Source organism: Sulfitobacter sp. M85 (assembly GCF_029285915.1).
Classification (GTDB): domain Bacteria; phylum Pseudomonadota; class Alphaproteobacteria; order Rhodobacterales; family Rhodobacteraceae; genus Sulfitobacter; species Sulfitobacter faviae.
The window spans coordinates 1-55795 of record NZ_JABECQ010000006.1; the positions used below are offsets into that span (position 1 = coordinate 1).

A 55795-nucleotide genomic window follows, 5' to 3' on the forward strand; every position below is an offset into this window, starting at 1 on the left:
GCATCGTCGCCTCATAGACCTGCTGGCGGTGCAGCGCGACAGAGACCGGGCGGCCCACCTCTTTCGCGGCAATCGCCGCCGCGACGGCCTCGGGCGCGATGCCGAGTTTCGACCCGAAGCCGCCGCCGACATAGGGCGACAGGATGCGCAGCCGGTCGGGGTGGATGCCCAAGGCATCGGACAGTTCATTGCGGTTGTATTTCAGCATCTGATAGCTGCCGCGCAGGGTCAGGTCTTCCCCGTCCCATGAGGCGATTGAGGCATGCGGTTCCATCGGGGTGCTGGAATGCGACGGGGTGGTGTAGGTCACATCGACCGAGAAAGCGGCCTGAGCCATCGCGCCCTCCAGATCGCCCTGATCCAGCGTTTTCGCCTCTTGAGGTTCAACCGCCGCCGTTGCGGGATCGACCGGCATGACCTCGCCGTTTTCCAATTCCACCTTCAGCGATTGTGCCGCATGGCGGGCTTGTTCGAACTCTTCCGCGACCACCACCGCGATCAATTGCCCGAGGTAGGCGGCCTCTCCCGGCCCTTGAATCGGCGCTTGGTTCGCGGTGCCTTGGGCCGGGTTGCGCAGCAGGCGCGCGTCTTGGATCACGGCCAGCACGCCCGGCATATTCGCCACGGCATCTCGGTTGGCCAAGACCACGCGGCCACTATTGCCCGGCGCGCGGACCATGACGCCATGCACCATGCCTTCGACCTGCCATTCGTTGGCATAGGTCGCCGTGCCGCTCACCTTCAGCGGCCCCTCGGGGCGGTCCAGCGGCGCGCCGACAAGCCCCTGCGCCATATCGTCCAACCTGCGGGCGGTGGCAGGCGCGTCCATCTTGAATTGCTCGGTCATTGCTGGGCCTCCGCGGTAAGTTCATTGAGCACCGACACCAGCGTGCGGCGGGCGAGGGGGATTTTGAAATCATTCGCGCCATAGCCTTTGGCCTCTGCCAGCAGCAGATCGGCGGCTTTGTTGAAAAGGTCTTCGGAAGGCGCGTTGCCGGTCAGCAGATCCTCCACCTCGGCATTGCGCCAAGGTTTCGGCGCCAGCCCGCCAAAGGCCAGATCGGCACGGGTGATCCGCCCGTCTTCCATCTCGACGATCCCGGCGACCGAGACGAGGGCAAAGGCATAAGAAGCCCGGTCCCGCACCTTGCGGTAGGTCTGTTTGCCCGTCACAGGCGCGGGCAGCACCACGGCGGTGATCAATTCGCCCGGCTCAAGAACGGTCTCTTGATCTGGCCGCTCTCCGGGCAGCAGGTAAAGTTCATCCAGCGTCAGCCGACGTGTGCTGCCGTCTTCTTTCAGCGTCTCCACCTCGGCCCCGAGCGCCCGCATGGCCACGGCCATGTCGCTGGGATGGGTGGCGATGCAATGCTCCGAGGTGCCCAAGACGGCGAGGATGCGGTTAAACCCCTCCTTCGCCGAACAGCCCGTGCCCGGCTCGCGTTTGTTGCAGGGCATGGCGCGGTCGTAGAAATACAGGCAGCGCGTGCGTTGCAGCAAATTGCCGCCAGTCGTCGCCTTGTTGCGCAACTGCCCGCTGGCCCCGGCCAGCAACGCACGGCTCAGCACCGGCCAGCCCTTGCGCAGGCGGGCGTCATTGGCCAGATCGCTGTTGGTCACCAAGGCGCCGATGCGCAGCCCGCCGTCTTCGGTCTCTTCGATCTCGCCAAGGTCGAGCCGGTTGATGTCGATCAGCGTCTCGGGGGTCATGACCTCCAGCTTCATCAGATCGAGAAGGTTGGTGCCCCCGGCGATGAAGGTGCCACCGCTGGCCGCTTGGCGCGCGGCGGCTTCGGTATTCTCGGCGCGGGTATAGTCGAATGGTCTCATGCGCTTTCTCCCGCCGCTTTTCGGATCGCCTCGACGATATTGGGATAGGCCGAACACCGGCAGAGGTTGCCGCTCATCCGTTCCGAGATCTCTTCCGTCGTCAGCGCGGGCTTGCCGCTCAGGTCATCGGTCACATGGCTGGGCCAGCCCTCTGCGATCTCTTCCAGCATCGCGGTGGCCGAGCAGATTTGCCCCGGCGTGCAATAGCCGCATTGGAACCCGTCTTCGCTGACAAAGGCTTCTTGCAGCGGGCTGAGGTTGCCGGGCGCTCCGATGCCTTCGATGGTGGTCACCTCATCACCGTCATGCATACAGGCCAATGTCAGGCAGGCGTTGATCCGGCGGCCATTCACCATGACCGTGCAGGCGCCGCATTGCCCGTGATCGCAGCCCTTCTTGCTGCCGGTCAGTCCAAGATGGTGGCGCAGCGCATCCAGCAGCGTCGTGCGGGGATCGAGATCCAGCCGCTGCTTCGTGCCATTGATGGTCAGATTCGTTTCCACGGCAATTTCCTTTGGCTAAATTGGGGCGGAGGAGCGGCCCCCTCCGGCTATCGGCTGCCTCGGGACGTAGGGCGGTACGGATAAGCGGCAAGCGGATGTGCTGGTGGAGCTGGGGCAGCGCACATTAGCAACATAACTATGATTACGAGGCTTTTGACTGTGCAGCCGCGTCCAACCGCCGCCCCCTCTGGCCGCTTGGCCCAAAGCCGATTAAAAGCGAGGTCGAAACCGGGGGAGCGAACCGTTGCAAAAGATCACATTGCCCGAAAGACCCGACTGGCGCGCCCATGCGCAAGAGGTCGGCTTTACCTTTGCCGATATGCATGGCGAACCCTATTGGGACGAAACCTCGGCCTATGCATTCACCCTCACCCAGATCGAGAATGACATCGAAGACCCTTCGACCGAGCTTCACGCCATGTGCCGTGAAGCCGTGGCCAAGATCATCGCCAGCGAAGAGTTGATGACCCGCCTCGCCATTCCAGATGCCCACCGTGACCTCGTGGCCGACAGCTGGCGCCGGGGCGATCCTGAGATCTATGGCCGTTTCGATCTGGCCTATGACGGCACAAATCCGGCCAAACTGTTGGAATATAACGCAGATACACCGACCTCGCTTTACGAAAGCGCGGCCTTTCAGTGGCAGTGGCTTGAGGACCAGTTGAAAGCGGGCGCATTGCCCGAGGGCACGGATCAGTTCAACGGCATTCATGAGGCCCTGGTCGCCCGCTTTGGCGATGTCTTCGCGCCGGACAGCGATCTGCATTTCACCGCCGTGGCCGACAACCCCGAAGACTACGGCACTGTCGAAGCCATCGGCTGGGCCGCACGGGAGGCGGGGCTGGGCGCGCATTACTGCGATCTCGACAAGATCGGGCTGAGCGACGATGGCCACTTCCTTGATGATCAAGACCGCCGCATTGCCGTCCTGTTCAAACTCTACCCTTGGGAAGACCTGCTGCGCGACAACTACGCCGCCCATATCCAAGGCTCAGGCTGTCTGTTTCTGGAGCCTGCGTGGAAAGCGCTTTTGTCCAACAAGGGCCTTCTGCCGGTGCTGTGGCAGATGTTCGAAGGCCACCCCAATCTGCTGCCCGCGTTTTTCGAGGCTGATGTGGCCGATGCGCTCGCCGGACGCGGCCCCGCCGCCCCCGCCTGCGCCGACGCCTTTGACCGTGCCGCGGCGGAACTGGCCGAGGCGCATGTGCGCAAGCCGATCCTTTCGCGCGAGGGGGCGTCGGTCACAATCCACCAATCTGGCAAGGTGATCGAACAGTCGCAAAACGCCGACTACGCCGAACATCCGCGCATCGTGCAGGCCTATGCCCCGCTGCCCACATTCGACGGTTTCCGCCCGGTGATCGGCTCTTGGATCGTGGGCGAGACCTGCGCGGGCATCGGCATCCGCGAAGACCGATCGCGCATCACGCAGGATTTGTCACGCTTTAAACCGCACTACATTGTGGCATAGCCCACCGCTCCGCCGCCCCTTGGCAGAAAGACCACCATTATGACCAAACGCTCGAAACGGGTTTCCATCGCCATCGTCGGCGCCGCCGCCTTCACCCTTGCCGGCTGTGAGGAGGAAAAGGTCGACGCCGCCGCCTTCCCCGACCTGCAAAGCTGTCTTGCCGACGCCGCGCGTGGCGGGATGTACAGCGAGCAGGAATGCGAAACCGCCTTTGACGCGGCGCAAACCCTTCATGTGGAATCCGCCCCGCGCTACGATAGCCTTGAGGTCTGCGAAGAGCAGCATGGCGAAGGCGCCTGCGGCTCGGAAGAGGCAGCGACCCAAGGCGGATCGGGCGGCATCTTCATGCCCCTGCTGGCGGGCTATCTGATCGGCAATATGATGAGCAACCGCGCCGGCATGGCGGCGGCGCAGCCGCTTTACAAAACCTCCGATGGGCGCTTTACCAATGCCGCGCGCTCCAGCACCTATTCGACAAATCGCGGTGCGGCCAAGCTCAGCACCTCGCAATTTACCCGCCCCAGCACCACCATCGGCAAAACCCCGATGACCCGTGCCACCGCGGCATCGCGCGGCGGCTTTGGTCGGGCGGGCGGATCGCGCGGCTTTGGTGGCTGATCGGCGCTGACGCCTTACTTGCGGCGCAGCACCGCCGCGGCAAGGATCACGATCGCCAGCGACAGCATCGCCACCGCCCAGAATGGATCGTTGCCATGGGGATGCACATGCGCGCCCTCATGCGCCGCCAGCGGTGCGGCAAAGGTGGCGAGGGCGAATGTCAGTTTCTTCATCTCAATCTCCTTGATCTATCACGGTGGACCGGGCGGCCTCAGGCCAGCCCCAGAATCTCACGCGCCTGCTGCGCGGTGGCGACGGGGCGACCGGCCTCTGCGCAGATCTCGGCCGCGCGGGCCACGAGGGCGGCATTGGAGGGGGCGAGGGTCTGTTTGTCCAGCCGGATGTTATCCTCAAGTCCCGTGCGCAGATGGCCCCCCGCGGCGGCGCACCATGCGTTCAACTCGGCCTGATGCCGCCCGATCCCGGCGGCGCACCACGGGATATCGCCGAAGAGCCGTTTGACGGTTTTGATATAGAAATCAAAAACCTCCCGATCCGCTGGCATGGCGTTTTTCACGCCCATGACGAATTGGATATAGGGCCGGGCGGGGATCTTGCCCGCCTCCGCCATCGCCTTGCCCTGTAGGATGTGGCTGAGGTCAAAGACTTCGATCTCGGGCAGCACGCTATAGGTCATCATCTCGCCTGCCAGCCAATCGACAAGCTCGGGCGGGTTCTCATAGACGCGGTTGGGAAAGTTGTTCGACCCCACCGAAAGCGAGGCCATGTCGGGCCGCAGCGGCAGCATCCCGCCCCGGTTCTTGCCCGCGCCCGAACGCCCACCGGTCGAGAATTGCACGATCATGCCGGGGCAATGTTCCCGCAGCCCTTCTTGCAGCCGCGCAAAACGGTCGGGGTCCGCTGTGGGGGTGCCATCGGCGGTGCGCACATGGGCATGGCAGATCGTCGCCCCGGCCTCAAAGGCGGCATGGGTGCTTTCGATCTGTTCGCTAATGTCGATCGGCACCGCCGGATTGTCGGCCTTGGTCGGCAGCGATCCGGTGATGGCCACGCAGATGATGGCAGGAGTATCGGTCATGGGTGTCCTCGGCTTTCTGGAAAATCAATCGGCGCTGTCGCGGGCAAGGGCGATGACACGGCGCAGCGCGGCTTCCGCCGCCGGGCCTGAGCTCTCCCCCTCAGGCCAGTCGTAGAACCCCTTGCCGCTGCGCTTGCCAAGCTGCCCCCGCTCGACCAATGCGGTGAGGCTGGGCGAAGGGTCATGCCGGTCGCAAAGGTCTGGGTAGAGGTATTCGGCGATGCTCAGATGGGTGCCCAGCCCGTTCAGATCGCGCTGGCGGAACGGGCCGGAAAGCGCCATGCGCACGCCGACGGACCATTGCACGATCTCGTCGATCTCCGCCGGGCTGGCGACCCCTTGGTCCACCAAATGCAGGCATTCGCGCATGATGGCATGCTGAATGCGATTGGCCACGAAGCCAGGCGGCGCGTGATCCAGCCGCACGGGCCGCCGGTCCAACCCGCGCAGCAGGGTCATGACCTCGGCACAAAGCCCTTCGGGCGCGTCTTCAGCTGCGACGACTTCGACGGCGGGGATCACATCGCCGGGGTTGAAGAAATGCGTGATCACAGCGCGTTCGGGCCGGGCCATTTCCCCCGTCATCGCTTCCAACCTCAGGCCTGAGGTGTTGGACAAGATCGGCGCACCCTCCGGCACGGCCCCCTCCAATGCGGCGAGCACGCGGCGTTTCAGCGCGAGGTCTTCCGGCACGCATTCCAGCGCGAGATTGGCCTGCCCTGCCTCCTCCAACGCGGCGCAAGCGGTCGACCCCGGCACCGTGGCCAAAAATGTCTCCCGCGCGGCCTCGGTCGGGTCGACCGCTTGGACCCTCCAGCCGTGCTGGCCAAAGAGCCTGCCGATGGATTGGCCCATCGTGCCCGCCCCCACGATGATGATGCTTTTGGCCATATGATCCCCCTCCCGGATATCAGTTGTTTACTTATCACCAGTGCGTAGTGATAAGTAAACAGTGAATAGAAAAAAGGATGCCGCCCGTGACCCAAGCCCCCTCTCCGCGCCATGCGCTCGTCACCGGCGGGGCGCGCAACATCGGCCTTGGCATCGCGCGCAGGCTGCGTGAGGACGGCTGGCGTGTCTTCGTGCTGGATATCGAAGAACCGGAAGAGCCCGCGCTTCGGGCGGATGCGCAGCGGGTGGATCTGACGGACATCGCGGCGACCACGGCTGCCCTCCAACACATCCTCGCGCAGGGGCCGGTCACCTGTCTGGTCAATAACGTCGGCATCGTGAAACCTGCGTCTTTTGACGCTGTCGCCCTCGACGATTTCGACCCGATCATGCATCTGAATCTGCGCCCCAGCATTCTGGCCGCGAAACTGGTCGTGCCGGGGATGCGCGCGGCGGGGGCTGGGCGGATCGTGATGAACACCAGCCGCGTGACCAAGGGCAAGATCGACCGCACGCTCTATTCCGCAAGCAAGGGTGCGATCCAGTCGATGGCGCGGACTTGGGCGCTGGAACTGGCGCGCGACGGGATCACCGTGAACTGCGTCGCCCCCGGCCCCATCGCCACCACCGCCTTTTGGGAGAACAACCCGGAAGACGCGCCGGAAACCCGCGCCATTGTCGATGCGGTGCCGATGGGCCGAATGGGAACACCTGAAGATGTGGCGCAGGCGGTGTCCTTCTTTGCCGATCCGCGCAGCGGCTTTATCACCGGGCAGACGGTCTTTGTCTGTGGCGGCACGGCGGTCGGGTAATCAGCCCTCGGTCTCCAATGCGGCAAGCAGCCTGCGCAGGACCGGATTGCGCGCATCGCGCAAATAGGCCAGCCCGATCCGGCTTTGCACTTTGGCGTCGCGGATCGGCAGGAAGGACACGCCCGCATCCTTCATCCGCGCGGCGGAGGCGGGGACGAAAGCCACCCCGAGACCCGCCGAGACGAAGTTTACGATGGCGGTGAACTGCGGCGCGCGATGGGCCACGCGGGGGGCGAAACCGGCATCGGCGCAGAGTTGATAGGCGCAGGCGGCAAAGCCCATGTCGGGGCCAAGGTGGCTGAAGATGAAACTCTCCTCGCGCAGCGCCGCCATGGCAACGGAAGGCACCTCGGCAAGGCGGTGATCGGGCGGCACGGCCAGCAGGATATCCTCGGTATGAACCGTGCGGGTGGCCAAATCCTCTGGCACGCCGGAAAGCGGCAGGCGCACGAAACCCGCGTCGAGCCTGCCCGCCACGATCTCGGCGATTTGCAGGTCCATGTCCAACTCGCGCAGGATCAGATCCACCTCTGCCGCGCCCGCGCGCAACTCGCGCAGGAGCCGTCCGAGGATCCCCGCGTAGGAGGCCGAGCCGACATAGGCCAATTCGATGCGCCCGCGCTGGCCGTTGCGCGCCGCTTCGGCCAATGCCTCGACCCGCCGGGCCTGTTGCAGCAGGGCGCGGGCCTCGGGCAGCAGCGACTTGCCGAAGTCCGTCAGCATCACCCGGCGGCGGTTGCGCTCAAAGAGAAGCTCACCGCCAAAGGCGGTTTCGAGATGTTTCAGCTGCTGCGTCAGCGCCGGCTGCGCCACGCCGAGCGCGGCCGCCGCTTGACCGAAATGCAGCGTTTCCGCGATGGCGACGAAGACCTCATACTGGCGCAACGTGGCGGTGAGTGGCGTTTCCATGCGGCCCCCTGAACTGACGTCAGAGGGTTTTCACACGCGGGCCGGTGATAAGCAAGTTAGATCACTGGCACCTACCCCTCCGCCGCGCGGGCGCGGCTGCGGCGGGCGTGCAGGGTCTCGGCCTCGGCCAGATCGTCGCTTTCGACCTTAATGGTCTCATGCCCACCGGGGCGCCGTGTACGCTTGCGCCGAAGCGGGCCGCTGTCATCGCTTTCCCGTGGGAGGATCAGCCGGTCGACAAGACTGCGGCGGAGGCCGAGGGTCGAAGTCAGATCGAAGACCCGCGCGGCGACCGCCTCAGCCTCTTGCGGCTGCACCAGCAACTCAAGCCGCGTGACGGGGCGGGATTTCTTGCCCTGCCCGCTGAACATCATGAGATCGACCACGCCCTCCATCTCGCGCAACCGATCCACCGCCGCGCCCAGTTCTTCGCCCGTCATGTCGTCGATATCGCAGGCGAATTGCACAAGACTGTCCTGCGCGATGCCCGCCGTGGCGGTGTCAAAGACGCTCACGCGCAGGATATTCGGCAGGCCTTTCATCACCCGCATCCCCGCGCCCGATCCGGTACAGCGCAGCCGCCCGGGTGGACGGCTGGCAATGGGGCTGCCGCCGGTGAGATGGGCAAGAATCGCGGCCCCGGTGGGTGTCACCCGCTCGCCCGGCACCCCGTCGTCATGCCAATCATAGCCTTGCAAGATCAGCGCCGTGGCGGGCGCGGGCACCGGCAGTTTGCCATGCGCCGTCTCGACCAGCCCGCCGCCAAGAGGCAGCGGCGCGAGCGAGACGGTCGCCCCCGCCAGCGCGGCGCAGATGCTGCCCGCGGCGGTCACATCCATCAGCGCGTCCCAATCCGCGATCTCGTGAAAATGCACCCGGTCGATGGGGATATCATGCACCTGCGCTTCGGCCTCGGCAATCCGATGAAGGATCGCGCAGGCGGCCTCCGCCGTGCCCTCGGACAGCGGTGCGTTCTCTAGCAAGTTCCGCATGGCGCGATAGGTCGTCTCGGCGCCGTGCCGCCTGCCGGCGTCGGGTGCTGTCAGCACCAGCTCAAACCGCCGTGACGTGATGCCCGAGGCGACATGTTCGCTCAGTTCCGCATGGCCCACCTCAGCGGGGAGCACGGCGGCGACATCGGCCAAGGCGCGCTCGGCCAGATCGGGGAAGGCATGCAACATCGCCGCGATGAACATATCCCCCGCCGCCCCGCCAACGGGGTCGAGGTGTAGGTGAAGCCCCTGCCCCTGCATCAATGTCCCTCCGGCCAAGGGTTGCGCAGCAGGCCGCCGTCGAACTGCATCTCATGCAGGTCACCGATCACCTCCAGCCCCGGACGGTCGCGCAGGTCCGGCAGCATCGCCTCGGAGGCATAGAGATACTCAAGCTTCAGCGTGTTGGGAATGCGCAGCAGCCGGACCTTGGTGATATCCTCGGCCCCACAGGTCTTGACCGCCGTCTGGATCGCGGTGCGGTCGCAGGGCATGACCATCGGGATTTTCGACTGTTTTAGCACCTGCGAGGTGATGGCATTGGCATAGACCGCCTCGCGGTCAAAATCCTGCTCCAACCGCTGCGTGATCACATCCGCCCGCGCCGCGCCATTGCCGTTGCCATTGCTGCGCGGCGACAGGCCAAGCGCCACCAACCGCGAGATATGCAGATGGACCTGCATCTTCTCGCTCGAAAACCGATGGGTGATATTGGGGTCCATCCCGGTGCCTGAGAACTCCTTGCCGATCTCATCCACCACCAGCACATCCAGATCGCCCGAGGCCGAAGGCGCATCCAGCGGCCCCAGCGGCAGGCGAGGCATGTTGCGCATCGCCTCTTGCAGATAGGGGGCTTCGGCCTCCAGCATCCCGTCGCTGTCAAGCGCCACGACCTGCGCCAGCCCGTCATAGGCATTCTCAATCGTGCCGATCCCGAAAAGCACCTTGCAGCGTTCCAGTTTCATCCGCGCCATTTTGGCCACGAAGATGCCGACGTTATCGATGCCGCGCGAATGGCAGGTCTCGGCCCCCGATTGCTTGCCCAACCCGATCGAGAGCATTTTGGCCAGCCCGCTTTCGTTTGGCGCGCGGAAAGAGGTATGCGGCTTGATCCGGTTGAACAGGATAATCCCATCGGCGGCATTGGCGTGGCGGTCCATCCGCACCGACATGCCGTTGTCGAGCACGCCGATCTCATCGGTTTCCATCGAAGAGCGGATTTCGCAACCGAGGCTCGCTTCGGTCACGCCCAGTTTCGCCAGCAGCGCGGTCTGCCCCTCTGCGGTGGCGCCGCCGTGGCTGCCCATGGCGGGCACGACGAAGGGATGCGCCCCCCGCGCGCGGACTTCGGCCACGATGGCGGCCAGCAGTTCCGGCAGGTTCGCCAGCCCGCGGCTGCCTGCGGTGATGGCGATGGACATGCCCGGTTTGATCTTGCCCGTGCAATCGGCCTGCATCGCCTCTGCCACGGCGGCGCGCGGGTCGTCGATCTGGGTCGCGGCAAAGGTCTGACGGCAAAGCGCCATGCGCGGCAGCGGCGTATCCTCGACCAGTTTCACATAGTTCGGTTTCATCTGCGCTGTCCCCTTCGACATCTGTTACCCCGTGACCCCAATCGGCCAAGGCGCGAATTCCTCTTCGCCCACGCCGAGCGCTTCGGACTTGCTTTGCTCGCCCGAGGCGATGGCAAGGATGCGCTCGAAAATCGCTTGGCCCAATTCCTCTAGGCTTTGGTCGCCGTCGATCACGGTGCCGCAGTTGATGTCCATATCGTCCTGCATCTTGGTGAACATCGGCGTGTTGGAGGCGAGTTTGATCGTCGGCGAGGGGTAAGAGCCAAAGCAGGACCCGCGCCCGGTGGTAAAGCAGATCAGGTTCGCACCCCCCGCGATCTGCCCGGTGGCCGAGACGGGATCGAAGCCGGGCGTATCCATGAAGACCAGCCCCTTTTGCGTCACGGGTTCGGCATAGCGGTAGACCTCCATCAGCCCCGTGCTGCCGCTTTTCTTGGCCCCGCCGAGCGATTTTTCCAGCACATTTGCTAGCCCGCCGGCCTGATTGCCGGGGCTGACCACGCCGTTGATCTGCGTGTCGCGGCCCTTGGTATAGTCCAGCCACCAATCCATGCGTTCGACCAGCTTGCGCCCCACCGCTTCACTGCGGGCGCGCCGGGTCAGCAGGTGTTCGACGCCGAAAATCTCGGGCGTTTCCGACAGGATCGCCGTGCCGCCGTTGCGCACGAGGATATCCGCCGCCGCCCCCAGACCGGGGTTGGCCGAGAGCCCCGAAAGCCCGTCCGACCCGCCGCATTGCATCCCGATGGTGATATGTTCCGCCGAACAGGGCGCGCGCCGGACGGCATTGGCCTGATCCAGCATTTCGCGCACCGCTTCTTTGCCTTCGGCAATCGCGCGGGCCGTGCCGCCGACATGTTGCATGGTGACGCAGCGCAGCATCTTGCCCTCGGCCAACCCCTCCTCCTCAAAAAATTGGGCGAGGTTGTTGCGCTCACAACCCAGCGACAGGACCACGGCCCCGGCCAGATTGGGGTGGCGGATATAACCGGAGAGCGTGCGGCGCAGCAGGTCCATCGGCTCGCCCGTAAGCTCCATCCCGCAACCGGATTCGTGGATGAAGGGGATCACCCCGTCGACGTTCTCCCATGCCTCCATCCGCTCTTCGTCAAAGTAATTGGCGATCTTGCGCGCCACGGTGGCCGAGCAGTTCACGGTGACGAAAAGCCCGATGTAGTTGCGCGTGCCCACCCGGCCATTCGCGCGGCGGATGCCCATGAACTGGGCGCGCTCTTGCGGTGGCAGCAGCTTGGTCGGGGTATAATCGCGGGCAAAGGCATAGTCTTTGTCGACCGCGTCGAACTTGATGTTATGGCTGTGCAACCAATCGCCTGCGGCGATCTCTTCTGCCGCATAGCCGATCACCGTGTCGAATTTTAGGATCGGCGCGCCGCGCTGGATCGGGCGGATCGCGATCTTGTGACCTTGGGGCGTATCATGGTTGGCACGCAGCCCGTCTTGCGGCAATACCGCGCCACGGGGAACCGCCGCGGTTGCCACGACCACGTTATCTGTCGGTGACAGCAGCATCACCTTTGCGCGTCTGTCCTCTTGCATGGTCTGGCTGTCCATCGGATGCTCCCCTCCCTCGGGTGTCGAAAAAACCGCTTCGGTAAGATGTCATTAACTGATATATTAGATTTAACAGCTATGGAAGAGCCCGCATGACCGCATCGAAGAAACCCGCCGCGCAGAGCGCACAGACCCTTGCCAAAAGCATCCTTGGCGGTGGGGCCGACTTGGGACTGTTCGAGGGCGGGCCGACGGGGCGCGGGGTTTACGCCACGCTGCGCGATCAGATCGTAAGGCTCGACCTGCCGCCCGGCACGCCGCTGCTGCGCGCCGAACTGGCCGAGACCCATGGCGTCAGCCTGACGCCGCTGCGCGACGCGTTACAACAGCTTGCGAAAGAGGGGCTGGTCAAAATCTACCCCCAGTCGCGCACATTGATCACGCCGATCGACATGTCGGCGATCCGCGAGGCGCAGTTCATGCGCATCGCGCTGGAAACCGAAGTCGTGCGCCGCTTGGCTGCCGAAATCGCGCCCGAAGCCCTAACCCGTCTGCGCAGCATCGTCGCCTTGCAAAGCAGCATTTCGGACCAGCCCGGCGATGTGCCGACCTTTCAGGAGTTGGACGAGGTGTTTCACCAGACCCTCTTCGTGGCGGCGGGTCATGTGCAAAGCCAGCGCATCATGCGCAGCCATGCGGGTCATTTGGAACGCCTGCGCCGCCTGCATCTGGACGACATCGATGAGGCGGGACGCATTCTGAACAACAAGGACGTGATCGGCGGCCACAGCCGGATCCTCGACGGGATCGAAGCGGGCGATGCGCCTGCGGCGATGGAGGCGCTGCGCCAGCACCTGCAACGCACCGTCGACCGGATGACCGAGAAACGGGCGGCTTTCCCGGAGTATTTCACCCCGGAAAAGCCCTGACTCAGCGGTTGTTGGCCTTGCGCCACGCGGCGAACTTATCAAGGTTCTCTTGCTTAGTGCCGGGGTAGAGCCCGATGATCCCGGCGCCATCCTTGACCTGCTCCACCACGAAATCCTCATAGGCGGTCATCTCGATGGCCTCTTCGGCCACCTCTTCGGCGATATCCGCAGGGATGATGATCACGCAGTCGTCGTCGCCCACCACGATATCACCGGGAAAGACCGGGGCATCGCCGCAGCCCACGGGGCAGTTGATCTCAATCGCCTCATGCAGCGTCAGGTTGGTGGGGCTGGAGGGGCGTGCGTGATAGGCGGGGATCTCAAGCGCGCCGATGGTCGCCGCATCGCGCAGGCCCCCGTCAGTCACCACACCTGCCGCGCCGCGCATCATCAGCCGTGTGATCAGGATGTCACCGGCGCTGGCGGCGCGGGCATCCTTGCGGCTGTCCATCACCAACACATGGCCCTCGGGGCAGGTCTCGATCGCGACGCGCTGCGGATGTTCGGGATTGCGGAATTCGACCAGTTGGTTGCGGTCTTCGCGGGCGGGCATATAGCGCAGTGTAAAGGCGGGGCCGACCATGTTGCGCCCCTTGGCGGCCACCGGGCCGACCCCCTGCACCACCTGATTGCGCAGCCCGCGCTTGTACAGCGCCGTCGCCAATGTCGCGACCGAGACCGCTTGAAGTTTCTCGCGTAGTTCGGGGCTCATGCCGCCTCTCCCTTCAGTTGATTGTCTTTCACGAATTGATCCAGCACCGCCTGCTGCTGTTCCGTCAGCGGCCATGCGGAAGGCGGGCGCGTGGGGCCGCAATCCTGTCCGATGGCCATAAGGGCGGCTTTAACGCCGGTGACATTGGTGCCGTTATGCTCTTCCGCGCGGATGTCCTCAAAGGCGCGCATCCTGGCGATGAGGCGGTTCGCTTCGCCGTAGTCGCCTGCGTCGAGTGCCGCGTGGATGGCGACCGAGCGCTCGGGCCAGACGTTGATGAGGCCCGAGGTGAAGCCCCGCGCCCCCACGGCATAGAGCGGCGGCGCCCAGACCTCGGCCAGACCGCCGACCCAGACGATGTCTTTCGGCGCCGCTTCGATCGCGCGGGCAAGGTTCAAGGGGTTCGGCGTGGCCCATTTGACGCCCTTCACCCCGTCGACCTCACACAGCCGCGCGATGCCCTCGGGCCCCATCGCGTCATTGCGCAGGTACAGCATCACCGGCAGCCCGCCCGAGGCATCCCGCACCGCGCGCACATAATCGACCGTACCGCGGGGGGAGACGAAGGGATCGGGCGGTTGGTGGATCATCAGCGCATCCGCCCCCGCCTCGGCGCTTGCCTTGGCCAGCGCACAGGCATCGCGAATGCCGCGCCCGACCCCCGCGAGCAGCGGCGCGCGGCCATCGACCATCTGCGCCACCTCGCGCACCATGGTGCAGGCCTCGTCATTGGTCAGCGCGTAGTATTCGCCGGTATTGCCGTTCACCACCGGGATATGCACCCCGGCGGCAAGCGCGCGGTCAATGATCGGCGCCAGCTTGCGCGGCGCGATCTCTCCGCCCGCGTCATAGGGGGTCACGAGGATGCCCGAGATGCCGGTAAGCGCTTTCGAAAGATCATGTGTCATTGCCAGCCCCTCTCAGAAGATATCCGGCTCGCCCGCCGCTTGGCCGAAGCCCGCGGTAAGGTAGTCGAAGTCGCAGCCCTGATCGGCCTGCCCCACATGGCGCTGGAACATATAGCCCCACCCCCGCTCGAACCGTGGCTCGGGCGCTTTCCACGCGGCGCGGCGGGCGGCGAGTTCGTCCTCCTCCACCAGCATGTCGAGGGTGCGGGCCTCAAGATCCATGCGCACGATGTCCCCCGTCTTCAGCAGCGCCAGCGGCCCGCCTACGAAAGACTCCGGCGCGACATGCAGGATGCAAGCGCCGTAAGAGGTGCCCGACATCCGCGCATCCGAGATCCGCAGCATGTCGCGGTGCCCCTGTTTCAGCAGCGCCTTGGGCATCGGCAGCATCCCCCATTCCGGCATCCCCGGCCCGCCCTGCGGGCCGGCGTTGCGCAGCACCAGCACATGGTCGGGCGTCACATCGAGGTTTTCGTCGTCAATGGCGGCCTTCATCTCGGGGTAGCTGTCAAAGACCAGCGCCGGACCTTCGTGGCGGTGGAATTTCGGGTCGCAGGCCGCCGGTTTGATCACCGCGCCATTGGGGCAAAGGTTGCCCTTGAGCACGGCAAGCGAGCCTTCTTTATAGACCGGGTTCGACAGGGGCCGGATCACGTCGTCATTATAGACAGGCGCATTCGCGATCCCCTCCTCCAGCGGTTTGCCGGTGCAGGTGATGGCCGACCGGTCAAGCTTGTCGCCCAACTGGTCCATCAGCGCCCGCAGCCCGCCCGCGAAGTAGAAATCTTCCATCAGATATTCGCTGCTACCCAAGGGGCGGATATTGGCGATCAGCGGCGTGATGCGGCCCAGAGCGTCGAGATCGCTCAACTCCAGCGCCACACCGGCGCGGCGCGCCATGGCCAAGAGATGCACCACCGCGTTGGTCGAACAGCCCGTCGCCATCGCCACCGTGGCCGCGTTCTGCACGGCGGCGGGGGTGATGATCTTGTCCGGTGTCAGGTCCTCCCAAACCATATCGACGATGCGCCGCCCGCAAGAGGCGCTCATCCGTTTGTGCCCCGCATCCGCAGCGGGGATCGAGGTCGCCCCCGGCAGGGTCAGCCCCATCGCCTCGGCAATCGCCGTCATGGTGGAGGCGGTGCCCATCGTCATGCAATGCCCGTAGGACCGCGCAATGCCGCCTTCGACGCCGACCCATTCCTCGGCCGAGATCGTGCCCGCGCGGCGTTCGTCCCAGAACTTCCAGGCGTCCGAGCCAGAGCCAAGCGCCCGGCCCGCGTAATTGCCCCGCAGCATCGGCCCCGCGGGCAAGAAGATGAACGGCACCCCTGCGCTGATCGCCCCCATGGTCAGACCGGGCGTGGATTTGTCACAGCCGCCCATGAGCACCACACCGTCAAGCGGGTGCGAGCGGATCGTCTCCTCGGTCTCCATCGCGATCATATTGCGGTAGAGCATCGAAGTCGGCTTGGTGAAGCTCTCGTCGATCGAGATCGTCGGAATCTCAAGCCCCAGCCCCCCGGCCTGCGCGATTCCCTTCTTCACGTCCTCCGCGCGGTCGCGGAAATGAAGATGGCAGGGGTTCATCTCGGACCAAGTGTTCAGGATGCCGATCACCGGGCGGCCTTCCCAATCCTCGGGGCCCAGACCCATCTGCATCATGCGCGACCGATGGCCAAAGCTGCGCAGATCGTCGGGGGCGAACCAGCGCGCGCTGCGCAGCTGATCGGCGGTTTTCTTGGTCTCGGTCATGGATTCCTCGCCAGCTAAAACATCATCACAAAAAGGTTGGAAAACACATCTTGCTCGAACTGATATATTACCGTATCACCCCAATTGTCGATACCATTTGAGGGAGGAGCCGCGAAAATGTCGGGAAAACCACTGAAACACACGCTCCGCCCCGGCAGCCGCCTGTCGGGCTTTTGGCTCTCGCTTTGCTCCCCTACGGTGACCGAGATCGCGGCGGGCAGCGGGATCGACTGGCTGCTGCTCGATATGGAGCATGCGCCCAACGACCTGAGCCAAATCACCGACCATCTGCGCGCCGCAGGCAGTGCCAATCCCGATGCGCAGATGATCGTGCGGATGCCCTCTTCCGATCAGACGATGACCAAACGGCTGCTGGATATCGGCGTGCGCAACCTGATGTTTCCGATGATCCAGACGGCCGAGGCCGCCCGCCAAGCCGTATCATGGACCCGCTACCCGCCCGAAGGGCTGCGCGGCATCTCGGCCACGATCCGCGCCAATGATTACGCGCGGCAAACCGATTACCTCAGCACCTATGCAGAGGCGCAATGCGTGATCGTGCAGGTCGAAACCCCCGAAGCGGTGGCCGAAATCCCCGCCATTGCCGCCGTGCCGGGGGTCGATGCGATCTTTATCGGGCCGGGGGATCTCTCCTCCGCGATGGGCCATACTGGCGACCCGATGCACCCCGATGTCCAAGAGAAAATCCGCGAGACGGTCGAGGCCATCCATGCCGCCGGGCTGCCTGCGGGCATCCTCGGCTATGGTGCCGATCTTGCGCAACGGTACTTTGATGAGGGTATCGAATTCGTCGCCATCGCGGGCGACGCCTGGCTGCTCACGCGGCAGATGGATGCGCTGGTGCAGACCATGGCGCAGCCCTCCCCCACTTTGACACAGCAAACCCATAAGGATGGATCATGACCGCAGACAGCAAGAGATTTCACCCCCACGGCAAGCATCTGATCGCCGGCGAATGGGTCGGCGGCGGAGAGACCTTCGCCAATTCCCCCGCCACCGGCGAAAGCGACGAATTCCAAAGCGGCACCCCGGCGCATGTGGACCGTGCCTGCCAAGCGGCGGAGGAGGCCTTTTGGTCCTACGCCTATGCCAGCCGCGAGATCCGCGCCGCCTTCCTCGACACCATCGCGGATGAGATGGAGGCCCGGGCCGAGACCATTACCGAGATCGGCACCCGCGAATCCGGCCTGCCCGAAGCCCGCCTTCAGGGAGAGCGGGGGCGGACAACCGGGCAGCTGCGCCTCTTTGCCGATCACATCCGCAAAGGCGCGCATCTGGACCGGCGCGTCGACGGCGCCCTGCCCGAACGCCAGCCGATGCCGCGCCCGGATATCCGCATGATCCAGCGCCCCATCGGGCCGGTTGCAGTCTTCGGCGCGTCGAACTTCCCGCTGGCCTTCTCCACCGCGGGCGGCGACACCGCCGCGGCGCTGGCGGCGGGCTGTCCGGTCGTGGTCAAGGGCCACTCCGCCCACCCCGGCACCGGTGAGATCGTGGCCGAAGCGATCCACGCGGCGATCCAGAAATGCGGCATCCACCCCAGCGTCTTCTCCCTGATCCACGCCAATAGCCGCGAGGTGGGCCAGACGCTGGTGCAGCATCCGCTCATTAAGGCCGTAGGCTTCACCGGATCGCTCGGCGGGGGGCGCGCGCTCTTTGATCTTTGCGCCCGACGCCCCGAACCGATCCCCTTCTTTGGCGAGTTGGGGTCGGTGAACCCGATGTTCGTTCTGGCCGAGGCCGCCCGCAACCGCGGCGCTGAGATTGGCGCGGGCTGGGCCGGGTCGCTGACCATGGGCGCGGGGCAGTTCTGCACCAACCCCGGCATCGCAATCGTGGCCAAGGGGGCCGAAGGCGACGCATTCGTCGCCGCCGCGAAAGAGGCGCTGGAGCAGGTCGGCCCGCAGGTCATGCTGACCGATGGCATCGCCGAAGCCTACCGCGACGGCAAGGAACGTTTCACTGGGCGCAACGCCGTCCGCGCGCTGGTCAGCAACGACAGCGAAGGCCGCGCCGCCCAGCCAAACCTGTTTGAAACCGACGCCGATACCTACCTGCAAGACCACGCGCTTGGGGAGGAGGTCTTTGGCCCCTTGGGTCTGGTGCTGCGGGTGTCCTCGGGCGATGAGATGCAAGAGCTTGCCAAAGGGTTCGAGGGGCAATTGACCACGACGCTCCAGATGGACGAAGGCGACACCGACGCCGCCAAGGCGCTGATGCCCATTCTTGAGCGCAAGGCGGGCCGGGTGCTGGTGAACGGTTTCCCCACCGGGGTCGAGGTTTGTGACGCCATGGTGCATGGCGGCCCCTACCCGGCCTCCACCAACTTCGGCGCGACTTCCGTCGGCACCATGGCGATCCGCCGCTTCCTGCGACCCGTGTCCTACCAAAACCTGCCCGAGGCGCTATTGCCCGAAGACCTGCGCGGGGCTTCGGCATGAGCGGCGGGTTGATCGGCCCCGTCGCCGTGCTCGACGCGATGCCGCAGGACATGCAAGACAAGGTGCGCGGCTATGCCGAAGGGCTCGACCTGCGCTTTGCGGCCTCCTTCTCGGAAGAAGCCTTTGCCGAAGCGGTAAAGGGGGCAGCCTATATCGTCCCACGCGGGCGGGGGCTTCCGGCCGAGGTCTTGCGGGGGGCCGATAGCGTGCGCCTCGTGCATCAATGGGGCACGGGGTATGACAAAATTCCCTTGGATGTCGCGCGCGAGATGGGTGTTCCGGTCGCCCGCAGCCCCGGGGTCAACGCGCCTACCATCGCGGATCTGACCATCGGCATGATGATCGCGGCGCTGCGCCGCATCCCGCTGCACTACAACAACACCCGCGCGGGCAAATGGATCGTGCCCGAGATCGTTCCCGGGGCGCGGGATCTCAGCAGTCAGAAGGTTGGGCTGATCGGCTTTGGCGCCATTGGGCAGCTTGTCGCGAAACGGCTGACGGGCTTTGACTGCGAGGTGCTCTACTACCGCCGGTCGGGGCCAGCCGAAGGCACCAGCGCGCACTATGCCGAGCGCGATGAAATCCTTGAGACCTGCGATATCGTCAGCCTGCACATGCCGCTGACCGATGCGTCACACCACACCATCGGGGCGGCGGAACTGGCGCGGATGAAATCGGATGCGCTTTTGGTGAACACCGGGCGCGGCGGGCTGATCGACGAGGCGGCCCTGATCGACACGTTGACCCACAAGCGCATCGCCGGGGCGGCATTGGATGTCTTTACCCAAGAACCGGTGGAGCCGGACAACCCGCTGCTGCGTCTTGATAATGTCCTGCCGCTGCCGCATATCGGCGGCCATAGTGAGGACAACCTCAAACGGATGGTTGGCCATTGGGCGGGCAACATCCGCGCCTTCCACGAAGGGCGCGGCATCGACGAGGCCTGCCTCGTGACCTGAAGGCTGCCCCCGGCCTGACCACTCAGGCCGGGGCGCTGCTTAGTCTTCGAGCGGCACGGGCATCAGGATCTTATTGGTCTGGCTCACCAAATACCCCGCCTCGGCGCTTTTCTTGAGATAGGCCTGCCACTCAGGATCCGCCGCCATCTGCGCCCGACGGGCGGCACGGTCGGCAGCGTCCTTATAGGCCCAGATATGCACGAAGGAATTCACGTCCCCCGTCTCGACCTGCGCATAGATCACCGGCTCGCCCAAGATGCGGCGCTGCGCCGGAAAGCCGAATTCGGCATAGAGCGCGAGGTGTTTTTTGATCGTGCCGGGGCGGCAACAATAGGTCCGGTGGTCGTAGATCATGGGGTGGTCTTTCTGCTTGCTTGGGTCATGCGATACCGGCGTGGTCGGTGATCCGGGCCCGCGCCTGCAAAAGGTGATAGGCCATCGACACGCCTGCGACTTCGCTGTCGCCCGCGCGGATCGCTTCGAGAATTTCCCGATGTTCGCTGATCACCACGTCGATCCGCGCCTGAGATCCTTGGCGGGTCAGCTTTTGCGCCACGTCGATCCCCTGTTCGATCGAACCGCGGGCGCAATCGAGCATCTGCACGAAGACCTCATTGCCCGATGCCGCCGCGATGGCGCGGTGGAATTGGTAATCGGCGTCAAAGGACGGATCGCGCGCCTGCATCGATGCCTCTAGCGTCTGCAGGGCTGCCTCGATCCGGGCGATATCCTTGGGGCTAGCACGCTGCGCGGCCATGCGGGCGGTGGCTTTCTCGATCGTGATCCGCGCTTCCATCGCGCGCATCAGCCCGGCGACGGAACCCGCCGTGGCATATTCGATCAGCTTTTCCGAAGGCCGCCGCCGCACGAAGGTGCCCACGCCGCGCCGCGCTTCGACCAGACCGTCCTCTTGCAGCTTGCGCAGCGCCTCACGCACCACGGGGCGCGACACGCCAAAGGCGGTGGCGATCTGGTTTTCCGAAGGCAGCTTTTCCCCCTGCACCAGCTTGTTCGACACGATCTGCTCAAGAACCTGCCCGTAGAGCTGGTCGGCCAAGGTCTGGCGTTTCTTGATCTTCAGTTTCGGTGCTGTCACCGGCTACCCTCCCGCCGCGGCGCGGCGCATCATATTGGCCAGCCGCAGCGCCGATGTTGCAGCCCCATAGCCGTTGTCGATGTTCACCACCGTCACCCCCGGCGCGCAGCTGGCGAGTACCGAATCAAGCGCGACCCTCCCGCCGCGGGCGACACCATAGCCCACCGAGGTCGGCACACCAATGACCACCCCCGGCACCAGCCCGGCCACGACCGAGGGCAGCGCCGCGTCCATCCCGGCAAAGACGATCACCACATCCATATCGCGCAGCAACTCTTCCCGCGCGAGCAGACGCCACAGCCCGGCGACGCCCACGTCCGAAACCTCGGTCGCCGCCATTCCGCCATAGGCCAGCGTGCGCCGCGCCTCGGCCATGGAGGCATAATCAGAGGTGCCCGCACTGACGAGAGCGATGCGCGGGGTGCTGGCCAAAGGCCCGATCTCTCCCAAAATGGCGGTGCGCGAGGCGGTGCAGTAATCGACCCGTTGCGCCGCGTCGGCGGGCAGCGCGGCGAACTGCTCTGCCGTCAGCCGGGTCAGCAACAGCCGCCGCTCCTCTGCCGCCGCATCGCCGATGATGGCGGCGATCTGCGCCACAGATTTATGCTCGCAAAGCACGGCCTCTTCGATGCCGATACGCCCCCCGCGGCCCCGGTCAAAGGTCACGTCTGGATGCCCCTCGGGGCCGGTCTTAGTGATGGACAAATGCACTTCCTTTTGAATAGGCCCGCAGATCGACCGCGCGCCCGTCATCCGTGGCCCGCCGAACCTGCGTCAATATCGCTGCACGTTTCTGGGCGGAGAGGTCTTCATAGACAAGCGCATCAAGCTCGACCACCCAGCCCCCGCGCAGGCGTCGGCAGCGCAGGGTGATATTGCCCATGACCTCACGCAACAGGGTCTCTACCCGGTCAATTACCACCAGATCCGCAGGTTCCACACGCAGACCGGTCTCGATCCGGCTGGCCAAACAGGGGGCGGCTGGCAGTTCCGCCAGATCCCCCAGCCCGAGCGCGCGGGCCAAGGCGCGCACATCCGACTTGGACATCTGCGCCTCAACGAAAGGGTGCAGCACGCCGTGCTCCGCCGCCGCTTGCAGGCCGGGGCGGTAGTCCGACAGATCATCGGTATTGGTGCCCGCCGCCACCAGCGGCCCCATGCGCGCCAAAGTGCCATAGAGGTTCGACTTGCAGAAATAACAGCGATTGACCGGGTTGGCCCGATAGGCGGGATCGGCGAACTCACCCGCGTCGACCAACCTCAACGGCAGGTCCCAAGCGGCGGCGAAATCCTTCACCCGCGCGGTCGCCGCCGCTGGAACGGCGGGTGAGACTGCATGGCAGAGCGTCACGCCCGCCGCGCCGCGCACCTTGGCCGCGGCGGCCGAGAGCGTCAGGCTGTCGATCCCCCCGCTGAGCGCGATGGTCAGGGAGCTGGGCCGCGCAAGGGCGGCATGGAGGGCGGCAGGAACGGTCACTCTGCCAGCCCGTCCTCGGTCTTGAGCTGTGCCAAAAGCCGCCCGCTCGACATCTGGAGGTGGTCGCGCATCCGCTGGCGGGCGCGTTCCGCGTCACCCTCGGCGATAGAGGCGGCGATGTCGTAGTGCTCTTGTATCGCATCCCGGCTTTCGCCACCGCGTTTCAACGCTTGCAGCCGCCCGGCCAACATGGTCTCGCGCAGACTGGCGACAAGGTAGTTGAACAGGCTGAGGTAATAGCTGTTCCCCGTCGCCTCGCACACCGCGCGGTGAAAATCGAGGTCGGCAGTGACCCCTGCCGCCACTGCCGGGCCGCCGATCTTGTTGCTTTGGTCATAGGCGGCGGCGGCACGCTCAATCTCCGCGCGGGCCTCGGGGGTGGCGCGGGCGGCGGCGATGGCAGCGGCTTCGATCTCAAGCCCCATGCGCAGCTCTAGGATCTGTTCGAGCTTGCGCTGGCTTTCCATGTCACGTTCAGGGATAGCAAAGCCCTGGCGGGGCCGGTCGCTGGCGACAAAGGCCCCCCGGCCCTGACGGCTCGACAACATGCCTTCGGCCTTGAGGCGCGACACCGCTTCGCGGATCACCGTGCGGCTCACATCGAAATCGCTGGCCAATGTGGTTTCGGAGGGCAGCACATCGCCCACGTTCCACACACCGTTCACCACGTTGTGGCGCAGTACCTCGGTCACCTGATCGCTTAGCGTGGCACCATCGACGAGGGGCGCGGTCGCCTGAAGATTTGCAGCCATAATAACAACTTCCTTTCGCCGATTGGACCACCTGTATGACAAGCTGTCAATAACCAGAAGGTAGGCCCTACCGCAACGTTACAAGCAGAATACAACATTACAAGTAAGATGAAATACCCGTAAATTTGTATTTTTAATTGACAGGCTAAAGATTCCCCCGCAGTCTGCGGATCACGGCAAGAGGATGTCAGGGGGAGCCCGGAACCCATCCAGTAGCTGCCGACACACAGTCAAAACTCGGGAGGAGTTTCTATGTCACCCATCTTCAAATCGATCCGTCGCACCACAGCGGCCACCATCCTTTTCGCCGTCGCAGGCGCCGCCGCCCATGCGCAGAGCTTTGTCATGGCGACCGGCCAGCAGGGCGGGTCGTGGTATCCCGTGGGCGGCGCGATCAAGGCGATTGTGGAGCGTGAGAACCCCGACATGGACATCACTGTCACGCCGGGCGCAGGCGTGTCGAATGTGGTCGGCGTGGATGCGGGCCGCTTCGGCATCGCCTTCGCCAACTCGATCTCGACCGTAGACAGCCTTTCGGGCAAAGAGCCGTTCCGCAAGGCCACGACCAATGTCTGCAACCTTGGCATCCTTTATCCGCAGTATTTCCAGATCGTCGCGCTTGAAGATTCCGGCATCAAGACCATCGCCGACATGAAGGGCAAACGCCTGACCACACAGCAGCTTGGCAACACCGGCGAGTTCCTGACGCGTGAGCTTTTGTCGACTGCCGACATGACGTTCGATGATCTCGACAGCGTCGCCAATACGTCCTATTCCGACTCCGCTTCGCAGATGAAAGACGGTCAGGCCGATTTCTTCACACTGGGGTCGTCGCTGCCGACAGGCTCGGTGATGGATCTGGCATCCTCGCGCAAGATCCGCCTGATCGACGTGGATGAAGAGACCTTTGCCCACTTCAAAGAAAAAAACGCCGCCTTCCAGCGCCGCAAAGTCAAGGCGGGCGCCTACCCCGGTTTCGATGAGACCGTGTACGCGATCAGCTATGACACCCATATGGTCGCGCCCTGCGACTATGACGCTGAGATCGTCAAATCCGTGCTCGGCGCGATTGCCGATAACAACGACAGCTTTGCCGCGATCAGCAAGTCCATGGCGAACCTGACGGTAGAGGAAATGGCCACCGACATCGGCGTGCCCTTCCACCCCGCCGCGAAAGAGTTCTACGCAGAGCGTGGCGTCTCGGGGATGTAATCCACCCCTGACGAGAAACGGGTCGGCCGGAGCCCTGCGCTCCGCCCGGCCCACATCCCCATAGGCCCCGCCGCCCGCGCATCACCCGCGCCGCCGCGCGAGGGCTGCCTTCCACTCTAGACGCGAGAACCCCCATGCAACTGTCGATCCTTCTGGATAAGATGCCCCTGATTACCCGCATAGCAAGGCTGATCCTGGTCGGTATGGCTGTGTGGCATCTCTACGTCGCCTTCGTCGGCCCGCCCAACCCCTATATCATGCGCGGCGTGCACGTCGCTTTGGCGCTTTTGCTGATCTTCCTGACCGTCAACCGCAAGGGGCTGCGCAATGATGTGCCGCGCTGGTATGACGTGGTGCTTGGGCTGATCGCCTTGGGCGCGGCGCTCTATCCGTCCTTCAACCTCAACTACATCACGCAGCGCTTTCTCTACGTCGATCCGCTGATGCCGATGGACATCGTGGTGGGGATCACGCTGGTCGTCCTGTTACTTGAGGCCACGCGCCGGATGCTGGGGCCGATGCTGCCGATCACGGCGCTGCTGTTCCTCGGCTACGGCCTCGCCTTCACCTCAACCCTGCCGTCGGTGATCCTTGAGCAGTTGTTCATGACGCCCGAAGGCATCTTCGGCATCCCGATCGCGGTTTCCGCGACCTATATGGTGCTTTTCATCCTCTTCGGTTCCTTGGTCGAGCGGATGGGCGTGGGCCAACTCTTCATGGATTTCGCCGTGGCGCTTACCGGGCGGCAAGTCGGCGGTCCGGCCAAGGTGGCCTGTGTGACCTCGGGCCTCTTCGGGTCGGTGTCCGGCTCTGCCGTGGCCAATGTGATGACGACCGGCACCTTCTCTATCCCGCTGATGAAACGCATGGGGTTTAAACCCGCCTTCTCCGGCGCGGTCGAAGCCGTGGCCTCGACCGGGGGGCAGATCATGCCGCCCGTCATGGGGGCTGCGGCCTTCGTCATGGCGGAATACCTCGGCGTCGGATACCTCACGGTTGCGAAATACGCGCTGGCGCCCGCGATCCTGTTCTATGTGGCCCTCTTCGCTGCGGTCCACTTCGAGGCCAAGCGCAAGGGCATCGGTTCGGTCCCGAAAGAGGATCAAGTGCCGCTGAAAACCGTCCTTGTCGAGCGGGGCCACCTGTTCTTGCCGCTGGCGATCATCGTGGGCGTGCTGATGCTGGGCTATTCGGCCCCCTATGCGGCGCTTTGCGGTATCGTCTCGGTCGTGCCCGTGGCGGCGCTGCGCAAGACGACACGGCATTACGTCACCGTCGACAACATCCTCGAAGCACTCGAAGGCGGCGCGCGCAACGTGCTGGCGATTGCCGCAGCCTGTGCCTGTGCGGGCATCGTCGTCGGCGTGATCGACATCACCGGCCTTGGCCTGACCTTCTCGAACTTCGTGATCGAAGCGGCCCAAGACACGCTGGTCATCGCGCTCTTCCTGTCGATGATCGCGGGCATCATCCTTGGCATGGGGATGCCGACCACTCCGGCCTATATCGTGCAGGTCGCCCTGCTGGTGCCAGCGCTGGTGAAACTGGGCGTGCAGGTCGAAGCGGCACATCTCTTCGTGTTCTACTTCGCGATCCTGTCGGCCATCACCCCCCCCGTCGCCATGGCTGTCTATGCGGCCAACACCCTGTCCCACGCCAAGATCGTCGAGGCGAGCTGGGCCGCGGTGAAACTCGGGGCCACCGGCTTTATCGTGCCCTTCATGTTCGTCTATGAACCGGCGATCCTGATGCAGGGCTCGGCCACTCAGATCACCTTGGTCCTGTTGCAGGCCACTATTGGCGTCATCCTGCTGGCCGCCGCCCTGCAACGCTACTACTTTGGCCAACTGTCGAATGTGCTGTCGGTGGTGCTTTTCGCGGCGTCGCTCTTGCTGATCTATCCCGATCTGCGGCTCACCGCCTCGGGGCTGGTCATCGCGGGCGTTATCCTGGCCTTCCAGAAGGCCAGGAACCCCAGCCCGAAAAGCCAAGCGGCCACACATACTTAAATCTCAGAACGAACGAAACGGAGCCTTCTCCATGCTGCAAAAAACATCCCTCAAGGCGCGGACCGGCGGACAGGTCCTTGTGGATCAGCTTTTGATCCACGGCGCCGACACCGCCTATTGCGTGCCCGGCGAAAGCTACCTTGAGGTGCTGGACGCGCTGCATGACGTGCAGGACCGTTTCAACCTGATCAACGCGCGGCACGAAGCCGGGGCCGCGAATATGGCCGAGACCTATGGCAAGCTCACCGGCAAGCCCGGCATCTGCATGGTCACCCGCGGCCCCGGCGCCTGCCACGCGGCCATCGGGGTGCATATCGCGCAGCAAGACAGCACGCCGATGATCCTGCTCGTGGGCCAAATCGCGCGGGACACGACCGACCGCGAAGCCTTCCAGGAGGTCGATTACCGCGCCATGTTCGGCCCCATCGCCAAATGGGCCACCCAGATCGATGACCCGGCGCGGGTGCCGGAATATATGGCCCGCGCCTTCCGCGTGGCGACCTCGGGCCGCCCCGGCCCGGTGGTGATCTCCCTGCCCGAAGACATGCTGACCGAGGTGGTTTCCGTGGCCGATGCGCGGCCCTATACGGCCACCCATGCCGGCCTGTCGCCCGATAGCCTCGATATGCTCAAGACCGAGATCGCGCAGGCCGAACGGCCCCTGCTGCTGCTCGGCGGCTCCGGCTGGTCGGATGAGAGTGCGGCGGCCATCACCCGCTTTGCCGAAGCCAACAAGATCCCCGTCACCACCTCTTTCCGGCGGCAGGACATCGTGAACAACCTCTCGCCGGTCTATGCAGGCGATTTCGGCACCTCTACCGCGCCCAGCCTCTACGCACATCAACGTGAGGCGGATTTGCTCATCGTGATCGGTGCGCGTTTGGGTGAGATGACGACCAAGACCTATACCACCATGCAATCGCCCAACCCCGAGACCCGTCTGGTGCATCTCTATCCGGAGGCGGATGAGATTGGCCGCGTCTATTCGCCGGATTTAGGCATCGCGGCGGCGCCCGTCGCTGTGGCCGCTGCCTTGGACGGCGTCGATCTGGGCCGGGCAGAGGCATGGGGCGATTGGTGCGACAAGATGCATGCCGATTACCTCACCGATACCGAAGCGCCCAATGGCGGGGAATGGGACCTCGACATGGGGGTGGCCCTTGCGCAACTGCGCGATGAGCTGCCCGACGATGTGGTGGTCACGCTCGACGCGGGCAACCACACTGGCTGGGCGCAGCGGTTCCTCCGCTTTGGCCGTCCGGGCCGGATCGTCGGCTCCACCTGTGGCGCGATGGGCTATTCCGTGCCCGCCGCCGTCGCAGCCTCGATCGCAGACCCTGAACGGCTGACGCTCTCCTTCGTCGGCGACGGTGGCTTTATGATGAGCGGCAATGAACTCGCCACCGCCGCGCAATATGGCGGGCGGCCCATCGTGCTGCTGTTCAACAACGGCATCTACGGCACCATCCGCATGCATCAGGAACGCGACCACCCCGAACGGATCTCGGGCACCACCTTGCAGAACCAAGACTTCGTAAAGATGGCCGAAGGACTGGGCGCCCATGCCGAACGGGTGACCAAGACCGAGGATTTCGCCGCCGCCTTCACCCGCGCCCGCGAGAGTGGCCGTCCGGCGCTGATCGAACTGGTGACCGACCCCGAGCAGATCTCGACCCGCACCACGATCAGCAAACTGCGCGCGGCGGCCCAGAAAAAAGTCGACGCCGACCAGCGCTGAAGGATGACCCAGATGACGACCCTGACCGCGCCGCGCCGCGCAGATGATACGGACGCGCAAGACCACGCCGCCTTGCTTGATGCGCTGCGCGATGCCATCGGCCCTGCCCATGTGGTGACCGACGCCAAGGATTTCGACGCGCGGCTGATCGAAGACCGCGGGCTGCGGCGCGGCACAGCGCTGGCGCTGATCCGCCCCGGCTCAACCGAAGAGGCCGCCGCCTGCATGCGTCTGTGCCACGCAGCGCAGGTGCCGGTCACACCGCAGGGCGGCAACACCGGCCTTGCGGGGGGCGGTGTGCCGGATGGCGGCATTATCCTCACGACCGACCGGCTGAACCGCGTCCGCGCGGTCGATCCGACCAATGCGACGATGACGGTCGAGGCGGGCTGCATCCTTGCCAATATCCAAGCGGCGGCGGATGAGGTCGACGCGCTCTTTCCGCTCTCGCTCGCTTCCGAAGGGTCCTGCCAGATCGGCGGCAACCTTTCGACCAACGCGGGCGGGACGGCGGTGCTGCGCTATGGCAATACCCGCGACCTCGTGCTGGGGATCGAAGCGGTGCTGCCCGATGGACGGGTGCTGAATGACCTGAACGGCCTACGGAAAAACAACACCGGCTTTGACCTCAAACACCTGTTCATCGGCGCCGAAGGCACGCTTGGCATCATCACGGCGGCGGTAATCAAGCTTTTCCCCAAACCCACCGCCCGCGCCACCGCACTGGTGGCCTGCACCGGCCCAGACCCGGCGCTCGCGCTCTATGCGCGGATGCGCGGCCAGACCGCCGACACGCTTTCAACATTCGAGTATATCGACCGGCTGGGCCTGCAAATGGTGATCGACCACGCGCCCGGCTGTAGCGATCCGATGGCCGAGGCGCATCCCGCCTATTGCCTGATCGAACTCACCGGCAATGGCGCGCAGACAGACCTCGACGCCCGGCTGGAAACCGCATTGGAAGCGGCTTTCGAGGCGGAGGAGATCATCGACGCCGTGATCGGCGCATCGGAGACGCAGAAAGACGCGCTTTGGGCGCTGCGAGAGAACCTGTCAGAGGCGCAGAAACCCGAAGGCGCGTCGATCAAACATGACGTTTCGGTCCCGGTGTCGCGCGTGGCGGATTTCATCCGTGAGGCGACCCAAGCCTGTATGGATCACATGCCCGGCCTGCGCCCCTGCCCCTTTGGCCATTTCGGTGACGGCAACCTGCATTTCAACCTGTCGCGCCCGGTGGATATGGCGGATGCGGCGTTCCTTGCCGAATACGGGGCCTTCAACCGGATCGTGCATGATATCGTGCACCAGATGGGCGGCTCTTTCTCGGCGGAACATGGCATCGGCACCTTCAAACGCGCCGAGCTGCGCCGGTACAAGGATCCGGTCGCGCTGGAGTTGATGGCGCAGATCAAGGCCACCCTCGACCCGGGCCATTTGATGAACCCGGGCAAGGTGCTTTGACCGCTTAGCCGCGCCCCGCGAAGGGCATTTTGGTGGCCATCACGGTGACGAACATGGCGTTGGAGTCGAGTGACAGCTTCGCCATGTAGGACAGCGTTTCGGCCACATCGTTCACATCCATGCGCGGCTCGGACATGCGGCTGCCATTTGGTTGCAGAATGCCCTCCTTCATCCGCTCGGTCATCTCGCTGGCCGCATTGCCGATGTCGATCTGCCCGCAGGCAATGTCATGCGCCCGCCCGTCGAGCGACAGCGCGCGGGTCAACCCGGTGATCGCGTGTTTCGTCGCCGTATAGGGCACCGAGAGCGGGCGCGGCACATGGGCGCTGATTGAACCGTTGTTGATGATCCGCCCGCCCTTTGGGCTCTGCCGTTTCATCAGGGCAAAAGCCGCGCGGGCGCAGAGGAATGACCCGGTCAGATTGGTCGCGACGATGTCGTTCCACTCCGCCACGCTTAAGCCGTCCACCTCAACCGCCGGACCATTGCGCCCGGCATTGTTGAACAGCAGATCCAGCCGCCCAAAGGTCGTCTCCACCCGTTCGAAAAGCGCGTCGACCTCCGCCTCGACGCCCACATCGGCAGCCACGGCGATATGTCCCTGCCCATCGAGCGTCGCGCAGGCTGCGTCGATCTTATCCTGCTGCCGCCCCGTCAGCACGAGGGTGAAACCGTCCTTCGCCAAACGCTGCGCACAGGCAAGGCCCACCCCGCTTCCGGCCCCTGTTATCAGAGCAATCTTTTGATCCATCTTACCATTCCATCCCTGTCATCGCCCTGCGGGCCGTTGTGTGGAATCTAATATATATGATCGCGCAAGAATAGGTTTTTTCGCTATTTTCTGGTTTGGCGCCTCGTTCAACTTGGCTGTCTCACATTCGCGCGAGCGCACTAGACGACCGGTCTATTATTCCTTAGATGCCCCGGTATGACAGAGGCAAAGAAATCAGATCAGACGCGGCAACGCATCTTGGACATAGGGCGCAGCCTCGTGCTGCGGCACGGGTTCTCTGGCGTTGGCCTGTCGCGCATTCTGAGCGAAAGCGGCGTGCCCAAGGGCTCTTTCTACTATTACTTCGCGTCGAAAGAGGCTTTTGGCACCGCGATGCTGGCCGATTACGTCGAGGCCTATCTCGACCGTGTCGATGCGCTGATTGCGGCCCCGGGAACGGCGGGCGACAAGCTCGACAGTTTCTGGGATGCATGGCTCAGCCAATCCAGCGCCCCGGGGATCGCCAGCGCCTGTTTGGTGGTGAAACTCGGATCCGAAGTCGCCGACCTGTCGGAGACGATGCGCGAAACCCTCGATCAGGGTGTCGATGCTTTGGTCGCCCGGATTGCCCAACTGCTGCGTCAAGGCGCAGAGGATGGGACCGTTCGGGTGCTCGAAGACCCCGAGACCACAGCCCGCATGCTCTATGCGAAATGGCTCGGCGCTGCGGTGCTGGCCAAACTGGCACGCAGCGATGCGCCCCTGCGCATGGCGCGCGCTGAAACCTCTGCCCAACTCTCCCCCACCGGGGGCCAATTCCCAACCTGAAAGGAAACAGCATGTTCGCTGCCATCCACGACACATTCGGCGAGCCCGCCGAGGTTCTGACCACCCGCGAAACCAACAAGCCCGCGCCCGCCGCAGGCGAAGCGCTGCTGCGCATGGTGCTCTCGCCCATCCACAACCACGACCTTTGGACCGTGCGCGGCAACTATGGCTACAAGCCCGACCTGCCCGGCGCCATCGGCGGCTCCGAAGCGCTTGGCATCGTCGAGGCCGTGGGCGAAGGCGTTGATGAGGCGCTGATCGGCAAACGCGTCACCGCCGCTGGCTTCCACGGCGCATGGGCCGAATATTTCACCGCCCCCGCCGCGGGCCTGCTGCCCCTGCCCGAGGCAATCTCGGACGAAGCCGGCGCGCAGTTGATCGCAATGCCCTTCAGCGCCCTGTCTTTGTTGGAGACCCTCAAGGTCGGCGAAGGCGATTGGCTGATCCAAACCGCCGCCAATGGCGCGGTCGGCAAGATCATGGTCGGCCTGGCCAAGGCGCGCGGTGTCAACCTGCTGAACCTCGTCCGCCGCGAAGGCGCCGCCGAAGAGATGCGCGACACCGGCGCGGAACATGTCCTGTCCACCGAAGATGCGGATTGGCAGAGCAAGGCACGCGAGTTGATCGGCAAAGACGGTGCGGTCTCGGCAATCGACTCCGTCGGCGGCGAGCTGGGTGGCCAACTGGTCGAACTGCTGGGCAAGGACGGTGAGTTGATCGTCTTCGGTACGGCAACGGGCCAGCCGCTCTCCATGTCTTCGGGCGAATTGATCATGAAGCACATCACCGTCAAAGGCTTCTGGGGCTCGCGCGTCAGCGGCGAGATGGCGGCAGAGACGCGGGGCCGCCTGATTGGCGAATTGGTGCAACTGGCCGCGAAGGGCCAACTGCCCCTCGACACCGGCGGCATCTACCCGCTGGCCGAGGTGACCGAGGCGATGAAAGCCGCGCTCACCACGGGCCGTGGCGGCAAGGTCATGCTGCGCCCGTGATCGGGATTTGACGACAGCGGCGGCCCTCCCTCCCCGGGGCCGCCGCCCCATGCGCGGAATGCCCAAGTTTAGGACAGCCCCGCGATTTGCCGCCCATTTTTCAGGCAAACCCGCCGCGCAAGCGGCTCTGAACCGCCTTGGCGATGACTCTCCCCCCGTCTCTATGGTGATTAAAAAATCATCAGACTTTACCGGGCGGAGCGTTCCTCATTCTCATCGACAGCAGCATAAACAGCCCCCAAGCGACCCCGGTGCAGCCGCGCGCCATCGGTGCTGCGATGGTCTCGGCCAAGGCTGCGCGGGGCGGGTCGACAATCGGCGAATTGCGCCAGTCCGGCGCGATGAAGCTGCTCTTCCCCCGCCCCGACCCCGCGCTGTTGCAGGCCATCGTCATCAATACCGCAGGCGGCATCACCGGCGGCGATAGTTTTGCTCTGACGGCCCGTGCCGAAGCGCAAGCGGCGCTCAGCCTCACCACGCAGGCCGCCGAACGCGCCTATCGCGCGCAACCGGGGCAAGTGGCAGCGCTGCGCAACACCCTTACCGTCGACTCCGGCGCGACGCTGCATTGGCTGCCGCAAGAGACCATTCTCTACGACGGATGCGCTCTGCGGCGGCATCTGACGGTCGAACTGGCGCAAGACGCCTCTCTCCTGCTGGTGGAGCCGCTGGTCTTTGGCCGCGCCGCTATGGGCGAAACCCTGCGTCATGCCCATTTCCGCGACCGGATCGAGGTCAACCGCGCGGGCCAGCCGCTTTTTCACGACGCGATGACGCTCAGCGGCGATGTCACCGCCCATCTCGCGGCGCCGCACATCGCGGCGGGGGCCGGTGCCCTTGCCACGCTGATCTATGTGGCCCCCGATGCCGAAGCGCGGCTGCCCCGGCTCCGCGCCCAACTGCCCGACAGCGCCGGGGCCAGCCTCATCGGTCCTGACCTGCTGGTCGCCCGGATCCTCGCCCCAGATAGTTTCGACCTTCGCCAATCGCTCGTCCCGATCTTGGGCGCGTTGAGCGGTGACACCCTTCCCCGATCATGGATGACCTGACGTGCAACTGACCCCGCGTGAAAAAGACAAACTGCTGATCTCCATGGCCGCCGAGGTCGCCCGCAAGCGCCTTGCGCGGGGGGTCAAGCTGAACCACCCCGAGGCCATCGCCCTCATCACCGACACCGTGGTCGAGGGCGCACGGGACGGGCGCAGCGTGGCCGATATGATGCAGGCCGGTGCCCATGTCATCACCCGCGACGACTGTATGGAGGGGGTGGCCGAGATGATCCCCGAGGTGCAGGTCGAAGCCACTTTCCCCGACGGGACCAAATTGGTCACCGTGCACAACCCCATCAGATAGGATATCCCATGCCGCGTTTCGCCCCCCTTCTTGCCCTGCCGCTTATGTCGCTCGCCATGGCGGCCTTCGCCCATAGCGCGCCGCTCCCCCACAGCCACGGCGGAGAGGGTGACGGATCGCTCGCCGTCTACCTGATCGCCGCCGCGGCCTTTGCCCTCTCGGGGGGGATCCTCGTCCTGCGGCGTCTGAAGACCGCCAAAGCATGATCCCGGGAGAGATCATTCCGGCGGAGGGCCTGTTGACCCTCAATGCCGACAGCACGGCGATCACGCTGATGGTCGCCAATACCGGCGACCGCCCGGTGCAGGTCGGCAGCCACTACCATTTCGCCGAGAGCAACCCCGCGCTTGAGTTCGACCGCGCCGCCGCGCGGGGCCTGCGCCTCGACATCGCGGCGGGGACTGCGGTGCGTTTCGAGCCCGGCCAACGGCGCGAGGTCGCGCTCATCCCGATCGGCGGGGCGCGGCGGGTCTTTGGCTTTAACAGCGCGGTGATGGGAGACCTCTGATGCCTGCACAGATCAAACGCGGTGATTATGCCGCCATGTTCGGCCCCACGGTGGGCGACCGGGTGCGGCTGGCCGATACGGACCTTATTATCGAAGTCGAACGTGACCTGACCACCGGCGAGGGCCGGGCCTATGGCGAAGAGGTCAAGTTCGGCGGCGGCAAGGTGATCCGCGACGGCATGGGCCAGTCGCAGGTCACCCGCGCGGGCGGCGCCGTGGACACGGTCATCACCAATGCGCTGATCGTCGATTATACCGGCATCTACAAGGCTGATGTCGGGCTGAAAGACGGGCGCATCGCCAAGATCGGCAAAGCGGGCAACCCCGACACGCAGCCGGGGGTCGATATCATCATCGGGCCGGGGACCGAGGTGATCGCGGGCGAGGGGCGCATCCTCACCGCCGGGGGCTTTGACAGCCATATCCACTTCATCTGCCCGCAACAGATCGAAGACGCGCTGCATTCGGGGCTGACCACCATGCTCGGCGGCGGCACTGGCCCTGCACATGGCACATTGGCCACGACCTGCACACCGGGCGGCTGGCATATCGGGCGCATGATGCAGGCCGCCGATGCCTTTCCGATGAACCTTGCCTTCGCGGGGAAAGGCAACGCCTCGCAACCCGCAGCACTGGAAGAGCAGATCAACGCAGGCGCCTGCGCGCTGAAACTGCACGAGGATTGGGGCACCACTCCGGCGGCCATCGACTGCTGCCTTGGCGTGGCCGATGCGATGGACGTGCAGGTGATGATCCACACCGACACGCTGAACGAAAGCGGCTTTGTCGAACATACCGTGAAGGCCATGAAAGGCCGCACGATCCACGCCTTCCACACCGAAGGCGCGGGCGGGGGCCATGCGCCAGATATCATCAAGATCTGCGGCGAAGAGCATGTGCTGCCCTCCTCGACCAACCCCACGCGGCCCTTCACGGTCAATACTTTGGAAGAGCATCTGGATATGCTCATGGTCTGCCACCACCTCGACAAGTCGATCCCCGAGGATGTGGCCTTTGCCGAAAGCCGAATCCGGCGAGAGACCATCGCCGCCGAAGACATCCTGCATGACATGGGGGCGTTCTCGATCATCGCCTCCGACAGCCAGGCCATGGGCCGGGTCGGAGAGGTCTTGATCCGCACATGGCAGACCGCTGACAAGATGAAAAAGCAGCGCGGACGGCTGCCCGAAGAAACCTGCGACAACGACAATTTCCGCGTCCGCCGCTACATCGCGAAATACACCATTAACCCCGCCATCGCTCATGGCATCTCGACCCATATCGGCAGCATCGAAGAGGGCAAGCGCGCCGATCTGGTGCTCTGGAACCCCGCCTTTTTCGGGGTGAAGCCCGAGATGGTCTTGCTCGGCGGCAGCATCGTCTGCGCGCAGATGGGTGATCCCAACGCCTCGATCCCCACGCCGCAGCCGGTCTATTCGCGGCCCATGTTCGGCGCCTATGGCCGGGCGGTGGAGAATTCCGCCGTGGTCTTTGTCAGCGAAGCGGCAGAGGCCGCGGGGGTGGGCGGCAGCCTCGGCCTTGCCAAACAGACGCTTGCGGTGCGCAACACCCGCGAGATCGGCAAGCGCGACCTGAAGTTGAACGACGCGCTGCCCGAGGTCGAGGTGAACCCCGAAACCTATGAGGTCCGCGCGGATGGTGAATTGCTAACCTGTGAACCTGCCTCCGTCCTGCCGATGGCGCAGCGCTATTTCCTGTTTTGAAGAGACCGAGATGACCCCAATTCTTTGCCAAGAGATACGCTGCGCCGGAGCGTGGTCCGATGCCAGTGATCGGGTCGAGCTGACCTATGACGGGCGTTTTCTGCGCCGCAAGGTGCTGACCACGGCGGACGGGCTGGCGTTTCTGGTCGATCTGGCGCAGACCACCTCGCTCGACCACGGCGATGCTTTCGTGCTGGCCGACGGGCGTCTCATCGAAGTTGTGGCTGCCGACGAAGCCCTGCTGGAGGTGACCGGCCCCGACCTGCCGCGCATCGCGTGGCACATCGGCAACCGCCACACCCCCTGTCAAATCGACGCCGACCGGCTGGTCATTCAGCGCGATCATGTGATCGCCAAGATGCTCGGCCAGATCGGTGCCACCACGCGAGAGATCACCGGCCCTTTCTGCCCCGAAGGCGGTGCCTATGGCCATGGACGCACCCATGGGCATGACCACGGCCACGTTCACCACGCCGTTCACGATCACGACCACCCGCATGACCATGCGCATGGCTGACACCCTACAGGCCGACGCGCTTCTGACCTTGGTGCAGATGCTGTCGCCCTCCTACCCAGTGGGGGCCTTCGCCTATAGCCATGGGTTGGAATGGGCGGTGCAGAACGGGGATGTAACGGGGCAAGACAGCTTGGCCGACTGGCTGGGCGGCGTGTTGCGGCACGGCGCGGGACAGGCGGATGCGCTGTTTCTTGCGGCGGCTTATCGCGTGGATGACCCATCGGAGATCGACGCGCAGGCCCGCGCCTTCGCCGCCTCCGCCGAGCGGTTGAAAGAGACCGTGCTACAAGGCGAAGCCTTTTCCCGCGCCAGCGCCGCGATCTGGCAGCAGGACATGCCGCCGCTTTGCTATCCCGTGGCCGTCGGACGCGCCGCGCGGCTGCAAGGGCTGCCGCTGCGCCAAACGCTTGAGATGTTCTTGCACGCCTTTACCGCCAACCTCGCCACCGCGGGCATGCGCCTTATCCCCTTGGGGCAGACCGAGGGACAGATCGTCATTCGCGACCTTGCGCCGCTCTGTCTTGAGGTCGCCGCGGCGGCAGAGGAAGGCACGCTCGACGATCTCTCCTCCACCGCCTTTCTCAGCGACATCGCCGCGATGAAACACGAAACCCAATATTCAAGGATTTTCCGCACATGAAACGCAACAACGGCCCTTTGCGCGTCGGCATCGGCGGCCCGGTGGGCGCGGGCAAAACCACTCTGACCGCCGCGCTCAGCCGCGCGCTGCGGGATCGGCTGTCGATCGGCGTGATCACCAATGACATCTACACCCAAGAGGATGCCGAGGCGCTGATGCGCATGCAGGTGCTGCCGCAAGATCGTATCATCGGGGTCGAGACCGGCGGCTGCCCGCATACGGCAATTCGCGAGGATGCCTCGATCAACCTTGCCGCCGTGGCGGAGATGGTTTCGCGGCACCCGGATGTGGAAGTGGTCTTGATCGAAAGCGGCGGCGACAACCTGTCGGCCACCTTCAGCCCTGAACTCGCGGATGTGACGCTCTATGTGATCGACGTGGCGGCTGGGGAGGAGATCCCCCGCAAGGGCGGCCCGGCGATCACCAAATCCGACATTCTAGTCATCAACAAGACCGACCTCGCCCCTCATGTCGGCGCCTCGCTCGAGGTCATGCAGCGCGACAGCGCGCGGATGCGGCCGGACCTGCCGACGGTCTTCTGCGCGTTAAGGTCCGGCGAGGGGATCGACACGCTGCTGGCGCATCTGGCGCAGGTCGGGGGCCTCGACCTCACCACAATGGACCCGGTAAGCGCGGCTTAACCGCGATAGACCTCTGACAGCCGGTCGCGAAAGGCGGGCAGAAGGCTGCCATCATAGCCCCGGTGCGGCACCCCATGCCAAAGCGCGTTGAGGATCGCGTCCTCAACCGCTTCGACCGCGGCGATAAAGAAGGCATCCATCCGGTCTTCGTTCAACCGCTCGACGCTCTGCGTATTGGCCCCGCCGCGCGTGATGCGGTTGGCGGTCGAAAAGGCCAGCGCGATGTCGCCGCTTTGATGGCCGATGTGGCTGCCCAACCGGCAAAGGGCCGCGGCGCTGCGCCGGGCCATGCGGGTCAACTGCCGCGAGCCCATCGGCGCGTCGGTCGCCAGAATGATGATGATCGAGCCCTTGTCGGGGTCATCCCCCGGCCCCGGCGGCGGCAGCTGTTGGCCAAAAACCCGCAGCGCGCTTTGCTGGCCGAAATTCGACAAGACCAGCGCGCCAAGGTCGAACCCCGCGCCGCCCGGCAGGGTGACCCGCCGCGAAGCGGAGCCGAGACCACCAGCATAGCCGAAGGTCTTCATCCCGCTACCGGCCCCGACCGTGCCCTGCGCAAACGCTGGCCCGCAAGCCGCCATCGCCGCCTGCGCGTGATCCTCGGTCACCGCCAGCGCCTGAATGTCGTTCACCGTGCCGTCGTTGCATTCCAAAACCAGCGGGTTGACCGTGCAAAGGCCCCGCCCGATCTCCGGATTTTCTGCAATCGCCCGCCGGATCAGCGCCGTGCTACAGGGGCCGACACCAAAGGTGTTGGTCAGCAGGATCGGCGTCTCGATCTGACCCAGTTCGGCCAGTTGCATCAGGCCCGCGCTTTTGCCGAAACCGTTCAACACGGCGACGCCCGCAGGCACAGGATTGCGGAAAAGATCACCTTCATGCGGCAGAACCGCCGTCACCCCGGTGCAAAGCCCCTCCCCGCGTAGGTCTTGGCTGCCCACGCGCACCCCCGCGACATCGCAGATGGTATTTCGTGGCCCCGTGGGCAGGGTCCACCAGTTCTTGCTGTCGGTCGTATTGCGCATTTTGCCTTTAAGAGTTTGGATTACGTTGGTGCGTCAATCCGCTCCGAAAAGATCGCGGGTGAAGACCTTGTCGGGGACATCCGCCAGATCGGGGTGATTGCGGTTGGCCACGATCACATCCGCGCGCGTCTTGAACGCTTCCAGATCGCGGGTGACTTCGGAGCCGAAGAAGCGTTCCTCTTGCAGCACCGGCTCATAAACGATCACCTCGATGCCCTTGGCCTTGAGCCGCTTCATGATCCCTTGGACCGAGCTTTGCCGGAAGTTGTCCGACCCGGCCTTCATCACCAACCGGTAGATGCCCACCCGCTGAGGACTAAGCGCCAGAATCTGCTCCGAGACGAAATCCTTGCGGGTGCGGTTCGCCTCGACCACGGCGTTTATCAGGTTTTGCGGCACGTCAGAGTAATTGGCCAGCAACTGTTTGGAATCCTTGGGCAAACAGTAACCGCCATACCCAAACGACGGGTTGTTGTAATGCCCACCGATGCGCGGGTCGAGGCAGACACCGTCAATGATCTGCCGCGTGTCCAACCCATTGGTCAACGCGTAGCTGTCCAACTCATTGAAATAGGCCACCCGCATGGCAAGGAAGGTATTGGCAAAGAGCTTGACCGCCTCCGCCTCGGACGCACCGGTAAAGAGCATGGGAATGTCGTCGGCGATTGCCCCCTCGGCCAGCAGTTGCGCGAAGCGCCGGGCGCGCGGGCTGTCTTCGCCGACGACGATGCGCGAGGGGTGTAGGTTGTCGTATAGCGCGCGGCCCTCGCGCAGGAATTCCGGGCTGAAGATCACTTGGTCGCTGCTTAACTCGGCGGAGAGGCCCGCGGTATAGCCCACCGGGACGGTGGATTTGATGACGATGGTGGCCGTTTTGGTGACCGCCAAGACATCCCGCACCACCGCCTCAACACTGGAGGTGTCGAAGACATTGGTGCGTGGGTCATAGTTGGTCGGCGTAGCGATGAGCACGTAATCGGCCTCGCGATATGCCGCCTCTGCGTCGGTCGTGGCCCGGAGGGTGAGGGGCTTTTCCGCGAGATATTGCTCGATCTCCGGATCGACGATTGGCGCGCGGCGGGCATTCACCTGCGCCACCCGTTCTGCGTTCAAATCGACCGCCGTCACGTTGTTGTGCAGCGCCAGCAGCACCGCATTCGAAAGCCCGACGTAGCCGATACCGACAACGGCGATCTTGGTCTTGGACATAAGCGTGGGCCTTTCTTGCGCGGCGTGGCGTGATATTAAACTGCGGCTTTCGTTTTGAAAAGGCACCGCCCGACAGGGAGTTAGGGCGGTTTGGCGAAAGTGAAGGCCGCAGCGCGAACCTTTCGCCCGTGTCGTGCGATGTGGCAGAACCGCCGCTTGTTGCGCGTGGCCCGAACGGTGGGTTGTCAGGCTGGCAAGACTTCCTTCTCACAGTCTCAGGCGACCCATAACGCGGAGAGCCCCGATGCCCGACACCTCTGAGCGCCTATCCCTGCCCTATTTGATGCCCGCACAGGCGCAAAAACATGTGACCCATAACGAAGCGCTGCAACGGCTCGATCTTCTCGTGCAGCTTGCGGTCGAAGGCTTTGACGCCAACACGCCGCCCGCCCTGCCGCAGGCGGGGGAGATTTACGCCCTCGGTGATGCGCCGACAGAGGTTTGGGCGGGTCATCCCGGTGAACTGGCCGCCTGGGTCGGAGAGACCTGGCAGTTCACCGCCCCGCAAGACGGCTGGGTCGCTTTGGATAAATCGACCGGGATTCTGCACCGTTGGGGGGCTGGGGCTTGGGCCGAGGTCTCGCCCCCCGATCTGGCGAACCTCCCCGGGCTGGGGGTTAATACGGATTACGACAGTGGCAATCGCTTGTCGGTCTCCTCCCCGGCGAGCCTGTTTACCCACGAAGGGGCGGGGCATCAGCTAAAGCTCAACAAGGCCAGCGCCGCCGATACCGCGAGCCTGCTGTTCCAAACCGATTGGTCTGGCCGTGCCGAGATGGGCACGGCGGGGCAGGATGATTTCGCCATCAAGGTCAGCGCCGATGGCAGCAGTTGGACCACCGCGCTGGCCTTTGACGCAGCGAGCGGCATCGCCTCAGGCGCGGCGCTGACGCAGGACGTGGGTGATGCGACCGTGGGTCGTTTGCTGCGGGTCGGGGATTTTGGCATCGGCGCGGACGCGGGGCCGCTGGTGACCGATCTCGACGCGCATGATCTTTCGGGCAGTTTTTCAAGCCATGGCGGCGCCCATGCGCAGGCGACTGTCGGGGCCAACCCTTTCCCGGCGCTGAATGGTGTCTTCGGCCTGCTCTGCGGCAATAGCACCTTAGGCGGGCAGAGCGCCTATCTGTGGCAGATCGCACTGGGCATCGACACGCCGGGTCTGGCCTTTCGTGTCCGGGCGACGGGGGCATGGGGCGCGTGGCAGCCCATTTGGTCCGGCGCGAATACGACCGTTGATGCCAATGGGTTCATCAAGGAAGCCAGCCCGATCGTGCGCCTGTTCCGCGATGGCAGTGAAGAGCCTGCGGTGCCTTTGGGTGCAGGGTTCGAACGGGTCGGGCTTGGCCATTACCGATTGTCGAATGTGCCGCCGCTCGCCAGCCGCGGCTGGCAGATCGAAGCGCCGCAGGATGCGAATGGCAATCGGCTGGTTCATGTCGCGTGCAGCTATGATGCGGGCACGCTCGATATCCGCACCCGCGAGGTGATCTGGCAGGACGGCTGGGCCGGCGGTGCGCCTCGTGACATTCCTGATGGCCGTTGGGTCGACCTGCGGTTCGACATGCGCTGAGGGGAAATGGCCGGGTGGCCGTTAAATGATGCCGCGCAACTGCTCGACCTCATAATTGCCACCGCATAGCAGAACGACAGAGGTCTGGCCCGCGTAGTTCTGCGGCCCTGCCAGATAGGCCGCCAGCGCCAAAGCGGCGGCCCCTTCGACCAGCATGTTCTCTTCCCAAGCCAACACTTTTAACGCTTCGGCGATCTGATCCTCGTCGCAATGGATGATCTCGTCGATCACCGCGCTTGCGAGCGGCAGGGTCATCGAGCCAGCATCGACCCCGCCCGCCACGCCATCGGCCAGCGTGTCGAGATGTTCCGTTTCGACGATCTTGCCCGCTTCGATCGACGCGGCCAGCGCGCAGCTATTCGCAGCGCTCACACCGATGACGCGGGTCTGCGGCGAGAATTCCTTGATCACCGATCCCATGCCCGAGATCAGCCCACCGCCGCCCATCGAGACGAAGACATTGTCGATGCCTTCGATCTGGTCGAGCAGCTCCAGCGCGGCGGTGCCCTGCCCCGCGATCACCTCGGCATCGTTGTAGGGTGAGATATAGGTGTAACCCTCAGCCTCAGCCAAACTCTGCGCGTGCAGCTCTGAAAGCGAGGCATCGGCCCCATGGATCACGACCCTAGTGCCGTAGCTTTCAATGATCTTGCGTTTCTTGGCGACGACGGTTTCGGGCAGCACCACAATCAACTCATGCCCCGTGGTCTGGGCCGCAAGCGAGCAGGCGATGCCGTGGTTGCCGGAGGATGCGGTGATGACGGGCCGGTCGAGCGGCGCCGTCGTCAGCTTTGCACTGGCGCCGCGCAGCTTGAATGACCCGGTATGCTGGAAGTTCTCGGTCTTGTAGAACAGCCGCGAACCCTCTGCAATTGGCAAGCGCGAGGTGATCACCGGCGTGCGGCAAACCGCGCCCGCGATTTTGCGATGAACCACGCAGGAACGGGCGGCGCTTTGGGCGATCAGGTCTGAGGCTGACGGCATGATGGGCTCCATCTAGCTTGACTGTGCCGCGCCGTGACGCACGAGGAAGGCCGCGACACGCGCCAACCCGTCGCACAGGTCCGCCGTCGAATTGGCGAAACCGATGCGCAGCCAGCCCTCCATGTCCATGGCGCTGCCGGGGGTGAAAAGAACGCCCTCTTCCTCCAGCAATTGCGTGCAGAAATCACGGCTCGGCAGCGGCAGGTCGTATTCCAGCAGCGCCGTGGTGCCCGCTTGCGGCTTCACCCATGAGATCAGCGGCTCAGCCTCGACCCAATCCGACAGGATTGCGAGGTTCTCACGCGTGATCCGATGCGCGCGGTCGAGAATTTGGGCGCGGTTTTCGAGGGCGAGGGCCGCGAAATACTCGTCAATCCGCCCGACGGAAATCGTGTTGTAATCGCGGTGGATCATGATGTCTTCCAGCAGGGCCTTTGGCCCCGCGACCCAGCCCACGCGCAACCCGGCCAGCGAATAGGCCTTGGACATCCCCGCCGTGCTGATACCACGCTCGTAGAGATCGCAGATCGAGGCGGTATAGCCGTTCCCCGCCTGATCGGTGCCGCGATAGACCTCATCGCAGAGCACCCATGCGCCGCTGCCGCGCGCGATCTCGGCAATCTCAGCCAGCATCGCCCGGTCCATCAGCGCGCCGGTCGGGTTATTGGGGTTGTTGGTGGCGATCATTCGTGTGCCGGGGCGCATCATTGCGCGCAATTCCGCGAGGTCGGGCAGGAAGCCGTTCTCGGGGCGCAGGTGCAGCAATTCGACCTCGGCGCCGATGCTCTCGGGGATCGAATAATGCTGTTGGTAGGTCGGCACGATGGCGATGACATGATCGCCCCGGCTGACGAGCGTTTGGTGCACCAGCGCATTGGCCCCGATGGTGCCATGGGTAGTCAACACGTTCTCGCGGGTCTGGGTCTCGTAAAGCCCCGCCACCGCGTCGCGCAAACGGTCGGAGCCTTCGATCGCGCCATAGCCCATGCGCATGCTGCGCAACTCGCCCAGCACCGAATTGTCGACGCCCGCCATGTCGATCAGCTCCCCGAGGGTGATTGAGTCGACGCAGGTCTCGGCGAGGTTGTAGCGGCAGTGGTTCTCGAACTCGTTCATCCACATTTCGACGCCAAAGGTCTTGATATGCATGGGGTTTCCTTTCGTATCTCAGTGGTCGGCCAGCGCGGCGAAGGTCTGGCGGAGGAAGTCGGGGGTGGCGGTCGGAGCCAGCCAGCGCATCACCGCGACGATCTCATGCTCCGGCGCGATCCATATGGTGTGCCCGCCCGCGCCCTGCGCGCTGAAGGCCGTCTCGGGCAGTTTTGCATCGGCCTCGGCTCCGCGATTGAGCCACCAAAGGAAGCCGTATTTGTCGAGCGTCGGCGTGGGCGTCAGCGATTGGCGCATCCAGTCTTCGGGCAGGATCTGTTCGCCGTCCCACGCGCCGTTCTGACAGATGAATTGACCAAATTTCGCGTGATCCTCGGCGCTGATGAACAGCCCGCCGCCCCAGTGCCCGCCGCCGGTGACCGATTGAACGCGCTTGCCATCCAGTTCGACCCAAGAGGTCGAATAGCCCTCCCACCGCCAGTCGTTCGAAGCGCCGATGGGGTCCATGATCCGTTCGCGCAGCACTTCCGGTAAGGGCCGCCCGAAACGTATCAGAAGCGCATAGGCCAGCGCGTTCACCCGTACGTCGTTGTACTCATAGTGGCTCCCCGGCACACCAACTTGCCGCAACTGGCCCTTTCGGCTGTTGTCCGCCCCCGGCCCGATCTGGCGGTAATGATCGACCTGATCGTCCTTCCCGAAAATCTCGCCGCGCCATTCACTGTTCATCTGCAGCAGATGCCGCCAAGTGATGCGCCCGTTGTGCTCGCCCGAGAAATGCGGCCCCGGCACGCTGTCGCCTACAGGTGCGTCGAGGTCCGCGATCAGCCCGTCCTTCACCGCGAGCCCGGCCAGCACCGACAGGTAGCTTTTCGCGATGGAGAAAGTCATGTCGGCGCGCGTCGTATCGCCCCAATCGGCCACGCGCCGCCCGCGGTGCAGGATCACGCCGGCTGGCCCGCCGCGCGGGCGCACTGGGCCCACGATCTCGGTCCAAGGGCCGCTCTCGTTCCACTCGCGATTTCCGACATAGGCGCCATCAGGGTGATACATCGAGCGCGGCCAGTCGGTCTCATGCGCAAGCGCATGGTCGACGACAGCTTGTAAGGCGGGGGTGGCGGCGAAGGTCATGGGGGCTCCTTGGGGCTTCGGGCGAACATTTCCCAAGGGGGGCGGAATTGTAAACCGGTTAAATGTCTCCCCACGCCTCAATCGCCGATGTCGGGATAGACTTGGGAGCGTTTGACCACGCCGTAGACGAAACTGGTGTCGATCGACCCGATGCCACCGATGGGATGCAGCCGCGCGCGGACGAAACGTTCATAGTCCTCGAGATCGCCCACCACGACGCGCAGCAGGTAGTCCGACAGCCCGCTCATCACGAAACATTCCAGCACCTCGGGGATCGCCTTGATCTGGTTCTCGAAGCGCTGCACCGTGCCCTCGTCGTGACCGTCCAGCGTCACCCGCACCATGACCGTCACCGGCAGGCCATAGGCCTTGGCGTCGATCTCCACGCTGTAGCCCCGGATCGCGCCGCTTTTCTCAAGCGCGCGCAGACGCCGCAGGCAGGGTGAGGGCGACAGACCAACTTCCTCGGCCAGATCGAGGTTGGTCATCCGGCCATTGCGCTGCAGCGCGCGGATGATCCGGCGGTCGGTGGCGTCCAATCGGGGCGTTTGGGGCATGATATGCCAAATCTCCTGTAATTCGCGCATATATTAGCAATCAAATGCCCCTTGCGCCATCGGATCATGCCCTCAAATTCAGACAGGGGCCAGCCATGACCGAGAACCAGAAATCCTTTGCCACCCGCGCCATTCACCACGGCTATGACGCGCAGGACGAACAGGGCGCGCTGAACCCGCCGATCTACATGAGCTCGACCTTCACCTTCGAGACTGCCGAAGCCGGCGGCGACATGTTCGCGGGCGAGCGTGCAGGGCATTTCTACACCCGCATCAGCAACCCCACGTTGGACCATCTGGAAAAGCGTATCGCCAACCTCGAAGGCGCCGAGGCTGGCCTCGCCACTGCTTCGGGCATGGGGGCAATCACCTCGACGCTCTGGTCCTTCCTGCAGGCGGGCGACGAGATCATCATCGACAAGACGCTCTACGGCTGCACCTTTGCTTTCATGACCCACGGGTTGCCGCGCTTTGGCGTCAAGGTGACGCTGGTCGACATGACCGAGCCTGCAAACCTCGCCGAGGTGATCAGCGACCAGACCAAGGTGGTCTATTTCGAAACCCCCGCGAACCCGAACAACCGTCTGGTGGATATCGCCGCCATCTCCGACATCGCGCATCGCGCGGGCGCCAAGGTGGTGGTCGACAACACCTATGCCACGCCGGTCATCACCCGGCCCATCGAACATGGCGCCGACATCGTGCTGCATTCGGCGACGAAGTTCCTTTCTGGCCATGGCGACGTGGTCGCGGGCCTCGTGGTGGGCAATGCCGAGGACATGATGCAGGTGCGGCTCGTGGGTCTGAAGGACATGACCGGCGCGGTGATGTCGCCGCTCACCGCCATGCTGCTTTTGCGCGGGATCAAGACGCTGGAAGTGCGCATGGAACGTCACTGTGCCACCGCCGCCAAGGTCGCCGAGGCGCTGGAGCAGCACCCGGCGGTGCTGCATGTCGCCTACCCGGGACTGGCAAGCTTCCCTCAGGCCGAGCTTGCGCGGCGGCAGATGGGCAACTTTGGCGGCATGATCCCCTTCGAGGTCAAGGGCGGCAAGGCCGGCGGCATCGCCTTTATGAACCGGCTGAACCTGATCCAGCGCGCGGTGAGCCTTGGCGATGCGGAGAGCCTGATCCAGCATCCCGCCAGCATGACCCATTCCACCTATTCCCCCGAGGAACGCGCTGAACATGGTATCGCCGAGGGGTTGGTGCGGCTTTCGGTCGGGCTGGAATCGGCGGAAGACATCATTGATGACCTTTACGCCGCGCTTGGGGCGCATAACATGCAAGCGGCCTGATCCGGCACGAACCGGACCAGTCGCGGGCGGTGTCGAGGAGGGCACCGCCCGAGCGATCCTCAAGATGAAAGACCTGCCATGACCGCTCTCGCCCCTGCCCAGCTCAAGACCATCGAACAACGTCTGCTGTGGCTGTCGCACTGGATGATCCACAACGCGAACCACATTCGGCCCAAGGTGGACGGCATCAAGGTGGGCGGGCATCAGGCGTCTTCGGCCTCGATGGTGTCGATCATGACAGCGCTCTATTTCAGCGCCCTGCGGCCCGAGGACCGGGTGGCAGTCAAACCCCATGCCTCGCCGATCTTCCACGCGATGCAATACCTCATGGGCAACCAGACCCGCGAGAAGATGGAGAATTTCCGCGGGTTCCAAGGAGTGCAGAGCTACCCCAGCCGCACCAAGGACGTGGACGACGTGGATTTCTCCACCGGCTCGGTCGGGCTTGGCGTGGCGGTGACTTCATTCGCCTCGCTGGTGCAGGACTACATCACCGCGAAAGAATGGGGCGCGGATGTGGACCTCGGCCGCATGGTGGCCTTGGTCGGCGACGCCGAGTTGGACGAGGGCAACATCTACGAGGCCCTGCAGGAGGGCTGGAAGAACGACCTGCGCAATACATGGTGGATCATCGACTACAACCGCCAGTCGCTCGACGGGGTGGTGCGCGAGGGGCTGTTCAAACGCATCGAGCAGATTTTCGACGCCTTCGGCTGGGACGTGGTGAAGGTAAAATACGGCGCTTTGCAGCGCGCCGCCTTCGAGGAGCCGGGCGGCGACAAGCTGCGCGACTGGATCGACAATTGCCCGAACCAACTCTACTCGGCGCTGACCTATCAGGGCGGCGCGGTCTGGCGCGAGCGGTTGATGGAAGCGCTTGGCGATCAGGGCGATGTCACGGCGCTGATCGACGCACGCAGCGACGACGAACTGGCCGAACTGATGGAGAACCTCGGCGGCAACTGTGTAGAGACGATGGCCGAAACTTTCGCCGCTATCGACCACGACCGCCCGGTCTGTTTCCTCGCCTATACCATCAAGGGGTGGGGCACACCGATTGCGGGGCACAAGGACAACCACGGCGGTCTGATGACCAAAAGCCAGATGGCCGACTGGCAGAAACACATGGGCGTGGCCGAGGGGGAGGAATGGGAGCCTTTCGCCACCGTTGAAGACCCGCAAACGCTGCAAGCGGCGCTCGACCGGGTGCCTTTCTTCGCGAAGGGCCGTCGCCGCTACAATGACATGACGCTGCCCGTGCCGCAGATCGAACTGTCGAGCGACCGGGAAATCTCCACGCAGATGGCCTTCGGCAAGATCCTCGACGATCTGTCCAAGGGCGACAGCGATCTGGCGCAGCGCATCGTCACCATGTCACCGGACGTGACCGGCACCACGAACCTCGGGCCATGGGTGAACCGCCGCAAGCTCTTTGCCCGCAAGGAACAGGCCGACACTTTCATCAACGAAAAGATCCCCTCCACAGCGAAGTGGGAGTTCACGCCCGAGGGCCAGCATATCGAGTTGGGCATCGCCGAGATGAACCTCTTCCTACTTCTGGGCGCCGCGGGCCTGTCGCATTCGCTCTTCGGCAAGTGGGTCATTCCCATCGGCACGGTCTATGACCCCTTCGTTGCCCGCGGTTTGGACGCGCTGAACTACGCCTGCTATCAGGATGCGCGCTTCATGATCGTGGGCACCCCCTCGGGCGTGACGCTGGCGCCCGAGGGCGGGGCGCATCAATCCATCGGCACGCCGCTCATCGGCATGAGCCAGGACGGGCTAGCGAGCTTCGAGCCCGCCTTCGCCGATGAGCTTGCGGTCATCATGCAGTGGGCCTTCGACTACCTGCAACGCGATGGCGAGGGCGACCCGGACGAGCGCACATGGCTGCGCGATGAGACCGGCGGCTCGGTCTATCTGCGGCTCACCACAAACCCCATCGAACAGCCCGGCAAACGGGTCGACGAGGACTTCCGCCAAGGCGCCATCGACGGGGCCTATTGGCTGCGCAAGCCCGGGCCGAACTGCGACGTGGTGATCGCCTACCAAGGCGCCGTGGCGCCCGAGGCGATCAAGGCCGCGGGCAGCATCGCCGAGGGCCGCCGCGACGTAGGCGTGCTGGCGGTGACCTCCGCCGACCGTCTGAACGCCGGCTGGACCGCGGCACAGCGCGCCCGGGCGCGCGGCAATCACGCGGCGCAGAGCCATATCGAAACGCTGCTCGGCCAATTGCCGCGCGACTGCAAGCTGGTGACGGTGATCGACGGCCATCCGGCGACGCTGTCCTGGCTGGGCGCGGTCGTGGGCCATCAGACGGTGCCGCTCGGGGTCGAGCATTTTGGCCAGACCGGCACCATCGCCGACCTCTACCGGCATTTCGGCATCGACGCGCGCTCGATCGTGGAAAAGGTGCAGGGCCTGACCCCGGGCCGCCAGATGTTGCACCGGGTAGCGGGCTAAGGTTCGAAGGGGGGCAAACTGCCCCCCTCATCACCTGCCGAACTTGGCTTCCAGATAGGCCAGATAGGCCGTCGGGTCGTAGGCCCCTGCCCCGATTCCGGCGAGGATCTCGGCCCGGCTGCGCGACCGGCCGTGTTGCCAGACAAGATCGCCCAACGCCGCGTGAAGCGGCGCATAGTCACCTGCCGTCACGCCCGCGCGCACTTCTGGCTTCGTGGCATCCAGATGCGCCATGATCTGCGCGGCGGTGGAATTGCCCACGGTATAAGTCGGGAAGGAGCCGATGTAGCCGTGCGACCAATGCACGTCCTGCAGACAGCCCGCGCCGTTGTCCGGCACCTCCAACCCCAGATCCTCGCGCATCGCCGCGTTCCACGCCTCGGGGACGTCGGCGACCTTCAGCGAGCCGTCCATCAGCGCCATCTCGATCTTCACGCGCAACATGACGTGCAGATCATAGGTCAGCTCGTCCGCCTCGACCCGGGTGAGGCCGGGGGAGACGCGGTTGATGGCGGCGACGAATTCGGCTTCGCTCACGTCGCCCAACTGTTCGGGGAAGGTATCGCGCAGGCGCCCGTAATGCACTGCCCAGAAGGCGGGCGACCGGCCGATGTGGTTTTCCAGCAGGCGCGACTGGCTTTCGTGCATCCCGAAACTGGTGCCCGCCACGGCATAGAGCCCGATCATGTCGGTCTCATGCGCCCCGCGCGTGAGCGCCGGATCGGCGCCCATCTCGTAGAGCGCATGGCCCGCCTCGTGGATCGTGCCGAAGATCGACATTGGCAGGTAGTTCGGGTTCCAGCGCGAGGTGATCCGCACGTCGTTGCGGGTCATGGAGATCTCGAAAGGATGCACCGCCGTATCGAGTCGCCCGCGGTCCATGTCATAGCCCAGGGCCTCGGCGATATAGGCGCAGAAGGCCTGCTGGCCGGCGACGGGATAGTCGCGGAACAGGAAATCGCTGCGCGGCGCGGGCCGGGCGAGGGCCGCGTCGAGGATCGGGCGGATGCCGTCGCGGAGCTGGTCGAAGAACCGGGTGAGCTGCACCGCGGTGGCGCCCGGCTCGAACACATCGGCCATCGGATCGTAGGGGTGACCGTCATGGCCAAGCGCCTCGGCCTTCTCGCGTGCTAGATCGACGATGCTTTGCAGATGCGGCTGGAACAGGGCGAAGTCGCCAGTGCGGCGGGCCTCGGTCCAGGCGGCGCCGGCGGTGATCGATTGCTCGGCCTGTCGGCGCAGCAAGGCTGCGGGGATGCGGGCGTGATGGGTGCGCGCCTCCTGCACCGATTGCGCGGCGCGGCGCTCGATCTCGGGCGCGTCGCTCTTGAGCACGGCTTCGGCGGCCTTGCCCATCTCGGGGTCGAGGATCATTTCACGCGCGATACCCATCAGCGTGGCGATCTGGTGGCCGCGCGTCTCGGCCCCGCCCTTGGGCATCATGACCCGCGCGTCCCAATTGAGCAGATTTACCGAGACGAGCACGTCGTTCAGCCGCCCCACGCGGTCGGTCAAGGTCAGGCTCATGCGGCGGCTCCTGTTTCGGCGCCGGTGCCCCCGTCATGCAGGTGGCAGGCGACGCTGCGGTTGTCTTTCGGGTTCACGAGGCGCGGCACCTCCACCTTGCAACGCGGACCCGCAAGCGGGCAGCGCGGGTGGAAGGCGCAGCCTTTCGGCGGGTTGATCGGCGAGGGGATCTCGCCTTTGATCGGGTGGAAGTTGGCGCGCCCGGTGCCGAGGGTCGGCACGGAGGCAAAGAGCGCCTCGGTATAAGGATGCAGCGGCTTGGCGTAGAGTTCATCCGCCGGCGCGGTCTCGACCACGCGGCCGAGGTACATGATCGCCACCCGGTCGCAAACGTGACGCACGACCGACAGGTCATGGCTGATGAACAGCGCCGTGAGGTCGAGCTCGCGCCGCAGCTTCATGAAGAGGTTCAACACCTGCGCCTGGATGGAGACGTCGAGCGAGGCCACGGCCTCGTCCAGCACCAGAAGCTCGGGCTGCATGGCGAGCGCGCGGGCGATGGCGACGCGCTGGCGCTGCCCGCCGGAGAACTGGTGCGGCAGGCGGTTGGCATAGGCGCCCTCCAGGCCGACCTGCTCCAGCAGGCTGCGCACCCGTTCCTGCACCTCACGCGCCGGGATCAGCCCGTGGATGCGCGGGCCTTCTGCGATTATTTCGCCCACCTTCATGCGGGGGTTGAGGCTCGCGAAAGGGTCTTGGTGGATCATCTGCACGCGGGTCGTGAGCTTGTCGACATTGCCGCGCAACTCGCGCGCCACCGGCTTGCCTTCGAGCGTGACGCTGCCCGCGCTCGGCGCGTAGATGCCCGACACGACGCGCCCCAGCGTGGACTTGCCGCAGCCGCTTTCGCCAACGATGCCCAGCACCTCGCCGCGCGGAACGCTTAAGGTGACGTCGTTGACCGCGTGAACGGTCTGGGTGGAGTCGCGCCCCGACAGGCGGTCCAGCCCCCGCACGACCAGCCCAGGCTTGCGGGTGAACCGCTTGGAGACGCCGTCGATTTTCAGAATGGGATCGGTCATGTGGCCTCGATCGGATGGTGGCACAGGACGGAATGTGCCTCGGTTCCAGTATTGGGTGGGAGCGTCGCGCAGACCTCGGTCGCGCGCGGGCAACGGGGCCGGAACGGGCAGCCTGAGGGCAGGTTCGCCAGCTGCGGGGTCGAGCCCGGGATCTGCGGCAGGTCGCGGCCCGGTTCGTGCAGGCCGGGGACCGAGTCGATCAACCCGCGCGTATAGGGGTGACGCGGGTGGGCGATGACCTCCTCCGCCGTGCCGCTCTCGACGATCCGGCCCGCGTACATCACGGCGATGTCGTCGGCGAGCGAGGAGACAACGGCGAGGTCATGGGTAACCCAGACGATGGCGGTGCCGGTCTCATCCGCCAGCCGCCGCACCTCGGCGAGGATCTGGCCTTGGATCGAGACGTCGAGCGCGGTGGTCGGCTCATCGGCGAGGATCACGGCAGGCCGGTGCAGCAGGGCCGTGGCAATCGCCACGCGCTGGCGCATCCCGCCCGAAAGCTGGTGCGGATAGGCCTGCAGACGCTCGGCGGGGGCCGGGATGCCGACGATCTCAAGCGCCTCGCGGGCGCGGTCCCATGCGGCGGCCTTGCTGACCTTGTCGTGCACGCGCACGGCCATGGCCATCTGGTCGCCCACCCGCAGCACCGGGTTGAGGGTCATCATCGGGTCCTGAAACACCATCGAGACGTTGCGGCCCCGCATCTGGCGTCGGCCCTCGGCGCTGAGGCTGCGCATGTCGGTGCCCTGCACCATGACCTGCCCGGCGGTGATCCGACCGGGTTCGTCGATAAGCCCCATGATCGAAAACCCGGTGACGCTCTTGCCCGAGCCGCTTTCCCCCACGAGCCCGAGGATACGCCCCGGCTGGACCGAAAAACTCACGTCATTGACGGCGGTGACGGCCCCCTTGCGGGTGCTGAATTGCGTGGTCAGACCCCTGACCTCCAGTGCGGCGCTCATCGGCTGTTCCTCGGGTCGAGCACCTTGCGGACCTGATCGCCCACGAGGTTGATTGCAACAACGGTCACCATCAGCGCCAACCCGGGATAGATCGACAGCCAGTAGCGGTCCGAATGGATGTATTTGAACCCGTTGGAGATCAGCGACCCCAGCGAAGGTTCGGTCAGCGGCAGGCCTACGCCGAGGAAGGACAGCGTCGCCTCCAACGCGATGGCGCTTGCTACCTGCACCGTGGCAACCACGATCAGCGGCGGCAGGACGTTGGGCAGCAGGTGCTTGAACAGAACGCGATGCGTCGGCAGCGGTGTCGAGCGCGCGGCCTCGATATAGTCCTTGCCGCGTTCGACCTTGGCCGCGCCATGAGTGGTCCGGGCGAAATAGGCATATTGCGCGACGACCAGCGCGAGGATGATCTGCGCCACCCCCTGCCCCAGCATCGCCACCAGCACCAGTGCCAAGAGGATCGCGGGCATCGAGAGTTGCAGATCGACGATCCGCATCAACAGCGCCTCGATCCGGCCGCCGAAATAGGCCGCGGTGAGGCCAACGGCGATGCCGACCAGAAGCGCCAGCGCCCCCGCCGACAGACCGATCACGAAGCTGGTGCGCAGCCCGTAGAAAATGGCCGAGAGCATGTCGCGGCCCGCGTTGTCGGTGCCCAGCAGATGGACATAGCCGCCCGAACCTTCGGTGCCGGGGCGCAGGAAGGCGTCGAGCCAGTCGAGCGCGGCCATGTCATAGGGATCCTGCGGCGAGACCAGCGGCGCACCGAAGGAGAGGAACAGCAGCACCCCGATCACGATGAGCGCGCCCACGGCGACCCAGGATTCGCGAAAATCCGACCAGAAGTTGCGCAGCCGCTCGGCGCGCGTCTCCACCGGCGGGGCCGAGGGCACGGCCATGGTGTTTTCAGCGACGATCTCGGGCATCATGCGCCTCCTTTCAGGCGGACCCGCGGGTCCAGTCGGGCGTAGACCAGATCAACCACGAGGTTGATGAGGACAAAGAGGATCACGACCATGATGAGGTAAGAGACCATCACCGGCCGGTCGAGTTGCAGGATCGAGTCGATGATCAGCTTGCCGACACCGGGCCAGTTGAACACGCTTTCGGTCACCACCGCGAAGGCCAGCGTCGAGCCGAGCTCAAGCCCCAGCACCGTGACGATCGGGATCGAAATATTGCGCAGGATGTGGCGGAAGACGATCTGCCGGTCCGGCAGACCCTGCGCGCGGGCGAATTTGACGTAATCGGTGCCCATGGCCTCGACCATGCCGGCGCGGGTCAGGCGGATCATCAGGCCCATCTTGAACAGCGACAGGTTGATCGCGGGCATGATGACATGGCTCCAGCCGTCAGGGGTGAAGAGCGAGGAGGTGATGCCAAGGAAGGTCGCCTCGTCCCCGCGCCCGCCCGAGGGCAGCCAGCCAAGCTCGACCGCAAAGCCCATGATCAGCAGCATACCGATCCAGAAGGTCGGCACGGAGAAGCCCAGCACCGACAGCGCCATGATCATCTTCGCGCCGAGGCTCTCGGGACGGTAACCGGCCCAGAGACCGGCGGGAATGCCCACGCCCACGGCGATCAGCACCGAGGTCAGCACCAGTTCCAGCGTGGCGGGAAAGCGCGAGAAAACGAGGTCGACGACCGGGATGTTATAGACCATCGAGGTGCCCAGATCGCCCTGGGCCACGTTCTTAAGGAAGGTCCAGTACTGCACGACCAGCGGTTGATCGAGCCCGTATTGCTCGATCAGCTTCTGGCGGATCTCGGCGGTGGCGCCCGGATCGATCATCACGTCGATCGGATTGCCGATGGCAAAGACGCCGACAAAGACGATCACCGACATGGCAAAGACCACGACAACTGCCTGTGCCAACCGGGTTACAAAATAGCTGAGCATTCGACCTCGCCCATCAGACTTAGAAAATGGAGGCGCCCGCCGGCAAGCAGCGGGCGCCCGGGATGTTATCGCAGCTTATTCGACCGGGGTGATCGCATAGGCGCGGGTTTCCTGATCGACGCGGGGCGTCATGTTCAGCGTCCCGGCATCGGCGGCCCAGACAGTCTGCAGGATCACCGTCGGGATCAGCGCGCGGTCTTCCATCGCGATGAAGGAGGCCTCTTCATAGAGCTTCTTGCGCGCTTCCGGGTCGAGGGTCTGGGCGCCTTCGCCGAAGACCTTGTCGAACTCGGGGTTGGAATAGCCCGCGCGGTTGAAGTTGCCGAAGCCCTTCTCGGGGTCCTTGGTGTGCACCAGCGCGCCGTAGGTATAGGCGGCCTCGCCGGTGAGCGTGCCCCATGCGGACATGGTCATGGTGTATTCCTCACGCGCGGCGGCGGGGAAGAAGACCGTGCCGTTAAGCGCCTGTGCGTTCACCTTCAGACCCAGACGCGACCACATCTGCGCCAGCGCCTCGCAGACCACGGCATCGCCGGGCACGCGGTTGTTGGTGCAGGTGAAATCGATCTCAAAACCCTCGGGGTAGCCGGCCTCGGCCAGCAGCTCCTTGGCTTTCTCGATGTCATATTCGCGCTCGCCCAGTTCCGGGCTGTAGCCAAAGAAACCTTCGGGCATCAGCTGATTGGCGGGCGTGCCCAGACCTTCGAGCACCACGTTCACGAGCACGTCGCGGTTGATCGCCAGGTCCAGCGCCTTGCGCACGCGCAGATCCTGCAGCGGATTGCCCTCGACCTCTTCGCCGTTGACCTTGATCGGCTGCGGCTCTTCGTCCTTCACCGACGGCGCGATGTTCAGGATATAGACCGAGTCAGAGACGAATGTTTCGATGTCGCCATCGTTCTTCATCGCGAGGTAGTCGGAGGCGGGAACGTAGTTGATTAGGTCAACCTCCCCCGAACGCAGGGCCGCAACGCGCGAAGTGTCCTCGGGGATCTCGCGGCGGGTGACAGTCTCCCACGCGGCCTGACCGCCCCAGTAGTCATCGAAACGCTCGAGCACCAGATCGCCTTTCGGCTGCCAGGACACGAAGGTGTAGGGGCCAGTGCCGATTGCCTTCTCGCCCGAGTTGAACTCCTCGTTGCCCGCTTCCATGCCGGTCTCAGAGGGCACGACGAAGAGACGGGTGAAGTCGTTCGGCAGCGAAGGCGCCATGCCCTTGGTCTTCACGCGCAGGGTGTAGTCGTCGACCACTTCGACGCTGTCGACATATTTTGTGTAAAGGGTCATCGGCATTGGGCCGGTCACCTGCGGGATACGCTCGATCGAGAATTTCGCGTCCTCGGCGGTGAAGTCGGTGCCATCATGGAACTTCACGCCCTCGCGCATCTTGAATTCCCATGTGGTGTCGTCGATCGGCTCCCAGCTGACGGCGAGGCCGGGCTTGAGCTGCAGCTTCTCGTCAACGTCCACCAGCGTGTCGAAGACGTGACGCAGG

At 64.6% G+C, this 55795-nt stretch carries 55 protein-coding genes (1 of these 55 cut by a window edge); 24 read left to right on the top strand and 31 right to left on the bottom strand.

What is annotated here, in order from left to right:
- From HKX24_RS12685 to HKX24_RS12695, 3 genes are all read right to left on the bottom strand, one after another.
- Positions 1-847 (bottom strand): molybdopterin cofactor-binding domain-containing protein (locus HKX24_RS12685; RefSeq protein WP_276155537.1); only part of this gene is annotated, 847 nt, incomplete at its 3' end.
- Positions 844-1830: a xanthine dehydrogenase family protein subunit M gene (locus tag HKX24_RS12690; protein ID WP_271694005.1), complete on the bottom strand. Its 987-nt coding sequence runs from the start codon at positions 1828-1830 to the stop codon at positions 844-846. The genes HKX24_RS12690 and HKX24_RS12685, both read right to left, overlap by 4 nt.
- A complete protein-coding gene (locus tag HKX24_RS12695) occupies positions 1827-2333 on the bottom strand; it encodes a 2Fe-2S iron-sulfur cluster-binding protein (RefSeq protein WP_082852032.1) in 507 nt (168 codons plus the stop codon). The genes HKX24_RS12690 and HKX24_RS12695 overlap by 4 nt, the downstream gene beginning before the upstream one ends.
- 244 nt (positions 2334-2577) lie before the next feature.
- Here HKX24_RS12695 and HKX24_RS12700 point away from each other — a divergent pair, with 244 nt between their 5' ends.
- Positions 2578-3804 (top strand): glutathionylspermidine synthase family protein, encoded by a 1227-nt coding sequence (locus HKX24_RS12700; protein WP_271694004.1) that lies wholly within the window; start codon positions 2578-2580, stop codon positions 3802-3804.
- Positions 3805-3843: 39 nt separating this feature from the next.
- A complete protein-coding gene (locus HKX24_RS12705) occupies positions 3844-4422 on the top strand; it encodes a DUF1190 domain-containing protein (RefSeq protein ID WP_067267677.1) in 579 nt (192 codons plus the stop codon).
- 14 nt (positions 4423-4436) lie between these two features.
- On the opposite strand, the gene HKX24_RS12710 is transcribed toward HKX24_RS12705, so the two are convergent.
- Genes HKX24_RS12710 through HKX24_RS12720 form a run of 3 tightly spaced genes read right to left on the bottom strand, consistent with a single transcriptional unit; the run spans position 4437 to position 6352 of the window.
- Positions 4437-4595, bottom strand: a complete 159-nt coding sequence (locus HKX24_RS12710) for a peptidase M23 (protein WP_073037890.1) — start codon at positions 4593-4595, stop codon at positions 4437-4439.
- Between the two features lie 38 nt (positions 4596-4633).
- Positions 4634-5461 carry a 3-keto-5-aminohexanoate cleavage protein gene (locus HKX24_RS12715; RefSeq protein WP_271694003.1) on the bottom strand — a complete coding sequence of 276 codons (828 nt, stop codon included), beginning with the start codon at positions 5459-5461 and terminating at the stop codon, positions 4634-4636.
- A gap of 24 nt (positions 5462-5485) precedes the next feature.
- Complete coding sequence (locus HKX24_RS12720) at positions 5486-6352, bottom strand: 3-hydroxyacyl-CoA dehydrogenase NAD-binding domain-containing protein (protein WP_271694002.1); 867 nt, start codon at positions 6350-6352, stop codon at positions 5486-5488.
- Between the two features lie 86 nt (positions 6353-6438).
- Between HKX24_RS12720 and HKX24_RS12725 the strand changes: the two genes are divergently transcribed.
- The gene (locus tag HKX24_RS12725) at positions 6439-7164 is read left to right on the top strand and encodes an SDR family oxidoreductase (protein ID WP_271694001.1); all 726 of its coding nucleotides are present in this window, start codon (positions 6439-6441) and stop codon (positions 7162-7164) included.
- On the opposite strand, the gene HKX24_RS12730 is transcribed toward HKX24_RS12725, so the two are convergent.
- From HKX24_RS12730 to HKX24_RS12745, 4 genes are all read right to left on the bottom strand, one after another.
- Positions 7165-8073: a LysR family transcriptional regulator gene (locus tag HKX24_RS12730; RefSeq protein WP_271694000.1), complete on the bottom strand. Its 909-nt coding sequence runs from the start codon at positions 8071-8073 to the stop codon at positions 7165-7167. It abuts the gene before it with no gap.
- Between the two features lie 71 nt (positions 8074-8144).
- A complete protein-coding gene (locus HKX24_RS12735; protein WP_276154039.1) occupies positions 8145-9326 on the bottom strand; it encodes a LarC family nickel insertion protein in 1182 nt (393 codons plus the stop codon).
- The gene (locus tag HKX24_RS12740; protein ID WP_271693998.1) at positions 9326-10660 is read right to left on the bottom strand and encodes a lactate racemase domain-containing protein; all 1335 of its coding nucleotides are present in this window, start codon (positions 10658-10660) and stop codon (positions 9326-9328) included. Before HKX24_RS12740 ends, HKX24_RS12735 begins: the two co-directional genes overlap by 1 nt.
- 3 nt (positions 10661-10663) lie before the next feature.
- Entirely contained in the window at positions 10664-12211 is a 1548-nt protein-coding gene (locus HKX24_RS12745; protein WP_271693997.1) for an altronate dehydratase family protein, read from the bottom strand.
- A gap of 92 nt (positions 12212-12303) precedes the next feature.
- On the opposite strand from HKX24_RS12745, the gene HKX24_RS12750 reads away from it, so the two are divergent.
- On the top strand, positions 12304-13080 hold the full coding sequence (locus tag HKX24_RS12750; protein WP_271693996.1) for a GntR family transcriptional regulator: 777 nt from the start codon (positions 12304-12306) through the stop codon (positions 13078-13080).
- A gap of 1 nt (position 13081) precedes the next feature.
- Here the strand turns inward: HKX24_RS12750 and HKX24_RS12755 are convergent, their stop codons facing one another.
- From HKX24_RS12755 to araD, 3 genes are read right to left on the bottom strand one after another with little or no spacing between them, the layout of a single operon-like run.
- Positions 13082-13792, bottom strand: coding sequence for a ribonuclease activity regulator RraA (locus HKX24_RS12755; protein WP_271693995.1), 711 nt, complete (start codon positions 13790-13792; stop codon positions 13082-13084).
- On the bottom strand, positions 13789-14700 hold the full coding sequence (locus tag HKX24_RS12760; protein ID WP_271693994.1) for a dihydrodipicolinate synthase family protein: 912 nt from the start codon (positions 14698-14700) through the stop codon (positions 13789-13791). The genes HKX24_RS12755 and HKX24_RS12760 overlap by 4 nt, the downstream gene beginning before the upstream one ends.
- Positions 14701-14712: 12 nt before the next feature.
- Complete coding sequence (gene araD / locus HKX24_RS12765) at positions 14713-16455, bottom strand: L-arabinonate dehydratase (protein ID WP_271693993.1); 1743 nt, start codon at positions 16453-16455, stop codon at positions 14713-14715.
- A gap of 117 nt (positions 16456-16572) precedes the next feature.
- Between araD and HKX24_RS12770 the strand changes: the two genes are divergently transcribed.
- From HKX24_RS12770 to HKX24_RS12780, 3 genes are read left to right on the top strand one after another with little or no spacing between them, the layout of a single operon-like run.
- Positions 16573-17379: an aldolase/citrate lyase family protein gene (locus HKX24_RS12770; protein WP_271693992.1), complete on the top strand. Its 807-nt coding sequence runs from the start codon at positions 16573-16575 to the stop codon at positions 17377-17379.
- Complete coding sequence (locus HKX24_RS12775) at positions 17376-18917, top strand: aldehyde dehydrogenase (NADP(+)) (protein WP_276154038.1); 1542 nt, start codon at positions 17376-17378, stop codon at positions 18915-18917. Before HKX24_RS12770 ends, HKX24_RS12775 begins: the two co-directional genes overlap by 4 nt.
- Entirely contained in the window at positions 18914-19876 is a 963-nt protein-coding gene (locus tag HKX24_RS12780) for a 2-hydroxyacid dehydrogenase (RefSeq protein ID WP_271693989.1), read from the top strand. The genes HKX24_RS12775 and HKX24_RS12780 overlap by 4 nt, the downstream gene beginning before the upstream one ends.
- Positions 19877-19915: 39 nt before the next feature.
- Here HKX24_RS12780 and HKX24_RS12785 read toward each other — a convergent pair whose 3' ends face one another.
- Genes HKX24_RS12785 through HKX24_RS12805 form a run of 5 tightly spaced genes read right to left on the bottom strand, consistent with a single transcriptional unit; the run spans position 19916 to position 23201 of the window.
- Positions 19916-20230 (bottom strand): NIPSNAP family protein, encoded by a 315-nt coding sequence (locus HKX24_RS12785; protein ID WP_271693988.1) that lies wholly within the window; start codon positions 20228-20230, stop codon positions 19916-19918.
- Positions 20231-20255: 25 nt separating this feature from the next.
- On the bottom strand, positions 20256-20972 hold the full coding sequence (locus HKX24_RS12790; protein ID WP_209219268.1) for a FadR/GntR family transcriptional regulator: 717 nt from the start codon (positions 20970-20972) through the stop codon (positions 20256-20258).
- 3 nt (positions 20973-20975) lie between these two features.
- Positions 20976-21677 carry a nickel pincer cofactor biosynthesis protein LarB gene (larB, locus tag HKX24_RS12795; RefSeq protein ID WP_276154036.1) on the bottom strand — a complete coding sequence of 234 codons (702 nt, stop codon included), beginning with the start codon at positions 21675-21677 and terminating at the stop codon, positions 20976-20978.
- Entirely contained in the window at positions 21664-22449 is a 786-nt protein-coding gene (locus HKX24_RS12800; protein WP_271693987.1) for an adenine nucleotide alpha hydrolase, read from the bottom strand. The genes larB and HKX24_RS12800 overlap by 14 nt, the downstream gene beginning before the upstream one ends.
- On the bottom strand, positions 22446-23201 hold the full coding sequence (locus HKX24_RS12805) for an FCD domain-containing protein (RefSeq protein ID WP_073037919.1): 756 nt from the start codon (positions 23199-23201) through the stop codon (positions 22446-22448). The genes HKX24_RS12800 and HKX24_RS12805 overlap by 4 nt, the downstream gene beginning before the upstream one ends.
- Before the next feature lie 252 nt (positions 23202-23453).
- On the opposite strand from HKX24_RS12805, the gene HKX24_RS12810 reads away from it, so the two are divergent.
- The 4 genes from HKX24_RS12810 (at position 23454) to HKX24_RS12825 (ending at position 29621) form a co-directional block, all read left to right on the top strand.
- A complete protein-coding gene (locus HKX24_RS12810) occupies positions 23454-24413 on the top strand; it encodes a TAXI family TRAP transporter solute-binding subunit (RefSeq protein ID WP_271693986.1) in 960 nt (319 codons plus the stop codon).
- A 134-nt stretch (positions 24414-24547) separates the two neighbouring features.
- Complete coding sequence (locus HKX24_RS12815; RefSeq protein ID WP_271693985.1) at positions 24548-26422, top strand: TRAP transporter permease; 1875 nt, start codon at positions 24548-24550, stop codon at positions 26420-26422.
- A 31-nt stretch (positions 26423-26453) separates the two neighbouring features.
- The gene (locus HKX24_RS12820) at positions 26454-28160 is read left to right on the top strand and encodes a thiamine pyrophosphate-binding protein (RefSeq protein ID WP_271693984.1); all 1707 of its coding nucleotides are present in this window, start codon (positions 26454-26456) and stop codon (positions 28158-28160) included.
- A 12-nt stretch (positions 28161-28172) separates the two neighbouring features.
- On the top strand, positions 28173-29621 hold the full coding sequence (locus HKX24_RS12825; RefSeq protein ID WP_271693983.1) for an FAD-binding oxidoreductase: 1449 nt from the start codon (positions 28173-28175) through the stop codon (positions 29619-29621).
- A 4-nt stretch (positions 29622-29625) separates the two neighbouring features.
- Here the strand turns inward: HKX24_RS12825 and HKX24_RS12830 are convergent, their stop codons facing one another.
- Complete coding sequence (locus HKX24_RS12830; protein WP_271693982.1) at positions 29626-30372, bottom strand: SDR family oxidoreductase; 747 nt, start codon at positions 30370-30372, stop codon at positions 29626-29628.
- Between the two features lie 177 nt (positions 30373-30549).
- Between HKX24_RS12830 and HKX24_RS12835 the strand changes: the two genes are divergently transcribed.
- The 10 genes from HKX24_RS12835 to ureG all read left to right on the top strand — a co-directional run bounded on the left by HKX24_RS12835 (position 30550) and on the right by ureG (position 37536).
- Positions 30550-31161 (top strand): TetR/AcrR family transcriptional regulator, encoded by a 612-nt coding sequence (locus HKX24_RS12835; protein ID WP_209219259.1) that lies wholly within the window; start codon positions 30550-30552, stop codon positions 31159-31161.
- Positions 31162-31172: 11 nt separating this feature from the next.
- The gene (locus HKX24_RS12840) at positions 31173-32153 is read left to right on the top strand and encodes a zinc-binding dehydrogenase (protein ID WP_271693981.1); all 981 of its coding nucleotides are present in this window, start codon (positions 31173-31175) and stop codon (positions 32151-32153) included.
- A 278-nt stretch (positions 32154-32431) separates the two neighbouring features.
- A complete protein-coding gene (locus tag HKX24_RS12845; protein ID WP_271694047.1) occupies positions 32432-33202 on the top strand; it encodes an urease accessory protein UreD in 771 nt (256 codons plus the stop codon).
- A 1-nt stretch (position 33203) separates the two neighbouring features.
- Positions 33204-33506 (top strand): urease subunit gamma, encoded by a 303-nt coding sequence (locus HKX24_RS12850; RefSeq protein ID WP_067263701.1) that lies wholly within the window; start codon positions 33204-33206, stop codon positions 33504-33506.
- Positions 33507-33514: 8 nt separating this feature from the next.
- Positions 33515-33712 carry a hypothetical protein gene (locus HKX24_RS12855; protein ID WP_073037937.1) on the top strand — a complete coding sequence of 66 codons (198 nt, stop codon included), beginning with the start codon at positions 33515-33517 and terminating at the stop codon, positions 33710-33712.
- Complete coding sequence (locus HKX24_RS12860; protein ID WP_067263695.1) at positions 33709-34014, top strand: urease subunit beta; 306 nt, start codon at positions 33709-33711, stop codon at positions 34012-34014. Before HKX24_RS12855 ends, HKX24_RS12860 begins: the two co-directional genes overlap by 4 nt.
- On the top strand, positions 34014-35738 hold the full coding sequence (gene ureC, locus HKX24_RS12865) for an urease subunit alpha (protein WP_271693980.1): 1725 nt from the start codon (positions 34014-34016) through the stop codon (positions 35736-35738). Before HKX24_RS12860 ends, ureC begins: the two co-directional genes overlap by 1 nt.
- 10 nt (positions 35739-35748) lie before the next feature.
- Positions 35749-36255: an urease accessory protein UreE gene (ureE, locus tag HKX24_RS12870; RefSeq protein WP_271693979.1), complete on the top strand. Its 507-nt coding sequence runs from the start codon at positions 35749-35751 to the stop codon at positions 36253-36255.
- Positions 36248-36895, top strand: a complete 648-nt coding sequence (locus tag HKX24_RS12875) for an urease accessory protein UreF (RefSeq protein WP_271694046.1) — start codon at positions 36248-36250, stop codon at positions 36893-36895. Before ureE ends, HKX24_RS12875 begins: the two co-directional genes overlap by 8 nt.
- A complete protein-coding gene (ureG, locus tag HKX24_RS12880) occupies positions 36892-37536 on the top strand; it encodes an urease accessory protein UreG (protein ID WP_271693978.1) in 645 nt (214 codons plus the stop codon). Before HKX24_RS12875 ends, ureG begins: the two co-directional genes overlap by 4 nt.
- Here ureG and HKX24_RS12885 read toward each other — a convergent pair.
- Together HKX24_RS12885 and HKX24_RS12890 are read right to left on the bottom strand one after the other, a co-directional pair.
- On the bottom strand, positions 37533-38561 hold the full coding sequence (locus HKX24_RS12885; RefSeq protein WP_271693977.1) for a P1 family peptidase: 1029 nt from the start codon (positions 38559-38561) through the stop codon (positions 37533-37535). The genes ureG and HKX24_RS12885 overlap by 4 nt on opposite strands.
- A gap of 33 nt (positions 38562-38594) precedes the next feature.
- Positions 38595-39770 (bottom strand): nucleotide sugar dehydrogenase, encoded by a 1176-nt coding sequence (locus tag HKX24_RS12890; protein WP_271693976.1) that lies wholly within the window; start codon positions 39768-39770, stop codon positions 38595-38597.
- Positions 39771-40014: 244 nt separating this feature from the next.
- Between HKX24_RS12890 and HKX24_RS12895 the strand changes: the two genes are divergently transcribed.
- Complete coding sequence (locus tag HKX24_RS12895; protein WP_271693975.1) at positions 40015-41343, top strand: DUF2793 domain-containing protein; 1329 nt, start codon at positions 40015-40017, stop codon at positions 41341-41343.
- A 21-nt stretch (positions 41344-41364) separates the two neighbouring features.
- On the opposite strand, the gene HKX24_RS12900 is transcribed toward HKX24_RS12895, so the two are convergent.
- The 4 genes from HKX24_RS12900 to HKX24_RS12915 form a co-directional block, all read right to left on the bottom strand.
- Positions 41365-42327 (bottom strand): pyridoxal-phosphate dependent enzyme, encoded by a 963-nt coding sequence (locus tag HKX24_RS12900; protein ID WP_271693974.1) that lies wholly within the window; start codon positions 42325-42327, stop codon positions 41365-41367.
- A gap of 12 nt (positions 42328-42339) precedes the next feature.
- Positions 42340-43476 (bottom strand): aminotransferase, encoded by a 1137-nt coding sequence (locus HKX24_RS12905; RefSeq protein WP_271693973.1) that lies wholly within the window; start codon positions 43474-43476, stop codon positions 42340-42342.
- Positions 43477-43494: 18 nt separating this feature from the next.
- Positions 43495-44568, bottom strand: a complete 1074-nt coding sequence (locus HKX24_RS12910; protein ID WP_271693972.1) for a serine hydrolase — start codon at positions 44566-44568, stop codon at positions 43495-43497.
- Between the two features lie 77 nt (positions 44569-44645).
- Entirely contained in the window at positions 44646-45125 is a 480-nt protein-coding gene (locus HKX24_RS12915; RefSeq protein WP_271693971.1) for an Lrp/AsnC family transcriptional regulator, read from the bottom strand.
- Positions 45126-45220: 95 nt separating this feature from the next.
- Here HKX24_RS12915 and HKX24_RS12920 point away from each other — a divergent pair, with 95 nt between their 5' ends.
- Entirely contained in the window at positions 45221-46423 is a 1203-nt protein-coding gene (locus HKX24_RS12920; RefSeq protein WP_271693970.1) for a methionine gamma-lyase, read from the top strand.
- A 78-nt stretch (positions 46424-46501) separates the two neighbouring features.
- Entirely contained in the window at positions 46502-48886 is a 2385-nt protein-coding gene (locus HKX24_RS12925) for a 1-deoxy-D-xylulose-5-phosphate synthase N-terminal domain-containing protein (RefSeq protein WP_271693969.1), read from the top strand.
- 30 nt (positions 48887-48916) lie between these two features.
- On the opposite strand, the gene HKX24_RS12930 is transcribed toward HKX24_RS12925, so the two are convergent.
- From HKX24_RS12930 to HKX24_RS12955, 6 genes are all read right to left on the bottom strand, one after another.
- Positions 48917-50413: a carboxypeptidase M32 gene (locus tag HKX24_RS12930; RefSeq protein ID WP_276154055.1), complete on the bottom strand. Its 1497-nt coding sequence runs from the start codon at positions 50411-50413 to the stop codon at positions 48917-48919.
- On the bottom strand, positions 50410-51435 hold the full coding sequence (locus HKX24_RS12935) for an oligopeptide/dipeptide ABC transporter ATP-binding protein (RefSeq protein WP_271693966.1): 1026 nt from the start codon (positions 51433-51435) through the stop codon (positions 50410-50412). Before HKX24_RS12935 ends, HKX24_RS12930 begins: the two co-directional genes overlap by 4 nt.
- Entirely contained in the window at positions 51432-52397 is a 966-nt protein-coding gene (locus HKX24_RS12940) for an ABC transporter ATP-binding protein (RefSeq protein WP_271693965.1), read from the bottom strand. Before HKX24_RS12940 ends, HKX24_RS12935 begins: the two co-directional genes overlap by 4 nt.
- Complete coding sequence (locus HKX24_RS12945; protein WP_276154054.1) at positions 52394-53326, bottom strand: ABC transporter permease; 933 nt, start codon at positions 53324-53326, stop codon at positions 52394-52396. The genes HKX24_RS12940 and HKX24_RS12945 overlap by 4 nt, the downstream gene beginning before the upstream one ends.
- Positions 53326-54300 (bottom strand): ABC transporter permease, encoded by a 975-nt coding sequence (locus tag HKX24_RS12950; protein ID WP_209219238.1) that lies wholly within the window; start codon positions 54298-54300, stop codon positions 53326-53328. The genes HKX24_RS12945 and HKX24_RS12950 overlap by 1 nt, the downstream gene beginning before the upstream one ends.
- A 75-nt stretch (positions 54301-54375) precedes the next feature.
- On the bottom strand, positions 54376-55795 hold the 3' portion of the coding sequence (locus HKX24_RS12955) for an ABC transporter substrate-binding protein (RefSeq protein WP_271693964.1). 152 nt of this gene lie beyond the right edge of the window; the window shows 1420 of its 1572 coding nt (coding positions 153-1572); its start codon lies beyond the right edge, outside the window — the gene reads right to left on this strand; it ends in the stop codon at positions 54376-54378.

What these genes read in the sequence shown, in the direction of transcription:
- HKX24_RS12890 (WP_271693976.1), bottom strand. Translation starts at nt 39,770, where the DNA reads ATGTCCAAGACCAAGATCGCCGTTGTCGGTATCGGCTACGTCGGGCTT.
- HKX24_RS12885 (WP_271693977.1), bottom strand. Translation starts at nt 38,561, where the DNA reads ATGCGCAATACGACCGACAGCAAGAACTGGTGGACCCTGCCCACGGGG.
- HKX24_RS12760 (WP_271693994.1), bottom strand. Translation starts at nt 14,700, where the DNA reads ATGACACATGATCTTTCGAAAGCGCTTACCGGCATCTCGGGCATCCTC.
- HKX24_RS12710 (WP_073037890.1), bottom strand. Translation starts at nt 4,595, where the DNA reads ATGAAGAAACTGACATTCGCCCTCGCCACCTTTGCCGCACCGCTGGCG.
- HKX24_RS12825 (WP_271693983.1), top strand. Translation starts at nt 28,173, where the DNA reads ATGACGACCCTGACCGCGCCGCGCCGCGCAGATGATACGGACGCGCAA.
- HKX24_RS12730 (WP_271694000.1), bottom strand. Translation starts at nt 8,073, where the DNA reads ATGGAAACGCCACTCACCGCCACGTTGCGCCAGTATGAGGTCTTCGTC.
- HKX24_RS12705 (WP_067267677.1), top strand. Translation starts at nt 3,844, where the DNA reads ATGACCAAACGCTCGAAACGGGTTTCCATCGCCATCGTCGGCGCCGCC.
- HKX24_RS12755 (WP_271693995.1), bottom strand. Translation starts at nt 13,792, where the DNA reads ATGAGCCCCGAACTACGCGAGAAACTTCAAGCGGTCTCGGTCGCGACA.
- HKX24_RS12780 (WP_271693989.1), top strand. Translation starts at nt 18,914, where the DNA reads ATGAGCGGCGGGTTGATCGGCCCCGTCGCCGTGCTCGACGCGATGCCG.
- HKX24_RS12820 (WP_271693984.1), top strand. Translation starts at nt 26,454, where the DNA reads ATGCTGCAAAAAACATCCCTCAAGGCGCGGACCGGCGGACAGGTCCTT.
- HKX24_RS12920 (WP_271693970.1), top strand. Translation starts at nt 45,221, where the DNA reads ATGACCGAGAACCAGAAATCCTTTGCCACCCGCGCCATTCACCACGGC.
- HKX24_RS12720 (WP_271694002.1), bottom strand. Translation starts at nt 6,352, where the DNA reads ATGGCCAAAAGCATCATCATCGTGGGGGCGGGCACGATGGGCCAATCC.
- HKX24_RS12905 (WP_271693973.1), bottom strand. Translation starts at nt 43,476, where the DNA reads ATGCATATCAAGACCTTTGGCGTCGAAATGTGGATGAACGAGTTCGAG.
- HKX24_RS12910 (WP_271693972.1), bottom strand. Translation starts at nt 44,568, where the DNA reads ATGACCTTCGCCGCCACCCCCGCCTTACAAGCTGTCGTCGACCATGCG.
- HKX24_RS12845 (WP_271694047.1), top strand. Translation starts at nt 32,432, where the DNA reads ATGGTCTCGGCCAAGGCTGCGCGGGGCGGGTCGACAATCGGCGAATTG.
- HKX24_RS12690 (WP_271694005.1), bottom strand. Translation starts at nt 1,830, where the DNA reads ATGAGACCATTCGACTATACCCGCGCCGAGAATACCGAAGCCGCCGCG.
- HKX24_RS12750 (WP_271693996.1), top strand. Translation starts at nt 12,304, where the DNA reads ATGACCGCATCGAAGAAACCCGCCGCGCAGAGCGCACAGACCCTTGCC.
- HKX24_RS12810 (WP_271693986.1), top strand. Translation starts at nt 23,454, where the DNA reads ATGTCACCCATCTTCAAATCGATCCGTCGCACCACAGCGGCCACCATC.
- HKX24_RS12925 (WP_271693969.1), top strand. Translation starts at nt 46,502, where the DNA reads ATGACCGCTCTCGCCCCTGCCCAGCTCAAGACCATCGAACAACGTCTG.
- HKX24_RS12805 (WP_073037919.1), bottom strand. Translation starts at nt 23,201, where the DNA reads ATGGCTGCAAATCTTCAGGCGACCGCGCCCCTCGTCGATGGTGCCACG.
- HKX24_RS12735 (WP_276154039.1), bottom strand. Translation starts at nt 9,326, where the DNA reads ATGCAGGGGCAGGGGCTTCACCTACACCTCGACCCCGTTGGCGGGGCG.
- HKX24_RS12715 (WP_271694003.1), bottom strand. Translation starts at nt 5,461, where the DNA reads ATGACCGATACTCCTGCCATCATCTGCGTGGCCATCACCGGATCGCTG.
- ureC (WP_271693980.1), top strand. Translation starts at nt 34,014, where the DNA reads ATGCCTGCACAGATCAAACGCGGTGATTATGCCGCCATGTTCGGCCCC.
- HKX24_RS12785 (WP_271693988.1), bottom strand. Translation starts at nt 20,230, where the DNA reads ATGATCTACGACCACCGGACCTATTGTTGCCGCCCCGGCACGATCAAA.
- HKX24_RS12940 (WP_271693965.1), bottom strand. Translation starts at nt 52,397, where the DNA reads ATGAGCGCCGCACTGGAGGTCAGGGGTCTGACCACGCAATTCAGCACC.
- HKX24_RS12770 (WP_271693992.1), top strand. Translation starts at nt 16,573, where the DNA reads ATGTCGGGAAAACCACTGAAACACACGCTCCGCCCCGGCAGCCGCCTG.
- HKX24_RS12855 (WP_073037937.1), top strand. Translation starts at nt 33,515, where the DNA reads ATGCCGCGTTTCGCCCCCCTTCTTGCCCTGCCGCTTATGTCGCTCGCC.
- HKX24_RS12840 (WP_271693981.1), top strand. Translation starts at nt 31,173, where the DNA reads ATGTTCGCTGCCATCCACGACACATTCGGCGAGCCCGCCGAGGTTCTG.
- ureE (WP_271693979.1), top strand. Translation starts at nt 35,749, where the DNA reads ATGACCCCAATTCTTTGCCAAGAGATACGCTGCGCCGGAGCGTGGTCC.
- HKX24_RS12930 (WP_276154055.1), bottom strand. Translation starts at nt 50,413, where the DNA reads ATGAGCCTGACCTTGACCGACCGCGTGGGGCGGCTGAACGACGTGCTC.
- HKX24_RS12915 (WP_271693971.1), bottom strand. Translation starts at nt 45,125, where the DNA reads ATGCCCCAAACGCCCCGATTGGACGCCACCGACCGCCGGATCATCCGC.
- araD (WP_271693993.1), bottom strand. Translation starts at nt 16,455, where the DNA reads ATGACCGAGACCAAGAAAACCGCCGATCAGCTGCGCAGCGCGCGCTGG.
- HKX24_RS12875 (WP_271694046.1), top strand. Translation starts at nt 36,248, where the DNA reads ATGGCTGACACCCTACAGGCCGACGCGCTTCTGACCTTGGTGCAGATG.
- HKX24_RS12950 (WP_209219238.1), bottom strand. Translation starts at nt 54,300, where the DNA reads ATGCTCAGCTATTTTGTAACCCGGTTGGCACAGGCAGTTGTCGTGGTC.
- HKX24_RS12860 (WP_067263695.1), top strand. Translation starts at nt 33,709, where the DNA reads ATGATCCCGGGAGAGATCATTCCGGCGGAGGGCCTGTTGACCCTCAAT.
- ureG (WP_271693978.1), top strand. Translation starts at nt 36,892, where the DNA reads ATGAAACGCAACAACGGCCCTTTGCGCGTCGGCATCGGCGGCCCGGTG.
- HKX24_RS12835 (WP_209219259.1), top strand. Translation starts at nt 30,550, where the DNA reads ATGACAGAGGCAAAGAAATCAGATCAGACGCGGCAACGCATCTTGGAC.
- HKX24_RS12945 (WP_276154054.1), bottom strand. Translation starts at nt 53,326, where the DNA reads ATGCCCGAGATCGTCGCTGAAAACACCATGGCCGTGCCCTCGGCCCCG.
- HKX24_RS12745 (WP_271693997.1), bottom strand. Translation starts at nt 12,211, where the DNA reads ATGGACAGCCAGACCATGCAAGAGGACAGACGCGCAAAGGTGATGCTG.
- HKX24_RS12900 (WP_271693974.1), bottom strand. Translation starts at nt 42,327, where the DNA reads ATGCCGTCAGCCTCAGACCTGATCGCCCAAAGCGCCGCCCGTTCCTGC.
- HKX24_RS12830 (WP_271693982.1), bottom strand. Translation starts at nt 30,372, where the DNA reads ATGGATCAAAAGATTGCTCTGATAACAGGGGCCGGAAGCGGGGTGGGC.
- HKX24_RS12740 (WP_271693998.1), bottom strand. Translation starts at nt 10,660, where the DNA reads ATGTCGAAGGGGACAGCGCAGATGAAACCGAACTATGTGAAACTGGTC.
- HKX24_RS12935 (WP_271693966.1), bottom strand. Translation starts at nt 51,435, where the DNA reads ATGACCGATCCCATTCTGAAAATCGACGGCGTCTCCAAGCGGTTCACC.
- HKX24_RS12775 (WP_276154038.1), top strand. Translation starts at nt 17,376, where the DNA reads ATGACCGCAGACAGCAAGAGATTTCACCCCCACGGCAAGCATCTGATC.
- HKX24_RS12895 (WP_271693975.1), top strand. Translation starts at nt 40,015, where the DNA reads ATGCCCGACACCTCTGAGCGCCTATCCCTGCCCTATTTGATGCCCGCA.
- HKX24_RS12815 (WP_271693985.1), top strand. Translation starts at nt 24,548, where the DNA reads ATGCAACTGTCGATCCTTCTGGATAAGATGCCCCTGATTACCCGCATA.